The 56904-nt window shown below is 58.2% G+C and carries 52 protein-coding genes and 1 pseudogene (1 of these 53 only partly in view); 25 read left to right on the forward strand and 28 right to left on the reverse strand.

Going from position 1 to position 56904, the window contains the following annotated elements:
* Positions 1 to 279: 279 nt before the first annotated feature.
* The 4 genes from RGM3321_RS04680 to RGM3321_RS04695 all read right to left on the reverse strand — a co-directional run bounded on the left by RGM3321_RS04680 (position 280) and on the right by RGM3321_RS04695 (position 2955).
* Positions 280 to 1578: an NAD(P)/FAD-dependent oxidoreductase gene (locus RGM3321_RS04680; protein ID WP_244391795.1), complete on the reverse strand. Its 1299-nt coding sequence runs from the start codon at positions 1576 to 1578 to the stop codon at positions 280 to 282.
* Between the two features lie 96 nt (positions 1579 to 1674).
* Positions 1675 to 1911, reverse strand: a complete 237-nt coding sequence (locus tag RGM3321_RS04685; protein WP_244391796.1) for a DUF3094 family protein — start codon at positions 1909 to 1911, stop codon at positions 1675 to 1677.
* Complete coding sequence (locus RGM3321_RS04690; protein ID WP_003317783.1) at positions 1796 to 2329, reverse strand: MOSC domain-containing protein; 534 nt, start codon at positions 2327 to 2329, stop codon at positions 1796 to 1798. Before RGM3321_RS04690 ends, RGM3321_RS04685 begins: the two co-directional genes overlap by 116 nt.
* The gene (locus RGM3321_RS04695; protein WP_003430735.1) at positions 2326 to 2955 is read right to left on the reverse strand and encodes a DUF1780 domain-containing protein; all 630 of its coding nucleotides are present in this window, start codon (positions 2953 to 2955) and stop codon (positions 2326 to 2328) included. The genes RGM3321_RS04690 and RGM3321_RS04695 overlap by 4 nt, the downstream gene beginning before the upstream one ends.
* A 43-nt stretch (positions 2956 to 2998) precedes the next feature.
* Between RGM3321_RS04695 and RGM3321_RS04700 the strand changes: the two genes are divergently transcribed.
* The 3 genes from RGM3321_RS04700 to RGM3321_RS04710 all read left to right on the forward strand — a co-directional run bounded on the left by RGM3321_RS04700 (position 2999) and on the right by RGM3321_RS04710 (position 5436).
* Positions 2999 to 3385 (forward strand): hypothetical protein, encoded by a 387-nt coding sequence (locus RGM3321_RS04700; RefSeq protein WP_244391797.1) that lies wholly within the window; start codon positions 2999 to 3001, stop codon positions 3383 to 3385.
* Entirely contained in the window at positions 3382 to 4872 is a 1491-nt protein-coding gene (locus tag RGM3321_RS04705) for a tetratricopeptide repeat protein (RefSeq protein ID WP_244391798.1), read from the forward strand. Before RGM3321_RS04700 ends, RGM3321_RS04705 begins: the two co-directional genes overlap by 4 nt.
* A gap of 105 nt (positions 4873 to 4977) precedes the next feature.
* Positions 4978 to 5436: a hypothetical protein gene (locus tag RGM3321_RS04710; RefSeq protein WP_244391799.1), complete on the forward strand. Its 459-nt coding sequence runs from the start codon at positions 4978 to 4980 to the stop codon at positions 5434 to 5436.
* Between the two features lie 132 nt (positions 5437 to 5568).
* Here the strand turns inward: RGM3321_RS04710 and yacG are convergent, their stop codons facing one another.
* Genes yacG through pilB form a run of 5 tightly spaced genes read right to left on the reverse strand, consistent with a single transcriptional unit; the run spans position 5569 to position 10183 of the window.
* Entirely contained in the window at positions 5569 to 5778 is a 210-nt protein-coding gene (gene yacG / locus RGM3321_RS04715) for a DNA gyrase inhibitor YacG (RefSeq protein WP_002552020.1), read from the reverse strand.
* Positions 5775 to 6398 (reverse strand): dephospho-CoA kinase, encoded by a 624-nt coding sequence (coaE, locus tag RGM3321_RS04720; protein WP_004415092.1) that lies wholly within the window; start codon positions 6396 to 6398, stop codon positions 5775 to 5777. Before coaE ends, yacG begins: the two co-directional genes overlap by 4 nt.
* The gene (locus tag RGM3321_RS04725; protein WP_044313562.1) at positions 6395 to 7267 is read right to left on the reverse strand and encodes an A24 family peptidase; all 873 of its coding nucleotides are present in this window, start codon (positions 7265 to 7267) and stop codon (positions 6395 to 6397) included. Before RGM3321_RS04725 ends, coaE begins: the two co-directional genes overlap by 4 nt.
* 1 nt (position 7268) lies before the next feature.
* Positions 7269 to 8486, reverse strand: coding sequence for a type II secretion system F family protein (locus RGM3321_RS04730; RefSeq protein WP_116828112.1), 1218 nt, complete (start codon positions 8484 to 8486; stop codon positions 7269 to 7271).
* 2 nt (positions 8487 to 8488) lie between these two features.
* Positions 8489 to 10183, reverse strand: coding sequence for a type IV-A pilus assembly ATPase PilB (gene pilB, locus RGM3321_RS04735; RefSeq protein ID WP_116828113.1), 1695 nt, complete (start codon positions 10181 to 10183; stop codon positions 8489 to 8491).
* Between the two features lie 226 nt (positions 10184 to 10409).
* On the opposite strand from pilB, the gene RGM3321_RS04740 reads away from it, so the two are divergent.
* The gene (locus RGM3321_RS04740) at positions 10410 to 10841 is read left to right on the forward strand and encodes a pilin (RefSeq protein ID WP_162887061.1); all 432 of its coding nucleotides are present in this window, start codon (positions 10410 to 10412) and stop codon (positions 10839 to 10841) included.
* A 257-nt stretch (positions 10842 to 11098) separates the two neighbouring features.
* Here the strand turns inward: RGM3321_RS04740 and RGM3321_RS28445 are convergent.
* A pseudogene (locus RGM3321_RS28445) lies at positions 11099 to 11331 on the reverse strand (helix-turn-helix domain-containing protein); the annotation flags it as partial.
* A gap of 189 nt (positions 11332 to 11520) precedes the next feature.
* Here RGM3321_RS28445 and RGM3321_RS04745 point away from each other — a divergent pair.
* Positions 11521 to 12213 carry a DUF433 domain-containing protein gene (locus tag RGM3321_RS04745; RefSeq protein ID WP_347880964.1) on the forward strand — a complete coding sequence of 231 codons (693 nt, stop codon included), beginning with the start codon at positions 11521 to 11523 and terminating at the stop codon, positions 12211 to 12213.
* A 47-nt stretch (positions 12214 to 12260) separates the two neighbouring features.
* On the opposite strand, the gene RGM3321_RS04750 is transcribed toward RGM3321_RS04745, so the two are convergent.
* Positions 12261 to 12806: a DUF1523 family protein gene (locus tag RGM3321_RS04750; RefSeq protein ID WP_003317774.1), complete on the reverse strand. Its 546-nt coding sequence runs from the start codon at positions 12804 to 12806 to the stop codon at positions 12261 to 12263.
* Between the two features lie 119 nt (positions 12807 to 12925).
* On the opposite strand from RGM3321_RS04750, the gene RGM3321_RS04755 reads away from it, so the two are divergent.
* From RGM3321_RS04755 to RGM3321_RS04815, 13 genes are all read left to right on the forward strand, one after another.
* Positions 12926 to 13924 (forward strand): ATP-grasp domain-containing protein, encoded by a 999-nt coding sequence (locus tag RGM3321_RS04755; protein WP_244391800.1) that lies wholly within the window; start codon positions 12926 to 12928, stop codon positions 13922 to 13924.
* 54 nt (positions 13925 to 13978) lie between these two features.
* Positions 13979 to 15118, forward strand: coding sequence for a trypsin-like peptidase domain-containing protein (locus tag RGM3321_RS04760; protein WP_244391801.1), 1140 nt, complete (start codon positions 13979 to 13981; stop codon positions 15116 to 15118).
* A gap of 66 nt (positions 15119 to 15184) precedes the next feature.
* Positions 15185 to 16318: a phosphoribosyltransferase domain-containing protein gene (locus RGM3321_RS04765; protein ID WP_244391802.1), complete on the forward strand. Its 1134-nt coding sequence runs from the start codon at positions 15185 to 15187 to the stop codon at positions 16316 to 16318.
* On the forward strand, positions 16311 to 17069 hold the full coding sequence (locus RGM3321_RS04770; RefSeq protein WP_244391803.1) for a trehalose phosphatase: 759 nt from the start codon (positions 16311 to 16313) through the stop codon (positions 17067 to 17069). Before RGM3321_RS04765 ends, RGM3321_RS04770 begins: the two co-directional genes overlap by 8 nt.
* The gene (locus tag RGM3321_RS04775) at positions 17062 to 18156 is read left to right on the forward strand and encodes a cysteine protease StiP family protein (protein WP_244391804.1); all 1095 of its coding nucleotides are present in this window, start codon (positions 17062 to 17064) and stop codon (positions 18154 to 18156) included. The genes RGM3321_RS04770 and RGM3321_RS04775 overlap by 8 nt, the downstream gene beginning before the upstream one ends.
* Positions 18156 to 19106 (forward strand): HpcH/HpaI aldolase/citrate lyase family protein, encoded by a 951-nt coding sequence (locus tag RGM3321_RS04780; protein ID WP_244391805.1) that lies wholly within the window; start codon positions 18156 to 18158, stop codon positions 19104 to 19106. The genes RGM3321_RS04775 and RGM3321_RS04780 overlap by 1 nt, the downstream gene beginning before the upstream one ends.
* Positions 19107 to 19853 (forward strand): HAD-IB family hydrolase, encoded by a 747-nt coding sequence (locus RGM3321_RS04785; protein WP_244391806.1) that lies wholly within the window; start codon positions 19107 to 19109, stop codon positions 19851 to 19853.
* A 47-nt stretch (positions 19854 to 19900) separates the two neighbouring features.
* Positions 19901 to 20494, forward strand: a complete 594-nt coding sequence (locus RGM3321_RS04790; protein ID WP_244391807.1) for a TerD family protein — start codon at positions 19901 to 19903, stop codon at positions 20492 to 20494.
* Entirely contained in the window at positions 20491 to 21726 is a 1236-nt protein-coding gene (locus RGM3321_RS04795; RefSeq protein ID WP_244391808.1) for a TerD family protein, read from the forward strand. The genes RGM3321_RS04790 and RGM3321_RS04795 overlap by 4 nt, the downstream gene beginning before the upstream one ends.
* A 51-nt stretch (positions 21727 to 21777) precedes the next feature.
* A complete protein-coding gene (locus tag RGM3321_RS04800) occupies positions 21778 to 22227 on the forward strand; it encodes a tellurite resistance TerB family protein (protein ID WP_002552036.1) in 450 nt (149 codons plus the stop codon).
* A gap of 26 nt (positions 22228 to 22253) precedes the next feature.
* Positions 22254 to 23288, forward strand: a complete 1035-nt coding sequence (locus RGM3321_RS04805) for a TerC/Alx family metal homeostasis membrane protein (protein ID WP_004663703.1) — start codon at positions 22254 to 22256, stop codon at positions 23286 to 23288.
* Positions 23289 to 23315: 27 nt separating this feature from the next.
* Complete coding sequence (locus RGM3321_RS04810) at positions 23316 to 23891, forward strand: TerD family protein (RefSeq protein WP_058400353.1); 576 nt, start codon at positions 23316 to 23318, stop codon at positions 23889 to 23891.
* A 37-nt stretch (positions 23892 to 23928) separates the two neighbouring features.
* On the forward strand, positions 23929 to 24507 hold the full coding sequence (locus RGM3321_RS04815; RefSeq protein WP_002552039.1) for a TerD family protein: 579 nt from the start codon (positions 23929 to 23931) through the stop codon (positions 24505 to 24507).
* A gap of 201 nt (positions 24508 to 24708) precedes the next feature.
* On the opposite strand, the gene RGM3321_RS04820 is transcribed toward RGM3321_RS04815, so the two are convergent.
* From RGM3321_RS04820 to nadC, 3 genes are read right to left on the reverse strand one after another with little or no spacing between them, the layout of a single operon-like run.
* Positions 24709 to 25950: a VWA domain-containing protein gene (locus RGM3321_RS04820; protein WP_244391809.1), complete on the reverse strand. Its 1242-nt coding sequence runs from the start codon at positions 25948 to 25950 to the stop codon at positions 24709 to 24711.
* A gap of 60 nt (positions 25951 to 26010) precedes the next feature.
* On the reverse strand, positions 26011 to 27087 hold the full coding sequence (locus RGM3321_RS04825; RefSeq protein WP_244391810.1) for a TIGR00266 family protein: 1077 nt from the start codon (positions 27085 to 27087) through the stop codon (positions 26011 to 26013).
* 57 nt (positions 27088 to 27144) lie between these two features.
* Entirely contained in the window at positions 27145 to 27993 is an 849-nt protein-coding gene (gene nadC / locus RGM3321_RS04830; RefSeq protein WP_244391812.1) for a carboxylating nicotinate-nucleotide diphosphorylase, read from the reverse strand.
* 351 nt (positions 27994 to 28344) lie between these two features.
* Here nadC and RGM3321_RS04835 point away from each other — a divergent pair, with 351 nt between their 5' ends.
* The 3 genes from RGM3321_RS04835 to ampE all read left to right on the forward strand — a co-directional run bounded on the left by RGM3321_RS04835 (position 28345) and on the right by ampE (position 32184).
* Positions 28345 to 30600, forward strand: coding sequence for a DUF1631 domain-containing protein (locus RGM3321_RS04835; RefSeq protein WP_244391813.1), 2256 nt, complete (start codon positions 28345 to 28347; stop codon positions 30598 to 30600).
* Between the two features lie 183 nt (positions 30601 to 30783).
* Positions 30784 to 31332, forward strand: coding sequence for a 1,6-anhydro-N-acetylmuramyl-L-alanine amidase AmpD (ampD, locus tag RGM3321_RS04840; protein WP_122281790.1), 549 nt, complete (start codon positions 30784 to 30786; stop codon positions 31330 to 31332).
* Positions 31333 to 31347: 15 nt separating this feature from the next.
* Complete coding sequence (gene ampE / locus RGM3321_RS04845) at positions 31348 to 32184, forward strand: regulatory signaling modulator protein AmpE (protein WP_010196296.1); 837 nt, start codon at positions 31348 to 31350, stop codon at positions 32182 to 32184.
* Positions 32185 to 32217: 33 nt separating this feature from the next.
* On the opposite strand, the gene RGM3321_RS04850 is transcribed toward ampE, so the two are convergent.
* Positions 32218 to 33018: a TatD family hydrolase gene (locus RGM3321_RS04850; RefSeq protein ID WP_244391814.1), complete on the reverse strand. Its 801-nt coding sequence runs from the start codon at positions 33016 to 33018 to the stop codon at positions 32218 to 32220.
* Entirely contained in the window at positions 33015 to 34010 is a 996-nt protein-coding gene (gene cra, locus RGM3321_RS04855; protein ID WP_244391815.1) for a catabolite repressor/activator, read from the reverse strand. The genes RGM3321_RS04850 and cra overlap by 4 nt, the downstream gene beginning before the upstream one ends.
* Before the next feature lie 354 nt (positions 34011 to 34364).
* On the opposite strand from cra, the gene ptsP reads away from it, so the two are divergent.
* Genes ptsP through RGM3321_RS04870 form a run of 3 tightly spaced genes read left to right on the forward strand, consistent with a single transcriptional unit; the run spans position 34365 to position 39940 of the window.
* A complete protein-coding gene (gene ptsP, locus RGM3321_RS04860) occupies positions 34365 to 37232 on the forward strand; it encodes a phosphoenolpyruvate--protein phosphotransferase (RefSeq protein WP_244391816.1) in 2868 nt (955 codons plus the stop codon).
* Positions 37232 to 38173, forward strand: coding sequence for a 1-phosphofructokinase (gene pfkB / locus RGM3321_RS04865; protein ID WP_244391817.1), 942 nt, complete (start codon positions 37232 to 37234; stop codon positions 38171 to 38173). Before ptsP ends, pfkB begins: the two co-directional genes overlap by 1 nt.
* 12 nt (positions 38174 to 38185) lie before the next feature.
* The gene (locus RGM3321_RS04870; RefSeq protein ID WP_244391819.1) at positions 38186 to 39940 is read left to right on the forward strand and encodes a PTS fructose-like transporter subunit IIB; all 1755 of its coding nucleotides are present in this window, start codon (positions 38186 to 38188) and stop codon (positions 39938 to 39940) included.
* A 6-nt stretch (positions 39941 to 39946) separates the two neighbouring features.
* Here RGM3321_RS04870 and RGM3321_RS04875 read toward each other — a convergent pair whose 3' ends face one another.
* The 12 genes from RGM3321_RS04875 to dksA all read right to left on the reverse strand — a co-directional run bounded on the left by RGM3321_RS04875 (position 39947) and on the right by dksA (position 55635).
* On the reverse strand, positions 39947 to 41125 hold the full coding sequence (locus RGM3321_RS04875; protein ID WP_244391820.1) for an acetyl-CoA C-acetyltransferase: 1179 nt from the start codon (positions 41123 to 41125) through the stop codon (positions 39947 to 39949).
* Positions 41126 to 41221: 96 nt separating this feature from the next.
* Positions 41222 to 42091, reverse strand: a complete 870-nt coding sequence (locus RGM3321_RS04880; RefSeq protein WP_244391822.1) for an oxygenase MpaB family protein — start codon at positions 42089 to 42091, stop codon at positions 41222 to 41224.
* 578 nt (positions 42092 to 42669) lie between these two features.
* Positions 42670 to 44334 (reverse strand): glucose-6-phosphate isomerase, encoded by a 1665-nt coding sequence (pgi, locus tag RGM3321_RS04885; RefSeq protein ID WP_244391823.1) that lies wholly within the window; start codon positions 44332 to 44334, stop codon positions 42670 to 42672.
* A 253-nt stretch (positions 44335 to 44587) separates the two neighbouring features.
* On the reverse strand, positions 44588 to 45439 hold the full coding sequence (panC, locus tag RGM3321_RS04890) for a pantoate--beta-alanine ligase (RefSeq protein WP_244391824.1): 852 nt from the start codon (positions 45437 to 45439) through the stop codon (positions 44588 to 44590).
* Positions 45436 to 46236 (reverse strand): 3-methyl-2-oxobutanoate hydroxymethyltransferase, encoded by an 801-nt coding sequence (gene panB / locus RGM3321_RS04895; RefSeq protein WP_244391825.1) that lies wholly within the window; start codon positions 46234 to 46236, stop codon positions 45436 to 45438. Before panB ends, panC begins: the two co-directional genes overlap by 4 nt.
* 227 nt (positions 46237 to 46463) lie before the next feature.
* Complete coding sequence (gene folK / locus RGM3321_RS04900) at positions 46464 to 46970, reverse strand: 2-amino-4-hydroxy-6-hydroxymethyldihydropteridine diphosphokinase (RefSeq protein WP_058408997.1); 507 nt, start codon at positions 46968 to 46970, stop codon at positions 46464 to 46466.
* The gene (locus RGM3321_RS04905) at positions 46963 to 48366 is read right to left on the reverse strand and encodes a polynucleotide adenylyltransferase PcnB (RefSeq protein WP_244391826.1); all 1404 of its coding nucleotides are present in this window, start codon (positions 48364 to 48366) and stop codon (positions 46963 to 46965) included. The genes folK and RGM3321_RS04905 overlap by 8 nt, the downstream gene beginning before the upstream one ends.
* A 698-nt stretch (positions 48367 to 49064) precedes the next feature.
* Positions 49065 to 50498, reverse strand: a complete 1434-nt coding sequence (locus tag RGM3321_RS04910; protein ID WP_058400368.1) for a sigma-54 dependent transcriptional regulator — start codon at positions 50496 to 50498, stop codon at positions 49065 to 49067.
* 22 nt (positions 50499 to 50520) lie between these two features.
* The gene (locus RGM3321_RS04915) at positions 50521 to 53475 is read right to left on the reverse strand and encodes a sensor histidine kinase (RefSeq protein ID WP_244391827.1); all 2955 of its coding nucleotides are present in this window, start codon (positions 53473 to 53475) and stop codon (positions 50521 to 50523) included.
* Positions 53459 to 53635, reverse strand: a complete 177-nt coding sequence (locus tag RGM3321_RS04920) for a hypothetical protein (protein ID WP_002552060.1) — start codon at positions 53633 to 53635, stop codon at positions 53459 to 53461. Before RGM3321_RS04920 ends, RGM3321_RS04915 begins: the two co-directional genes overlap by 17 nt.
* Positions 53636 to 53733: 98 nt before the next feature.
* Positions 53734 to 54621 (reverse strand): tRNA glutamyl-Q(34) synthetase GluQRS, encoded by an 888-nt coding sequence (gluQRS, locus tag RGM3321_RS04925; protein WP_244391828.1) that lies wholly within the window; start codon positions 54619 to 54621, stop codon positions 53734 to 53736.
* 573 nt (positions 54622 to 55194) lie between these two features.
* Positions 55195 to 55635, reverse strand: a complete 441-nt coding sequence (gene dksA / locus RGM3321_RS04930; protein WP_244391829.1) for an RNA polymerase-binding protein DksA — start codon at positions 55633 to 55635, stop codon at positions 55195 to 55197.
* 351 nt (positions 55636 to 55986) lie between these two features.
* Between dksA and RGM3321_RS04935 the strand changes: the two genes are divergently transcribed.
* On the forward strand, positions 55987 to 56904 hold the 5' portion of the coding sequence (locus RGM3321_RS04935; protein WP_244391830.1) for a pyridoxal phosphate-dependent aminotransferase. It continues 255 nt past the right edge of the window; 918 of the gene's 1173 nt are visible here — the first part of the coding sequence; its start codon is at positions 55987 to 55989; its stop codon lies off the right edge, out of view.

The following is a 56904-nucleotide window of genomic DNA, read 5'->3' on the forward strand; positions in this document are numbered from 1 at the left end:
CTTACGAAAGCCGATGTTGCCTTCAAGGTACGCTTTGACGACGGTGAGTTTGAATTGCTCTGAATACTTGGCCATTTGAACACCCCCATTAGGTCGGATTGGTGTCCAACTTCTTGGGGGCAGTCCACAGCGTGGGAATGCGTTTCACGACGCTCTGCGTCGCAAGTTCTGCGCTGCACAGGTCAATTCAAGAGAGGACGCAGAGCGTCCAGAAGGGCATGCCCACGCTGGAGCATGGGCACGATGGTGTTCTCCCGCATATCTCGCGACTGGCGGGCCTTAGTGCAGCTTCATCCGTGGTTCGGTGCCTTTGCCGATCTTGCTGCCCAGCATCAGCATCAGGGTGCGGAAGGTGCCGTACAGCGCCATCTGGTGCATGCGATACAGCGACACATAGAACATCCGCGCCAGCCAGCCTTCAAGCATTACGCTGCCCATCAGGTTACCCATCAGATTGCCGACTGCCGAGAAGCTCGACAGCGAGATCAGCGAGCCGTAGTCCTTGTAGGTGTACTCCGGCAAGGTCTTGCCTTCGATCCGCAGGCGCAGCGATTTTGCCAGCAACGACGCCTGCTGATGAGCAGCCTGAGCGCGTGGCGGGACGTTGCGGTCGGTGCCTTTTTGCGGGCAGGCGGCGCAGTCACCGAAGGCGAAAATATTTTCGTCGCGGGTGGTTTGCAGCGTCGGCAGCACTTGCAACTGATTGATCCGGTTGCTCTCCAGCCCATCCAGCTCATGCAGAAACGCCGGGGCACGAATACCTGCCGCCCAGACTTTCAAACTGGCCGGAATGACCTGCCCGCTGGCCGTGATCAAGCCATTGGCGGTCACTTCACTCACCGCGGCATTGGTCAGCACCGTCACGCCAAGTTTTTCCAGTGTCTTGTGCACCGGCGCGCCGATACGCTCTGGCAATGCAGGCAGCACCCGAGGCCCGGCTTCGATCACGGTAATTCGCAGGTTTTCCGGCTTGATCTGGCCCAGCCCGTAAGCGGCCAACTCGTGCGCTGCATTGTGCAGTTCTGCTGCCAGTTCAACACCAGTCGCACCTGCGCCAACGATGGCCACGGTGATTTCCTGAGCACTGTCAGCCTGACCGGCGTGAGCACGCAGATAGTGGTTGAGCAGTTGCTGGTGAAAGCGCTCGGCCTGTTTGCGGCTGTCGAGAAACAGGCAATGCTCTGCCGCGCCTTTGGTGCCGAAGTCGTTGGTGGTGCTGCCCACCGCGATGACCAGCGAGTCGTAACCCAGGCTGCGTGCCGGAACCAGTTCTGCGCCGTTTTCATCCAGCGTCTCGGCCAGATGAATCTGGCGGCTTGCGCGGTCCAGGCCGGTCATGCGCCCGAGCTGAAACTGAAAGTTGTTCCACTTGGCCTGAGCCACGTAGTTCAGCTCGTCTTCATACGAGTTGAGCGAACCCGCCGCGACCTCGTGCAACAGCGGTTTCCAGATATGCGTCAGGTTGGCATCAACCAGCGTGACACTGGCCGTGCCTTTCTTGCCCAGGGTCTTGCCCAGACTGGTAGCCAGCTCCAGACCGCCAGCGCCTCCGCCAACGATAACAATACGATGCGTCATAAGGATTACTCGGAAGGTTTAAGGAATTCGGGGGGAGCTCGATCTTCGCGAGCGCAAGGCAGCTCATAGCGTCAGAAGGCTCGATAAATGGGTTCATCACGGCAACACCGGGATCAGGAGCGGCCTGCGCTCGACTGGATGCCGGTTTGCCTGAAGGTACTCTTCGACACACCTTTGCGGTTCCGGGTTCAGGTGGCTGCTCAATTTATCCGTTGTCTCAAGCGTGCTGACGGGCAGGGGGCCATGGGTCGGTGATTTCCAGCGGCTCGACCTGCAGCGTATCGTCGAGGCGGATGATGCCGCTTTGTAGCACTCGCGCAGTAATTCCACCATGCCCGCGCACCGCTTGAAAGGTGCCGTGGCCGAGACGCTGCTCAAGCCGCGCACAAGGCTGACACCAGCCGGTGGTTTCGAAAATAGCCTGACCGATCCGGAAACGTCGATTCTTCAGGCTGAACAGGTTGATGCCACTGATCACCAGATTGCGCCGCAAATCCTGCGGCACGATAGGGTTATCCGCCGCGCGGTTCAGCAACGAGCCAACCACCGCCAGATGCTCCCACTGAATCAACGTCACCTGGCGTGCATTGCGCGGGCCGGGCCGCGAGTGATCGCCGGTCAGCCCCGCTTCGCGCCGCGCTTCCACCGCATCCAGCTCGATCATCTCGACCCGCGATTGCGGACGTACGCCGATCCAGCGCACGCGACCTTGTTGCGGCACATCGGCCAGCAGTTCCTGCAAGGGGCTCATAAACTGATTCCAACATCGAAAACGACACTGCGCCCCAGATTGGTACGCAGAAAATCCGGAGCGCCCGGATGCGCGAACAATACCCGAGCAAACGTGGGCCCCACCAGCGACAACGAACGCCAGCCCTGACGCAAGTACTCGGTCGGTGGCGGAAAGTGGCTGTTGAGGTCCAGCACTTCGCGCTTGAGGCTGGCGAAGGCGATGATATCCAGCCCGCCCAGGTCAATGCCGCGTTCGCGATAATTGGTGGATTTCTTGCGCAGGGTAGGGGCGAGTCGGTGCAGCAGTTCAGAGGCGGGAATCCGTTTGGGCTTGGCTTCCCGACGTACCAGCTGGCTCAACGAAAAAGCGCTACGTCGTCGCGCCAGCTCCTCGCGCCACTCGTCATTGAGACGACGGCCCTCATCGAGCACAAAAAACACCTCGAAACGCCCGTCACGAAACAGCACATCCGGAGGCTCCTGAGTGGCCGGCGTGAAGTCCTCATTGCGATGCGCAATGTTCAACCCCTGTAACAGGCGCTGACAAACCCAACGCTCACGCTCCCACTTCCGCGCATTGGAAAGAAAGGCGTTGGCTTGTTCGGCCTGGATCGTCAACAGGCGTAGGTAGTCTGAGTCATCCATAGGGCCAAGCTTAGCGTTCAAGTTGCCATGACTGGAAGAGTGAATGCAGGTGTGTAGACTGGCAATTCATTTTTTGATCGCTTGCGAAAAATGCCCGCAGGCGCTGCTTTTATCGAGGATCTTCAGAAACAAGCCAAAAGGCGTTCTGAGATCACGCCACGCGGTGTTCGTCGCTGACATCCAGAAAATGCCATCCATCGCCAAGATGTTCGCCATTCCCCAAATGCGCGATTACAGCTATCGCATCATGCTTGATCGAGAGGTGCGCATCGTGCCGCAGTACGCAGGCGATGACGATAAAGGGCTGTGGTTACAGTTGCGCGACGGGCAGCTGATCAGTCAGCCGCCTAAAGCTTTTCTGTACGGCGCCGAAGGCATGAAAAGCCAGTCAAATGGTACTCAGAATATGCATTCAGGAATTGGATATTGAAAGCTAATGCACTCTTCGCCGGGCTTTTATTTTTTTGTCTTTCAGAGGGCGCATTGGCATCAATGCAGAAAGGCCTGGATGCGTACAGTCAAGGACTGTATGGGCAAGCATTTTCTCTCTTCCAGAAGGAGGCTGCCAAGGGCAATGCTGAGGCCGAGTACTACATCGGGTTGCAGTATGAGGAGGGGAAAGGTGTACCCAAAGATACGCTAAAGGCCTTTGAGAGTATGTCAGCCGCCGCACAACGTCGGCTAGTGCTGGCTCAGTACAGGTTAGGTTTTTTTTATGAAAACGGTATTGGCACAGCTGTAAATCTAGCAAAGGCTGCTGAGTTTTATAAGGTCGCTGCGGAGCAAGGTTTGCCTGCTGCACAGTCCCGATACGCACTTATGCTTGGCGAAGGAAGAGGCGTAGAAAAGGATGAAGCGTCTGCGGTTGGCTTCATACAGCGTGCCGCTGACAGTGGTGATGCCGAGGCGTTGAATATCCTGGGCGTGGGGTATATCGAAGGTCGTGGTGTCGACCGTGATGCGGTCAAAGGTTTTCGCTTTCTTAAATTGGCAGCCGAGAAGGGCAACCTCCTTGCGCAACGAAATCTGGCTAAAAGCCTCGCGGAAGGAAAGGGCGTCGAGCAAGATGAGCATGAGGCATTTAAATGGTATGAAAAATCTGCTGCCGGAAACGACCCTATAGGTCAACTGGCGCTGGGCCAAGCCTATGAGTATAGCGCAGGTGTAGAAAAGGACTATGAGAGCGCACTTGCTTGGTACCTGCGTAGTGCTTCAAATGGCTATGCCCCTGCGCAGTACAAGATCGGATATTTTTATAACGTTGGCAAAGGGACAGCGACGGACTACAAGCAGGCTCGTTATTGGCTTGGGCTCGCAGCAACTCAAGGGCTTGCCGTTGCGCAGGCGGATGTGGCAAGTCTTTTTGAATCAGGCCGTGGCGGTGCTGTTGATAACGCCGCAGCTGCAAAGTGGTACCGATTAGCGGCTGCTCAAAATATGCCGCGTGCTCAGTATCAGCTTGCGCGCATGCTGAAAGAGGGGCGTGGTGTCGAACGTAACTATGCAGAAGCGCTGCTGTATTTTCGTGCGCTCTCTGCAGAGCGAATTGCCTATGCGGAAAACGAGTTAGGCAACATGTACAAACATGGTTATGGTGTTCCCCAGGATTACTCGAAAGCCATGGACTGGTACTGGAAAGCAGCGGAGCAGGACGACGCCGCCGCTTTCGCGAACCTCAGCTTAATCTATGAGAAAGGTTTGGGCGTTTCGAAAAATTCAGTGATTAGCTATGCCTTGATGAAATGCGCGTCTAGCATCAATCCTGACAGCAAGGTCTACAAGGACGCGATAGATAAGGTTTCGGAGGAGATGGATCCCGAGAAGGCTATAGATAGAGACAGACTGTCAGATAGAGACAGACTGTCGCACGAGGTTTGTAAAGTCAAGAATGTTGCTGTTGATAACTATCTGAAATAGGCGTTTTTTGCGCAGTTTATTAGCGAGGTGGTAGGCGCGTCATGCGGTTCTGAAAAAGGCTGGTGTGGTGATGGAGGTAAAATTATTTGAAACAGGAACCTGGCAGTGTTTATTTTGGGTTTGGCGGTTTATGTGTTGGGCGGTGTAGGTCTCTATTATTTGACCGATCAGTTAATAGCTGCGGGTGAGGTAATGGATATCATGTATGCCTGGATTTTTCTTGACGCGGGAGTTCAGATATCAGTCTATCAATTTACTTGCTTTGTGTGGTCGACAGTATGTCATGCTTGGTGGATGGCACTTTTCTCACGACGGAGTGTGGCGTGGGTGGAGCGTATAAGATTTTCAAACGTCGTTTATTTATTTTTTAGAGTGCTCGGTTATTTGTTTTTCTGTCTTTTTATTCTGGGGATGGTTGGAGTGGGGGTTGCCAAGAGGCCATTTTCTGACTTTCATCAATTCTTTTCCATACTGGTCCCCTGTCTTTTGCTGGGCGGCTGGGTTTGGTCTGCACGAGATCTTCTGATTGCGGTTTCTGGGGGCAAGAAAAGGGGCGTCAGGTGAATATACCCTCGAGAGGTTGACCACAGCCGCTTGGAGTCGGGCGACTGTGAGACAGCCTTCGTGAGCAATTCGGATCGTCGCTCCAGTCACTCGTCCGTTGGCAAGAAATAGAGTTGTCTGGGACTGCGTCGATCAATGCCCCCTGTGCGGAGCCTCCAGATCACCCGAGAACAACTCGTCCTCAGCATCCGGACTCACCGGAATCGCATGCTCTTCAGAAGCCCACGCCCCCAGGTCGATCAGTTTGCAGCGCTCGGAGCAGAACGGGCGGCTCGGACTGGCTGCGCTCCATTCCACCGGGGCGTCGCAGGTTGGGCATTGAACGGTCATTGGTTGGCTCATGATTGGCCTCCACGCAAAGTAAGGTAAAAGTGGTGCAGCCGCTCGACTTCGCTGCTAAGCCAGGCGTGATCGCGGTCGTTGACCAGCACATCATTGGCATGACGCAGGCGGTCTTCACGCTGGATCTGCACCTTGAGAATGGCTTCGACCTGCTCCTGGCTGGAGCTGTCGCGCAGCATGGTGCGTTCTATCTGCAGGTGCGCCGGAGCATCAATCACCAGCAGCCGCTGGACCATGCGGTATTGCCCGGACTCGACCAGCAGTGGCGAGACCAGAATGGCATACGGTGATTTGGCCTTGGCCAGATGGCTGACGATTTCCTGATTGATCAGCGGATGCAGCAGTGCTTCCAGCCAGCGCCGCTGCTCGGGGTTTTCGAAGATCAGCTTGCGCAGCGCGCCACGGTCCAGCTCGCCGCTGGTCTGCAACACGCCTTTACCGAAGTGCGCCGCTATCTGCTCCAGCGCCGGGCGCCCGGGCTCGACTACCCAGCGGGCGGCATGATCGGCATCCACAGTGTCGACGCCAAGGTCGCTAAAACACTTCGCCGCTGCACTTTTACCGCTACCGATGCCGCCAGTCAGGCCAAGAATCCAGGGTTTTTCATCAGGGTGAGTCATCTGAAACCGGCAAACTGCATGTAAGAGTCGGTTATTTGACCACCCCAGAGCAAAGCGATCCACCCCGCAATGGCCAGATAAGGACCAAAGGGGATCGGCGTACCGCTTTCAACCCTGCGCACACGCATCATGATCACCCCGAGCACCGCGCCCACCAGCGACGATAACAGGATGGTCAGCGGCAAAATCTGCCAGCCGCCCCACGCGCCCAGCATGGCCAGCAACTTGAAGTCGCCATAACCCATGCCTTCCTTGCCGGTCACCAGCTTGAACAGCCAGAACACCGACCACAGCGCCAGATAGCCGGCCACCGCTCCCCACAGCGCATCGTTCAGCGAGGTGAACAGCCCGAAGGCGTTGACGATCAGGCCCAGCCACAGCAGTGGCAGCACCAGAGAATCAGGTAACAGCTGGTGATCAGCATCGATCAGACTCATCGCCAGCAGCCCCCAGCCCAATACCAGCATCGCCGCCGCCTGCCAGCCAAAACCGAAATGCCAAGCCACATAGGCCGACAACACTGCGCAGGTCAGCTCGACCAGTGGGTAGCGTTTGCTGATCGGCGCTTTGCACTGCGAGCATTTGCCGCGCAGCAGCAGATAGCTGATCACCGGCAGGTTTTCCCATGGGCGGATTTTGTGTGCGCAATGCGGGCAGCTGGAACGGGGACGATTCAGATTGAAGACTGGTTGATCGGGTTCGGCGGGCAGGCCGAGCAGTTCACGGGATTGGGCTTTCCAGTCGCGCTCCATCATTATCGGGAGGCGGTAAACGACCACGTTGAGGAAGCTTCCGATGATCAGGCCGAGAATGCAGCAGGTGGTGACGAAGGCCAGGGGTGAACTGGCCAAGAGGTCGAGGAGGGGCATGTCAGGCAACGTCCCCTAGTTTGAATATTGGCAAATACATCGCAATCACTAAGCCGCCGACAACGACACCTAGTATGGCCATGATCATTGGCTCCATTAGGCTGGTCAGGCTATCAACCATGTTATCGACCTCATCCTCATAGTAGGTCGCGACCTTATCCAGCATGTTGTCCAGAGCACCGGACTCTTCGCCGATCGCAGTCATCTGGATTGCCAGACTTGGAAAAACTCCCGTTGCACGCATTGAAAAATTCAACTGCATCCCTGTGGACACGTCTTGTTTAACTTTATTTACCGCATTTTTAAAAACCACATTACCTGTCGCACCTGCGACCGAATCCAGCGCTTCCACAAGCGGAACGCCGGCAGCGAAAGTAGTTGCCAGTGTTCGTGCGTAACGTGCAACTGATGACTTGAAAATCAACGGTCCGATAATCGGAATCTTCAATAATATTCGATCAATACTATCTCGAAAATTCTGTGATTTTTTATAAGCCTTTTTGAACAGGAAAAAACTAGCAAAGAACGCCACAACAATAGCTATCCACCATTGCTGGATGACCTCGGAAAGCCCGATAACCATCAATGTGAACATTGGTAGCTCAGCGCCAAAGCCCGCAAAAACCGATTGAAATTGTGGTACGACCTTTATGAGCAGAATACCTGAAACGATGACCGCAACGATCAACACGGCTGCAGGATAGGTCATTGCTTTCTTGATTTTGGCTTTAAGTTTTTCTGTTTTTTCTTTATAAGTCGCGACTCGGTCCAGCAGACTTTCGAGTGCTCCTGCCTGCTCTCCTGCATCTACTAAATTACAGAAAAGGTCGTCAAAGTACTCGGGCTTTTGTCGTAAGGCTGTTGCGAAACTATTTCCCGCCGAAACTTCCTGCTTGAGCGAGTTTACCAATGCTCGCATATTTGGGTTTTCTGCCCCCTCGCTAATAATGTCGAACGACTGTAGCAGCGGTACGCCAGCTTTCATCATTGTCGCCATTTGCCGAGAAAAAAAGGCGATGTCCAACGGTTTTATTTTTTTGCCTTTACCGAAGATAGAAACAGATTTTTTGCGCACCTTGGTAGGGTTTACACCCTGTTTACGCAGCTGTGCCTTGATGATTGCCGGGTTGTGGCCGCTCAATTCACCGGTGAGTTTTCCGCCTTTTTTATCTACGCCTTCCCAAGTATAGATACTGACTTTTACTGCCTTGCTGGCCATGCTTAATCCTTGGTCACGCGGTTGACTTCTTCAAGACTGGTTATGCCCTGCATGGCCTTTGACAGTCCGGAGGTACGCAGGTCATTGAAGCCGTCCTTGCGCATCTGTCTGGAGATCTCCAGTGAGTTGCCTTCTTCCATGATGATGCGCTCCAGCTCCGGTGTTTTTTTGACCACTTCGTAAATACCGACCCTGCCTCTGTAGCCCCCATTGCAGTGCTCACAGCCCACCGGTCCAAAGATCTTGAAGGTGCCGATTTTAGCTTCTGGAAAACCTTCTTGAATCAGTGTGTCACGAGGGATATCCAGTTCTTTCTTGCAATGGCTACACAACTTCCGCGCAAGTCGTTGCGCAATAATCAGGTTGATTGCTGTGGCAATGTTGAACGCTGCAACGCCCATATGATGCAGTCGAGTCAATGTTTCTGCTGCGCTGTTGGTGTGCAGCGTTGAAAGCACCATGTGGCCGGTTTGCGACGCCTTAATAGCGATTTCGGCGGTTTCCAGGTCGCGAATCTCGCCTACCATGATTACGTCGGGATCTTGACGCAGGAACGCGCGCAATGCCTGAGAAAAGTCCAGCCCTTGGCGCGGGTTGACGTTGACCTGATTGATACCTTCCAGGTTGATCTCTACCGGGTCTTCGGCTGTGGATATGTTGATGTCCACGGTATTAAGAATATTCAGGCCGGTATACAGCGACACTGTCTTGCCGGAGCCTGTCGGGCCGGTCACAAGAATCATACCTTGCGGCTGCTTCAACGCTTCCAGATACAACGCCTTTTGTTCTGGCTCGTAGCCCAGAGCATCGATGCCCATCTGTGCGCTGGTCGGGTCGAGGATCCGCATCACGATCTTCTCGCCCCACAATGTGGGCAGGGTATTCATACGAAAATCGATGGCCTTTGTTTTGGACACCCGCAACTTTACCCTTCCGTCTTGCGGTTTGCGTCGTTCCGAAATATCGAGGCTGGCCATGACCTTCAGACGCGCAGCAATACGGTTTGCCAAATGAATCGGCGGTCTGGCGACTTCGTGCAGGATGCCATCGGTACGCAAACGTACGCGGAAGATCTTTTCGTAGGGCTCGAAGTGCAAGTCGGATGATCCTAATCGGATGGCATCCATAAGCATTTTGTTGACGAAACGTACCACTGGAGCGTCATCCGCGTCGTTCTGCGCAGCGAGCGAGGTCTCCTTGCCATCCGTGGGCTCGATGTCTAGGCCCAGATCGACATCTTCCAGATTGCCTAGACCGGTATCACTGTCAAAAAAGCGATCTATCGCGGTCGTCAGCTTGTCATCTTCGACCAGAATCGCTTCGGTGTTCAGACCTGTGCTGAACTGAATATCAGTCACCGCCTGATGATTCGTAGGGTCCGAAATCCCTATAAACAGTTTATTGCCGCGTCGCCACAGCGGCAGCGCATGATGCTGTCGAACCAGCTTTTCACTGACCAGCCCTTTAGGCTGGCTTTCCTTATCCAGGCTAGCGAGGTCCATGAACGGCACGCCAAACTGATCAGAAGCCATTTCTGCCAGCGTCAGGCTTTTGACCAATTTGTTCTGAACCAGATAGCTCACCAACGAAATCTTGTCGCGGCGCGCCTGTTGATACGCTTGCTGCGCAACAGATTCAGTAAGTAGCTCGGCGAGGACCAATTGTTTGGCCAAGCCAGTGAGGACAGCATCAGTCATAAAACCACCAGACACAGACAATGAGTGGGTTATAGCGCAGTCGGGCTTTGCTGCCAAATGGCAGTGAGAGATGTGACGAAAATTGTCAGTTTCTGCGGATTTCAGAACGTATATCGCTGCAGATAGAGCGTATTGGTGATATCAGCAGTTGAGAATGGGTTCTGGCACGACCTGTGCTTCTACGCTCTCAAGGCACTACCTAATTGACGCCTCGGAGAAGTACGCGATGAAAGCACAAAAAGGTTTTACATTGATTGAACTGATGATCGTTGTTGCGATTATCGGTATTTTGGCGGCGGTTGCGCTGCCTGCCTATCAGGATTACACAATCAGAAGCAAGGTCAGTGAAGGCTTGGCGCAAGCGAGCTCCGCGAAGCTAGCAGTTGCTGAGACGGCCGCTAACGTTGGCGGTATTGCAAACGTAACAGCAGCTAACTCCGGCTTTGTGTTTAACCAAGTGGCTACGAATAACTCATATGTGGCATCCGTTGTGGTTGGTGCTGGCGGCGTCATCACTGTTGTGACTAAAGCTACCGGTGCAACAGATCAGCCAGCGTTTCAGCTCGTCCCGGCACAAGCTTCAGTCAACGATCAGATCACTTGGACTTGTACAAGGACTGCTGGTCTCGCCAAGCACCTTCCTGCTAACTGCAGGTAATTAAAGGCAATGATGCTTGAAGTTTGCCAGCGCCATGCTGAATTTTTGGACCGTTAAAGTCTTTAAGATTTCGACGCTCCTAAAGCGCTGGAAACAGGTGTGATTGTTACTTTTTTGCTGTGGGCGGTGGGGCCCGGAATTTTTCGACCGGGCCTCATTTTTAAATTGATTACCAAGTCGCTATTTATCGCAGCCTCGGATCTATGCTGAGACCGTAGGTAGCCATATTGTGGCACTCGCCTCGCAACTCAGACCTTTTAGTTTCGCTCACTCGCTTGCAGCAATTCCAATCCCAACGGCGAAAAACCGTACTCAACCCAAGGCAGCGACTTAGCCAGCACATCCCGAACAACAACACCTTTCTCCTCCAACTCATCAGGCCGCACGACAGAATCTTTGCCGAAATGCCCGGAATGTCGACGCGAAGCTTGCCAAATCGCCTAGGACCGCCACTCATACTCCACAGAAGATTTGTTCAAACGAAAACGCCTCGGCAAATTGCTCCGCCGGGACATTTTGTTTTTAGTGCGCATTTTTATTGCGTGGCATTGTAGGACATTTCAGCTTTTGCATTAGGTCACTTCCTGATCCGCTTCGGTTATCAAAACGTCCGTTGATTGATATCCGAATCAAGCCCAGAATTACCCACCTGATTACCCCACACATGAAGAGAGGAGCTATGAACACCACCGCATCACCCAGCCGCCTCCTCGGTGTGGGCCTATACACCCCAGCAGAAGCGTCCTCATACACTGGCATTCCGGCGAAAGACATTCGCAGATGGATGTTCGGCTATAGCGCGGCAGGTGTAGATCACCCCGGCCTCTGGACGCCAGAGGTCGCATTTCTGAACGACAAGCTGCTCGGCTTCCACGATCTGCTGGAAATTCGTTTTGTTCACGCATTTCGCCAGCACGGCGTCAGCTTGCAAGCGATCCGCAGCGCCTCGTTACAAGCCAGAGAAATGTTCGGTCAGCGCTACCCGTTTACGTGCAGACGTTTTCAGACTGACGGACGAGATATTTTTGCAACGGTTCTGGATGAGACGGGTGATGAGGCTCTGCTGGATCTGGTGAAGCGGCAATATGCCTTTAAACAGGTCATTACACCTTTCCTATATGAGGGCATTGATTACGCAGGTGAAGAGTCGGCAAAGCGCTGGTATCCGGTCAAGCGAAGCAAGGCAGTCGTTTTGGACCCGGCAAGGAATTTTGGCAAACCGGTGTTGGCAACAACGGGAATCCACACAGCAACGATCTATCATTCTTATCTGGCTGAAGGTCAGAACGCGAAGCGTGTGGCTTTACTCTATGAGATTGCGCCTGTCGCAGTGAAAGCAGCTGTTACCTATGAGCGTAGCCACGCAGCTTAAGATACGTGGCCAGGCAGTAGTTGACTGCTCAGGTCAGGGATCGGCTTCTACCTCACCACCCCATCAACCCGCGCCCGCCCTTTAAACCTCCTCCTAACCCCAACCACAACCATCACCACTAACAACCCCACCACCACAAAAAAGATCGTGTTAAAAATCGGAAATGGCTGATCGCGACTCGTCACCGCTTCAACCTCTGTCACGTTGGGAAACATCGACAGGATGGTTATCCGCCAGCCGTAGTAACGAATCAAAGCCAGTTGCTGAGAGTCACGCGAGTAGCCTTGGGCTTTGGCCTGGATGTCGGCGGAGTCGAATTTGAAGTACCACGGGAAGCTCCAGCCGGTGTCTTCGTTGCGGTAGACCACGACTTTCTTGCTGTCCGGGTCTTCGGTGTTGATGAAGTACACGTCGCGGGTCGGGCCGTCTGCCGGGTTTTCGGCGTTGATGACGCCGTCGGCGTCCATTCTTTTGACTTCCACGCCGGTGATCATCACGACATCATGGCGCGGCAGGACGTAGTAGAGGCTTAATGCGCCGATCCCCAGTGCAACGAATACCACAAGCCAAATCGACCTTCTCAGCCACTTCATACCAGCGTCCTCTGTTTAAAATTGCGTGACTTTGCCCTAATCCGAACATTTCGAAGCAAAACAGTTATTACAAAATTCGACAAGGCCGTTGCTGACGGCGTTGTCTTCCGGAGATTTACATGATTTGGTTCCTTGAAGGGCAGTCCAGCCAGCGTGAAGTGATCATGGGCGCGCGCGATGCGCTGCCTGCGTCGGTGCAGATTATCGCCTCCCATCGCCAGCAGCGCTCCGAAATTACCGGGCAGGCCCATGTGGCACTGCAAGAGCCGGTCGATAATGAAGAGCGTATCGACTGGGTGCTGGAGACCGCTCGCTCGCTGGGCGTTCGGACTATCGTCGCCGGGCGTATAGGCAGCTTTTACGAAGCGCAGCGTGCACGTTTTGTTGCCGAAGGTTTGGACCTCGTCACAGGCGGAACGTCCCCGCAGACCTTCATGGATGTCGATGACAAGAGTCGCTTTACGGCGGCGGCCGAGGCGGCGGGTCTGGCGTGCATTCCGGGAATCGCCGCGAGCAGCGCCGAGGAGTTGCAGGCGGCTTACGATTCGTTGTCGGTGTCTGGCGAGGTCTGTATCAAGCCGGTGGTCGGGATTTACGGACGGGGCTTCTGGCGCTTCAAGGCCGATGTCGATGATTTTCGCTGTTTCGCCAATCCGGATGCGCGTGAAACGACTTTTCAGGCGTACCTTAACGCTTACCGTCAGGCCGACGACGTTCCGGCGATGCTCTTGATGCCGTATATGCCCGGCAGTGAATGCTCGGTGGACATGGTCTGTGAACACGGCAAGGCGGTTGCCTTTGTCGGGCGGCGCAAGGTAGGGCTGAATCAGACCTTCGAGCGTGACAGCGAGGCGGTGCAACTGGCGGTGCGCGCAGCGGAGCATTTTGCCTGCGACGGGCTGATCAATGTACAGACCCGTGACGACGCAGATGGCAAACCGCGCTTGCTGGAAATCAACCCGCGTTACTCCGGCGGGATTGGTTATACGCGTGAAACCGGCGTCAACCTGCCGGGTATTTTTGCGACACGACGTCTCGGCTTGAAAGAACCGGAAACACATTGGCTTGAGGATATCCGCGTGAAGGCCATCACGGTCGCTGTACGGGCCACGGTTTGATCAGGATAATAGATTTTTGCTATCACTAATCGCTCTTATCAGGGAGGATCGGGCATGAAGCTTCTTGCGCCAGGTGCAAACACTGCTTTAGCTAACGCCCACTGCACCTGGAACCTGGAGAGCGGTAAGTCTTCGGTTTTTGGTGAGTACGCAGCGGTCGCCTTGCTGGCGGTCAATGACAAGCGCCAGCCCATGGGCGACCCGGCGCTGCTGCATCATGAACAGAGCTGGATGGAGTGGAGCGGCGGGCCTCAGGATGTTGGCTGTACGCTTCGGCTGGACAGGCTCCCGGCGGGCAGTGATCGCGTCTTGTTGATGGTCTATGTATATGCAGCCATGGGGCCGGTCCGTGACGTTGCCAGTCTGCATCTCAAAGTGGATGCCGACATCGAGCATCGCCTGGATCTGCGCGATAACGGCGAAGCGGCGATCATCATCGGCGAGTTCTACAAGCGTAATGATCAGTGGAAATTCCGCGCGCTGAGCGAAGGCTCGGCGTATGGGCTGTCGGCGTTCGGGCGCAAGATCGGCCTGGACGTTGATGACCGTCACCCGCGCCACCCTTCTGGTGGCTCCAGTGGCGGGCCTCGGCATGAGTCGGCGACCGGCACGGCGTTTGTGGTCGGCCCGGCGCACGTCATGACCTGTGCCCATGTCATCGAAGACATGGGCGTGTTCTACATCACTTCACTGGAAGGCCGTTACAAGGCCGAACCAGTGGTGATCGACCGTCGCAACGACATCGCACTGCTGCGAGTGCAGGGCGCGCCGCCGTTGTCTCCGGTTACATTCCGGGACGGGCAGGGCTGTGAGCCGGGTGATACCGTAGCGGTCCTGGGTTACCCGTTGGCGTCCATTTCCGGTGGCGGGCTGCAGGTGACGCAGGGCGGGATCTCCGGTCTGTTCGGTCTGCACAATGACGCAAGCCTGTTCCAGTTCACGGCACCGATTCAGCCGGGGTCCAGTGGCAGCCCGCTGTTTGACAACGGTGGCGCGGTGATCGGCATGGTGACGTCCACCGTGCCGGACGGGCAGAACATGAACTTCGCAGTGAAGTCCGCACTGCTGCTGTCCTTTTTGCAGGCATGCCGTATCGATGCGCCGCATGCCCGTCCGGAAAGGTCGTACACCACCACAGAAATCTCACGCGCCGCACAGTCATCGTTATGGCTCGTTGAAGCTTCTCGCCAATGACTTCGGTGTTGCCTGCTCAAGTGGCAGGCGTCTGGGGCTTCGGCCCCGTTACTCAGGAATTTATCAATGGACAGCAGCGCAGCTTTTTCCAACTCTACAAAGCTTCGTGCTGACCTGCTTCGTGGTCGTCTCGACGTCAGCGTCGACTCGTCCACCATTGCCCCGGATTCTCTGTTCGGCTTCGCTGAACGACGCAACCCCAAGCGCGCGTTTCTGTTCGTGTCCCGGGTGCTTGGGCGTCATATTCCCGCGCGTCCGGGCGTGATGCTGAAAAGCTTTCAGGACCTGGCGCACAAGATTCCGGCAGACCTGCCCGGCCCGGTGCTGGTCATCGGTATGGCCGAAACCGCAGTCGGCCTCGGGGCCGGCGTGCACCGTGCCTACAGCGAAACGCGCCCTGATGCCATGTACCTGGTCAGCACGCGTCATCCTACCGGCAGCGAGCTGTTCGCCCGTTTTGAAGAAGAACACAGCCACGCCAGCGCTCACCTTATCCATCTGCCTGTCGATCCGGCGTTACGCGAGATGATGCTTGGCGCGCGTTCGCTGGTGCTGGTCGATGACGAGGCGTCGACGGGCAAGACCTTCATCAACCTGCATCAGGCGCTGGTCGAGGCCGGGCTGAGCAACATCGAGCGGGTGGTGACCTGCGTGCTTACCGACTGGTCGGCGGGTGCAGTCAGCACGTCGATGGGCGCAGTGGCCGAGCAGGTCTCGTTGTTGCAGGGCTCGTACTCTTTCGATGAAGACGCGAGCGCGCCATTGCCGGACATGCCTGAGGTTGGCACCGTGGCAATGGGCGACTGGCCGCTGGTGACCGCCAATGACTGGGGCCGGATGGGGGTGTTATCGGTTGCCGATACCCTGGCGCCAGGGCTTAGCGTGCAAAAGGGTGAACGCGTTCTGGTGGTAGGCACCAGCGAGTTCGTCTGGCGGCCGTTTCTACTGGCCGAGCGTCTGGAAAAAGCCGGTGCCGATGTGCATTTCAGCTCTACCAGCCGTTCACCGATTGCACTGGGGCATGCCATCGACCACGCACTGTCGTTCTCCGACAACTATGGTCTGGGCATCCCCAACTTCCTTTACAACGTGCGGCCGGGTCAGTTTGACCGGGTGCTGATCTGCACCGAAACCCCAAGGCAGGCTGTACCCGCCGAGCTTATCGAAGCGCTGAACGCCGAGGTTATCTGCGATGAGTAATGACCGCCCGCTGATCTTCGTCGATCTGGACGACACGCTATTCCAAACCGCCCGCAAAACGCCCGAGAACATTGAAAAACATGTCGCAACGCTGGATATCAGCGGTAACGCCAATGGATACATGACCAACGTGCAGAAGTCCTTCGCGCACTGGCTGCTGGCGCACTCCGACGTGGTGCCGGTTACGGCGCGCAGTGTCGAGGCCTACAGCCGGGTCAAATTGCCGTTCACCGCAGGCGCGATCTGTTCGCACGGCGGTGTGATGCTCGATGTCATGGGGCGACTGGACCAGGACTGGAACGAGCAGATGAAACAGACCCTGGCCAGCTATCAGTCGCGGCTGCATGAATTGTCTGCCACCACACTGGCGATTGGTCAGGAGCTGGGATTTTCATTGCGCGGCTGGGTGGTGGAAGAGGCGCAACTGTTTCATTACGTGGTGACCAAGCACAACGAGAGCGATGACAGCGTGCTCAGCAAAGTGTTGGCCGAAGTGCAGGCCCGCGGCCTGCTTGACGGCATGCACATCCACGGCAATGGCAACAACCTGGCCTTTCTGCCCGAGGGGCTGGCCAAGCGCTATGCGGTTCAGGAATGGCTGCGGCGCGACAAGGCCATCAATGGCGAACGCCCGGTGCTCGGTTTTGGCGACAGCATTACCGACCTGGGTTTCATGGACGAGTGCCACTGGTGGGCGACACCCGCCCGCAGTCAGTTGGCGAAAATGTTTGTCGGAGCAGAGCATGAGTGATCCCGTTCACGGGCTCGATACGGTCGGCAGTGGCAGTTATCTGTACGACGACGTGCATTTTCTGCTGCGCAGCGTCGCGATGCAGACCACCAGCGTGGCGGAGAAGGAGCGCCTGATCCAGACACGCCAGAAGCACTATTCGGAAATGATCAGCGAGGAGTCGGCCCCCAGCGCCGCTCACAAGGCGTTGTATGAGCGGGCGCTCAGCCAGAACGGTCTGCGCATGGCCGATGACGTGCAAGCCCTGGCGCAGGCGCTTGACCGCGAATGCACCGGCGCTGAAATCGTTCTGGTGTCGTTCGTGCGTGCCGGTTTGCCGCTCGGCGTTTTATTGCGTCGGGCCTTGATCGATCTGCACCGCGAAGCGCATCACTACGGCATCAGTATCGTGCGTGATCGCGGCATCGATAAAGTCGCGCTGGAGGCCATCATTCAGGCTCACGGCGCGCAGAACATCGTGTTTGTCGACGGCTGGACCGGCAAGGGCGCAATTTCAGGTGAAATCCGTCGCAGTCTGGCAGGCGACACGCGCTTTCCGGAAGAGCCACGGCTGGTAGTGCTGGCCGATCCGTGCGGCAGTGCCTGGCTGGCGGCGTCGGCAGAAGACTGGGTAATTCCGTCCGGTATTCTTGGCGCTACCGTGTCCGGGCTGGTCTCGCGCTCTATCTGGCCGACGGACGGCGGGCTGCATGGTTGTGTGGTTTACGAGCAATTGCGGGGCCATGACGTCACGCAGTCTTTTATTGAACAGATCGACAGCCAGCGTCGTCAAAACAGTTCTACGCTAACGCTGACACCCTGGACGCTGACCCAGCGAACCGGGCTCAAGGACGCTGCAACGCAGGTGGTCGACCGCTTGGCCGAGCGCTTTGATATCACTAATTTCAATCGCATCAAGCCGGGCATTGCCGAAGCCACTCGCGCGGTCATGCGTCGTGTTCCAGACCATGTGCTGGTACGCAGTCGGGCGGACAGCGATGTGCAGTTGCTGCTGCACCTGACCGAAAAAGCGGGGATTCCCGTTGAAGAAGTCGGCGATGTGCTGGGGCCTTATCGGGCAGTGACCATCATTCGGAGTCTGAGCTAATGGCCTTATTTTCGCCTTACGCGCTGGGGGCAACGCTGTACATGCCCGCCACCCGCGATGACATCGTTGATGTGGTGTTCGGTGAAAAAATTCCCGAGCTGCGTTCGCTGGTCGTTTGCCTGGAAGATGCGGTGGCGCTGATTGATGTCGATACAGCGCTGGTCAACCTTCGCCAGGTGCTGACCCGCATTCAGGACCGTGGCGGCCGCCCGGCCAACGGTCCGCTGTTGTTCGTTCGTCCGAGAGATGCCGCGATGGCGCGGATTCTCAATGACTGGCCGTTGATGGCGCACGTTGACGGGTTCGTTGTCCCAAAGCTTTCGCTGAAAAGTCTGACGAGTTGGGAGCAGTCCGTTACCAACCCGGCGCTGGCGTTGATGCCTACACTGGAAACGCCGGAAGTGTTCGATCCGTCGGCAATGATCGAGCTTGGGCAAGCGCTGAAAGCCAGTCTGTACGAGCGGATCATTGCGTTGCGCATCGGTGGCAATGACCTGATGGGCTGTCTGGGGCTGCGCCGCAACCCGGCCATGACCCTGTATTCGACGCCCATGGGCTATGTGATCCCGATGTTGGCGGGAGTGATGGGCTCGCAGGGTTTTGCACTCACAGCTCCGGTGTTCGAGCAACTGGCCACACCTGACATTCTGGAACATGAACTGGCGCTTGATATTACCAATGGGTTGGTCGGTAAAACGGCAATTCACCCCTCGCAGGTCAATATCATTCAGAATGCATTACGCGTCAGTCTGGAGGACATGAACTCCGCCCGGATGATCTTGAACTCTGTGGCCCCCGCAGTGTTCAAGTACAACGATGCGATGTGTGAACCGGCTACCCATTACAAATGGGCAACCCACATCATGGAGCGCGCCAAATGGCATGGAGTGTTATCCGCACCCGCTTCGATCATGGATGCCAGCATTCGACTCGCTGAGGCAGTTAGCTAGATGATAGAACCTGACCTTGAAACCGTAGAACCTGATCTTGAACCTGTAGGACCTGATCTTGAAATCGAAGTGGAACAACGCCTGCTGGCGGTTTTCGATTTCGACGGGACCATCACCCGGCACGACAGCTTTGTGCCGTTTCTCAAGTTCGCCTTTGGGCAACGTGCCTTTTCCGTGCGCATGGCCCGCCTGGTGCTGCCGAGCATCGGCTATCTCGCCAAGCGCGTGACTCGCGACGAGCTGAAGGGCCGCCTTATCAAGGCGTTTCTCAGCGGCGTTGAAGTGCAATGGCTGCAGCAAAAGGCCGAGGCGTTCTGCCAGTCGCACTGGAGTCGCCTGATGCGCCCGGCTGCGCTGGAGTCCATCGCAGCCGAAATCGAGAAGGGCGCCATTGTCACGCTATGTTCAGCATCGCCTGCTATGGTTCTGCAACCCTTCGCTAATCGTTTGAAAGTAGAGCTGATCGGCACCAATCTGGAAGTCATCGACGGCAAACTGACCGGGTTGATCGAAGGCAGCAACTGCCGTTGCGATTCGAAAGTCGCACGCCTTGAAAGTGTTTATGGGCCGCTCACGCAGTTCCGGGTTCGAGCCTGGGGCGACACGCGGGGTGACCACGAATTACTCGCCGCTGCTCAGGATGCGCACTGGCGTTTGTTCCATCCGACGTGGCGTCGAGGCCGTTATAAAGGCCCCGTTAACGCCAAGTTACACAATCCTGATGGCAATGATGGGCCAACACGGTAAGGCTGTAACACTTTTATCCGAATTCCGACGTTCACATGGAGCGAAAAATGGCACTCACTTTGGCAAAGAACCAGACGATCTCACTGGAGAAAACCGCTGGTACCGGCCTCAAGAAAGTCAGTATGGGCCTTGGATGGGACCCTGAAAAAGCCAGCGGTTTCTTCGGCAAGTTGCTCGGAGGTGGCGGCGGCGATATCGACCTGGATGCCTCCTGCATCATGCTCGACGCCGACAAGAAGCCCCTCGACCTGGTCTGGTTCCGCCAGTTGCAGTCGCGCGACGGTGCCATTCAGCACTCGGGTGACAACCGCACCGGCGAAGGCGCGGGCGACGATGAAACCATCAGCGTCGATCTGGAAAAACTGCCAGCCACGGTCAAATACCTGGTGTTCACAGTCAACTCGTTCACCGGTCAGAATTTCGAAAAAGTCGCCAACGCCTACTGCCGCATTGTCGATCTGGGCAGCCGCAACGAGCTGGGCCGCTTTGATCTGTCCGAGAAAGGCCAGCACACCGGCGTTGTGATGTCCTACCTGGCGCGCACCCCCGCAGGCTGGGATTTCACCGCCGTTGGTCAGGTTACCAACGGCCGTACTGCAGATGATCTGGTCGAACTGGCCATCGGAGCCGTACGCGTATGACCCAACTTGTCCCAGGCGCCAACGCGCCAGTCGCTGCCGGTCCGTTGACGGTCGAGGTCATCTACTCCCCGCTGGCGGATGCGGATATCGACGTGTCTGCATTCCTGCTGACCGGCTCCGGCAAGGTGCGTGGCGATCAGGACATGTGTTTCTACGGCCAGAAAAGCGTCAACGGCGGTGCGGTCCAGCAGACGGAAGCTTCGGCCGGGCGCGCTGTGTTCAGCCTTGACCCGAGCCGCCTGGATTCTGTCATCGAGAAGGTCGCCCTGACGGCAACTATCTACGAGAACAAGGCCAGTTTTGGCAGCGTGTCACGGTTGGCATTGAGCATCACTGGCGGTATCGAAACCGATATCCCGACCAGCGGCATGAAAGAAACCGCACTGATTCTGGGCGAGTTCTATCTGCGTCAGGGCGCGTGGAAATTCCGCTGCGTCGCCCAGGGTTTTGCGGGCGGGCTTGAGCCGCTGGCGAAAAACTTTGGCGTTGAGGTCGCAGCGCCTCAGGATCAACCTGCACCTGCACCTGCACCTGCACCTGCACCTGCACCTGCACCTGCACCTGCACCTGCACCTGCACCTGCACCTGCACCTGTTCCCGCGCCTGCGCCCAAGTCGACCGTCAGTCTGAGCAAGATCACGCTCGACAAAACCCGTGCTTCGATCAGCCTGGAGAAATCCAGCGCCGGTTTCGGTGAGATTCGGGTCAACCTTAACTGGAACCGTCGCAGCGACAGCAAGGGCGGCGGCTTCTTCTCGATGAAGAAGAGCAATGCCATCGACCTTGATGTAGGCTGCCTCTTCGAAATGCAGGATGGCCTGAAAGGCGCGGTTCAGGCGCTGGGCAATTCGTTCGGTTCGCTCAACACCGAGCCTTTCATCAAGTTGATGGGCGATGACCGTACCGGCTCGGTTAGCGATGGTGAGTGGCTGCATATCAATGGCGCGCACTGGAACAAGATCCGTCGCATTCTGGTCTATGCGTTCATCTATGACGGCGCGCCGAACTGGAAAGAAACCGACGGGGTTATCACCATTCATGCGCCGGGTCAGCCACCCATCGAGGTTCGCCTCAACGAAGAGGGTGGTCGTCAGGGCATGTGTGCAATTGCCTTGCTGGAAAATGACAACGGCGCAGTCAAGGTGACGCGCCTGGTGGATTTCCACAATGGCCACAGCAACATGGACAAGGCCTATGGCTGGGGCATGCGTTGGGCTGCCGGTTCCAAGTAAACAAGACCGTGGTATTTCTGGGCTGGCTGTGCCGCCTCATGGGAGATAGACATGCTGGACTGGTTGAAAACAAACGCAACGGCTGCTCGCGACAAGCTTGCTTCGGAAGTTTCGAAGTTCAAGAACCGTGAATTCATGGAGGCTGTGGTTTCCGGCTGTGCGCTGGTATCGGCCGCTGACGGCGATATCAGCTCCAGTGAAAAGCAGAAAATGGCCGGCTTCATCCAGAACTCTCAGGAACTGAAAGTTTTTGACATGAAGGAAGTCATTCAGGGTTTTCAGGAAGCGTGCTCCAAGTTCGAGTTCGATTTTGAAATTGGCCGTGCCGAAGCGTTGAAAACCATCGGCAAGATCAAAAAGAAAGAAGATGCCGCCCGTTTGCTGGTGCGCGTCTGCTGTGCTATCGGTGGCGCTGATGGCAGCTTCGACGAGAAAGAGCGGGAAGTCTGCCGCACGATCTGCCGAGAGCTTGGCCTGAACCCGTCCGATTTCGACCTGTAATTTTTTACCCTAAGGAACGCAGTTAAATGGAAAGCACCTCTCTAGGCTTCCCTCCACTCACGATGGCGGTTTTCGTCGGTCTGGCCATCACAGCCATGGCTATCGACATGTTCTCCCACCGGGGAAACAAGCCGATCACCCTCGCGCAAGCCTCGGCGTGGTCGATTTTCTGGGTCGCCATTTCGCTGGCTTTTGCCGGTTTCCTGTATGTGCAGCACGGCTCTGAAGTCGCCACGCTGTTCGTTACCGGTTACGCGCTGGAAAAAGTGCTGAGCGTCGACAACCTGTTCGTGTTCATGGCGTTGTTCTCCTGGTTCAAGATTCCGGATGGCCTGCGCCACCGCGTTCTGTACTGGGGCATCATAGGTGCCATCGTCTTCCGCGGCATCTTCGTCGCCATTGGTACGGGCCTGCTGGCTCTGGGGCCGTGGGTTGAAGTAGTGTTTGCGGTCATCGTTGCCTGGACCGCCATCATGATGCTCAGAGCGGGTGATGACGACGACGAAGAAGTCGACTACTCGCAGCACATGGCGTATCGCTTCGCCAAGAAGCTGTTCCCGGTATGGCCGAAGCTGCACGGCAGCAACTTCTTCGTCCGTCGCTCGGTTCTGGAAGAAGAAGTCAAAAAACCGGAAAACGCCGGTATCACCCTGGCCGCCAAGGGCGCTCTGTTCGCGACCCCGTTGTTCCTGTGTCTGGTCGTGGCTGAAATCTCCGACGTGCTGTTCGCGTTTGACTCCGTGCCGGCAATCATCGCCGTGAGCCGCGAGCCGCTGATCGTGTTCTCGGCCATGCTGTTCGCGATTCTTGGTCTGCGTACCCTGTACTTCGTTCTTGAAGCCCTCAAGCGCTATCTGGTGCATCTGGAGAAAGCGGTTATCGCCTTGCTCTTCTTCATCGCCATCAAACTGGGCCTGAACGCAACCAACCATCTGTTCCACCACGGTTACGAGATCAGCGCCAACACCAGCCTGCTGGTTGTGGTCGTCGTGTTGATCATCGGTATCGTTGCAAGCCTGCTCTTCCCGGGTAAAGAAGAACCTGCTGAAGAAAAAGCGTAAACACTGGATAAAGGAGATAACCGAATCATGGCTTTGACTCTGCAAAAAGGTGGCAACCTTTCGCTGTCGAAAACCGACCCTACCCTGACCAATGTACTGATTGGTCTGGGCTGGGATCCGCGTGCCACTGACGGCCAGGAATTTGACCTGGACGCCAGCGCATTTCTGCTGGGCGCCAATGGCAAGGTCCGCAGTGAAGCTGACTTCATTTTCTACAACCAGCTCAAGAGCGCCGATGGTTCCGTCGAACACACCGGTGACAACCGTACCGGTGCTGGTGATGGCGATGACGAAGTGCTCAAGGTCGATCTGGCCCGTGTCCCTGCCGATGTGGAGAAAGTTGTTTTCGTGGTGACCATTCACGACGCTGACAGCCGCAAGCAGAACTTCGGTCAGGTGGGCGGCTCGTTCATCCGTGTGCTGAATGAAAAATCCAGCTCGGAAATCGTTCGCTACGACCTGGCGGAAGACGCTTCGACTGAAACCGCGATGATCTTCGCCGAGCTGTACCGCAACAATGGCGAGTGGAAGTTCCGCGCAGTGGGTAGCGGCTTCGCCGGTGGCCTGAAAGCTGTGGCCAACTCTTTCGGCATGAATTTCTGATTCGCGCCTAACCATTTTTCCAGAAAGGATTACGAACATGGCAGTAAGTCTGAGTAAAGGCGGTAACGTTTCGCTCTCGAAAGAGGCTCCGGGCCTGACAGAAATCACCGTGGGCCTGGGCTGGGATCCACGTGTTACCGATGGCACCGAGTTCGATCTGGACGCATCGGTCTTTATCGTTGGTGAAAGTGGCAAGGTGTTGGATGACAACAGCTTCATTTTCTACAACAACAAGAAATCGGCTGATGGTTCGGTCGAGCACCTGGGCGATAACCGCTCTGGTGCTGGCGATGGTGATGACGAGTCGGTAAACGTCAAGCTCACCGGTCTGGCCGCTGCGGTCAAAAAGCTGGTTTTTGCGGTCACTATCCACTCGGCTGAAGAGCGCAAGCAGAGCTTTGGTCAGGTATCCAACGCTTACATCCGCGTTGTGAACAAGGCTGACGGCAAGGAAATCGCGCGTTACGACCTGTCGGAAGACGCGTCGACCGAAACAGCGATGATCTTCGGCGAGCTGTACCGTAATGGCGACGAGTTCAAGTTCAAGGCCATCGGCCAAGGCTTTGCGGGCGGTCTGAAGCCGTTGGCAGAAGCGCACGGCGTGGCAATCGGCTAAACCCCGAGCAGCGCACGATAAAAACCCCCGCCAGCAATGGCGGGGGTTTTTTATTGGGGCTGGTTACGAGGCTATCGTTGCGCACGCTCCAGCGTAGGACGCAGAGCGTCGCACGATAGTTGATATTGTTGTTCCGCACGCTCCGGCTGGGAACGCATTTCTCGACGCTCTGCGTCGTACGATAGTTGAGAGCTCGATGCGCTACAAAATCCCTGCACCCTTTGCCGCTTTCAACCAGTCGGGAAATTCCTCCATCAGCAGGTCATAAAGCTTTTCTTCCGGGATCTCGTCCAGGCGGTCGAGGGCGAAGAAGTTGCAGTTGTCGACAACGCGACCGCCCATGTCATCAAGCTTTTCCAGAATGCCGTAACCGCGTCCGCCAAGGCCGACGAACTGCCAGAAGATCGGCAGCTTCGCCGCTTCGGTCATCAACCTGGTAATTTCGCGATCCTGATGCACGCCGCCATCGCTGATGAACAAAATGTAGACCGGAGTCTTGTCACCAGACTTCTTGTAGTAGTCGATGACCATGCGCATTGCCTTTGGCTCATCGTTGATGCGTGCGCCCAGTTCCCAGTCTTTCCAGCCGCCATGATCGGTTTTGATGAAGTTCTGGAAGTTGCTTAGCGTCACCGCATTTAACTGCTGGGGCTTTGCCCCGAAGGCCCAGCAGTCCAGTGCGCCGTCGTCGTCGAAATGCACGGCAAGCGGAATCAGGCGATCTACCACTTCCTGAACATGACCGCGGGTGTACTGCGGGTTCATCGAACCGGACGCATCCAGTACCAGACCGACCCGTGCCTTGGTATCGGTCAGTCTGGCTTTTTCCAGGCTGACCTGAGCCTTTTTGGCCAGGCTTATCAACTGCGGTGCGGCGTCAGCGATTTTCTTTTCCAGCGAAATACGCGCGGGTGCGGCTGGCGCGGGTGCTGGAGCATCAGCCACTTCGCCGCCGAAATGCACTACCAGCGCGTCCAGCCCGGCGTTATAGCCCTGCAGATTGGAGGCGATGCGCCACTCGCCGTTCTTGCGATAGATATCGGCGACCATGATGGCTTTTTCGGCGTTGAAGGTTGCCCCGGAGAACTCGCCGCGGGCCACTTCGCGGCCCTGACTCTGGATGCTGAAATGGCTCGCCTGAATCTCGCTCATGGTGCCCGCGCCATCAATGGACGCAGTAAATACCAATCGCTCTATCGAGGCAGGCAAGCCCGCGAGCGATAGCTGAAAATCCCCGCCATTCACTTGTTTTACGCTGTTGCAGGGGCTGCTCGGCTGATTGAAGAAAACCATGTAGCGGTCGTCCGACAGCTTGCCGTCGGCATCGATGCCGAAGCAGACGTAATCAATGACCTGTGCGGACTTGATGGCAATAGACAGGGTGAGATCAGTGCCCTGAACCAAGCTGGGCAGTGGGACGCGTTGACCTTGAGTAATCTGCATGTCTCTTCCTTGGCAGTGAGGGCGCAGCATGGCCCTCGGTCGAATGGCGATGTGCTGACGTTAACGTTCGCTTCTGCCCACCCCGGCAGGCCCTGCTGCCAGCATGCGCCCGGCCAGTCGCGAGAAGGGCAGGCTTTGCAGCCACACGGTGCCAGGCCCGGTCAGCCTGGCGAAAAACACGCCTTCGCCGCCGAACAGCATCGACTTGATACCGCCACCAACCATGCGGATATCGTAATCGACTGTCTGCGTCATGGCCGCCAGACATCCGGTATCGACATCCAGCGATTCGCCTGCCGCCAGCTCGATCTTGCGCACTGTGCCGCCCATGTGCACGAATACCCAGCCGTCGCCTTCCAGCTTTTGCAGAATGAAACCTTCGCCACCGAACAGGCCAGTGAGGATTTTTTTCTGAAACTGGATACCAATGGATACACCTTTGGCACCGGCCAGAAAGCTGTCCTTCTGGCAGATCAGTTTGCCGCCGAAATCACGCAGGTTCAGTGGCAGGATAGTGCCGGGGTAGGGTGCTGCAAACGCTACGCGTCCTTTGCCCGAACCCTGTTGCGAAAACACCGTGGTGAACAGGCTTTCGCCGGTCAGCATGCGCTTGCCTGCACCGAACAGCGAACCCAGCAGCCCTGAAGACTGGTTGCTGCCGTCGCCGAAGATGGTTTCCATCTGCACGTCGCAGGTCTTGTACATCATCGCCCCGGCTTCGGCGACGGCGCTTTCGCCGGGATCAAGCTCCAGCTCGACGAATTGCGTTTCCGCACCGTACAGCTTGAAGTCCACGCCATCAGTGGTCTGCGTCAGGCCATAGCCGCCCGAGGCGTTCGGGTCTGGCGTGAATGAAGGACGCTTGGCAGGAGGTGCAGGTGCAGCAGGTGTGGATGCCGCCTGTGCGGGCAGCCCGGACGGCTTCGGCTGGATCATGTCTGGCGTCGGGTCCGGGAAAGGTGTCACGCCGTCCTTCTTCATGGCGCGCACCTGCGGCACCTGATAGATCGGCTGCCAGTCCGGCATGCCCTGTTTCCAGCACCATGCACCGGGCGACTCACGGGCAATCAGCCGTGCAGCGTCCGCGTCCATCGGGCCAAGCTGTCGGCCCGCATTCATCACAAACCATAGTTCCAAAGCGTCTACTCCCGAGCGAATCGTGACAGTCGTTTGTGCGCGCGTTTTTGCGCGATATCAGAGGCTCAGGCGCATGGACAGGTCCACGGCCTTCACGTCCTTGGTCATCGCACCAATGGAAATGTAATCCACACCGGTCTCGGCAATTACCCGCAGGGTGTCGTCATTGATGCCGCCGCTGGCTTCCAGGCGGGCGCGGCCTGAGGTCAGACGCACGGCTTCGCGCATGTCATCGAGGCTGAGCTCATCGAGCATGATGATATCGGCGCCTGCGTCCAGCGCCTGCTTGAGTTCACTCAGGCTTTCCACCTCAACTTCCACAGGCTTGCCCGGTGCAATCCGGTGGGCTGCCTCTACCGCCTGGGCAATACCGCCACAGGCTGCGATATGGTTTTCCTTGATCAGAAACGCGTCGTACAGACCGATGCGATGGTTATGACAGCCACCGCAGGTGACGGCGTATTTTTGCGCCAGGCGCAGGCCCGGCAGCGTCTTGCGGGTGTCCAGCAATTTGACCTGGGTGCCCGAGACCATGTCGGCGAAGTACTGCGCACGCGTGGCCACACCCGAGAGCATCTGGAGAAAGTTGAGCGCGCTGCGTTCGCCGGTTAGCAGCGAGCGAGCCGGACCTTCCAGGTGAAACAGCGCTTGATTCGGGCTGACCCGGTCGCCATCGGTCACCTGCCAGTGCACCGCCACGCGAGGGTCCAGTTGCCGGAAGACCGTATCGACCCATGCGGTGCCCGCGATCACCGCTGCATCGCGGGAAATGATGGTGGCCTTGGCCAGCCGTTCTGCCGGAATCAATTGGGCGGTGATATCGCCGCTGCCGACATCCTCAAGCAATGCGCGGCGCACATTGGCTTCGATCTCGGCGGTCAGGTCGGCAATTCGTAAATTCGGCATAGCGGGCTCCAGTAGCAAAGTCGTCCGAGTATAAGGCACCACACACCGCTAACCCACCTGCGGCGATGCTCCGGTGCAGCCTTGAGAACATGCAGTTGGTCGGTTTGGCAAATTCGTTTGCGATGGAAAGCGAATATCGCGGTCTATCGCAGCATATGAGTGCCTTGTCACAGTTCTCACGACAATGAACGAAGTCTCACTGGCGTTGATGACAAGTTTTGAAAGATAATCCGACTTGTAATTGACGTCATGACTTTGACGTTTTGCAAGGCCAAGCGGGTCGCTTCACAGTGCGAGGGTAGCAAGCCGCGTTTGTGATGGGGTTCAGGTTGTTTCCTCTCAGGGGGTGTAATGCCGAACGACGAAAAAGTAGTGCCGTTGAGCAAGCTGCTCCCAGCGCAGGGGGCCGGTACTCCTTTGGCCCGATTACCTGTTGTGTTGTTGCAGGTCCGCGACAAGGCGGCCCAGCAGCTCAAGGATGCGTTGCAGGCGCTGTTCGACAACGCCGACGATACACTCTTCGAAATGGCGGACAGCGCCCGCAGCAACACTGATCAGAACATCTTCTTCGAAGCCATGCGCGACCTGCGCCTGAAGCGCAAAAGTATCGAGCGTGGCTTCCTCGACAAGTTTTATGAGTCTTTTCTGGCTTTGGGCCAGTATCAGATTCACGAGCCCGTGCTGCCCGCCGCCGTGTCGTTCGACAAACTGGCGCTGGTGCATAACGATGACCTCGAGAAGACCGTGGCTGTGGATGCGATGGTCAGCAAGGTCATGAGCCGCGACAGCCTCGCGCTGGGCCAGCTCACTGCACGCCTGAATGTTCTGATTCCGCAAGCTATCGCCGAGGATTCCAACCCGTTGGGTCCGGCAATGCTGTGCCGGTTTTTTCTGGATGCAGGACGTAGCCTTGGCGTCGAGATAAAGGTCAAGCTGATCATTCTCAAGCTGTTCGAGAAATACGTCCTGGCCAACACTGACCACCTTTACAGTGAGGCCAATCAACTGCTGATTGCCACGGGTGTGTTGCCGGATATGAAAGCACTGCCGGCCCGTCGATCGTCTGATCGGGCGGCTCCCAGGAATCGCGTTTCCGAGATGTCCGATCCTGCACTGAATGAAGCCGCCGACAAGCTCGACAAGGGGGTGCAGGAGGTTTTCTCTGCGCTGCAGGAATTGTTGCTGCAGGTTCGCGGCAACCTTGCTCCGCGTCATGAGCCCAATGCCGAGGTTCGGCCGATTTCCAGCAGGGACCTGCTGCGCCTGCTTTCTCACCTGCAGCAGTACGTCCCTTCTCAAGACACCGCAGACGATTTTGACCTGCGCAATCAGCTCGAACAGTTGCTGACCCGAGTCAACGTTAAAACCGGCAAATCCAGGATTGTCGGCGGCGGCGACGAGGACGTGATCAACCTGATTGCCATGCTCTTCGAGTTCATCCTTGATGATCGCAACCTTACGCCTTCATTGCGTGCGCTGATCGGACGCTTGCAGATCCCGATGCTAAAAGTGGCGGTGCTCGATAAAAGCTTTTTCAGCCGTGGCAGCCATCCGGCGCGCCGCCTGCTCAACGAAATTGCCACTGCCGCGCTGGGTTGGGGCAGCCGTGATGACTATCAGCGCGACTCGCTTTATCAGCGCGTCGAGCAAATCGTGCAGCGCCTGCTCAATGACTTTGTCGATGATCCGGCAATCTTCTCTGAATTGCTGGCGGATTTTCTGGCGTTCACCAGTGACGAACGTCGTCGCAGCGAGCTGCTTGAACAGCGCACCCGCGATGCCGAAGAGGGGCGCGCGCGTGCCGAACTGGCACGCCAGCAGGTACAGCATGAGTTGAATCAGCGCCTGCTGGGCAGAACATTGCCGGAAGTGGTTGTGCGTCTGTTGCAGGAGGCCTGGAGCAAGGTGCTTCTGCTGACCTGCCTCAAGCATGGCGAAGAGTCCAGCGAATGGCAGGCCGGGCTGGCGACCATGGATGAGCTGATCTGGAGCGTCGAACAGCATGACGACCCCCAGGCGCTGCAGCGCTTGCTCGATCTGGTGCCTGGGCTGCTCAAGTCCCTGCGCGATGGCCTTACCAGCGCCGCGTTCGACCCGTTTGCCACCAGTGAATTTTTCAGCCAGCTGGAATCGCTGCACGTTCAGGCGTTCCAGCACTTCTCGCGCTTGCAGGAAGGCGGTGATGATGCTCTAGGTGGTGAAATGTCGTTGACAGGCGCACAGCTCGTTGAAAGCCCGTCGATGATGGCCGTTGTTGAAGAAATCGTTCTGGTCACACCTGAAGAGCGGATGCTCAATGAGCCGACTGTGCAGCTGCCGGCCGACGATGCCGGTCTGCAGATGGTCGACAAATTGCGCGTCGGTTGCTGGGTCGAGATTCAGGAAGATGAAGAGCACAAGCTGCGCTGCAAACTGACCGCGATTGTCGAGCCGACCGGGCGCTATGTGTTCGTCAACCGAACCGGCATGAAGGTCCTGGAAAAGACCCGTACCGGTCTTGCCATCGAGTTTCGGCGCGGTGCCGTGCGGATTCTTGATGATGCGCTGCTGTTTGACCGGGCACTGGAATCGGTCATCAGCAACCTGCGCAAGCTCAAGGGCGCCTGATCGTTACTTAACTGACTGCCTTGCCGACGCTCCGCGTTGGCATGCAGTTCGTGACGCTACGCGTCACACATCTTGGCTATGTAGAGCGTGTTTCCTACATCGCGGGTCAGTGACTAAACCTCCACATCCATTCCTGTCGCGGGCATAATCAGCGCCACTTATCCGCCCGTTCAAGGAGCGCTCATGCAACTGGACTCCGCAAGCGGCTGGTGCGATGGCGTACAGCATTGCCCTTCACCCAACTTCAATGCACGGCCCGAAGGCGAAATCTCGCTGCTGGTCATCCACAACATCAGTCTGCCGCCTGCGCAATTCAAGACCGGCAAGGTGCAGGCTTTCTTTCAGAACCAGCTCGACAGCACCGAGCATCCCTACTTTGTGGGGATTGCCGATCTGCGCGTTTCAGCGCATTTTCTGATTGAACGTGATGGCGAGGTCATTCAGTTCGTCTCCTGTCTTGATCGCGCGTGGCACGCAGGGGTTTCCAGTTTTCAGGGTCGTGAGGGCTGCAATGACTTCTCTGTCGGCATTGAGCTGGAAGGAACTGACGAGCAGCCGTTCACTGAGGCGCAGTACCACGCTCTGATCGACCTGACGCGTCAATTGCGTCAGGCTTTCGTGGCAATCACCCCCGAGCGCATCTGCGGTCACAGTGACATAGCGCCGGGACGCAAGACTGACCCAGGCCCCTTTTTCGACTGGGCCAGGTTTCAAGCGGCTTTGCTGGATTGATGTGAGGGACGAACAATGAGTTTTCTGGTGCTACTGCTGGCCGTTCTTGTCGAGAAGTTTTCGGCGCTGCGTCAGCGCGTTCAGCGTGACGGGCCCTGGCTGAAGGAACTGGCCAGGCTCGAAGCCAGCCCGCGGACGGCGACACGTCCCTGGGTCATGCTGGCGCTGCTGGTTCTAGTGCCTGTCCTGCTGCTGCAACTGGCGCTGACCATCATCGGCTCGGTGGCCTATGGCTGGCTGGTCCTGCCCATCCACCTGCTGGTGCTGATCTACAGCCTGGGGCGGGTTGATCTGATCGCGGTACTCGGACCGTTTCGTGATGCCTGCAGGCGTGGTGACACGCAGGCTGCGGTGCACGTGGCCGGGCGCGACATGGGTGTGCAGGCAGACAACGGCGAGCAATTACTGCACGGCGTGCAGGGTTACATGCTCTGGCAGGCGTTTCAGAGTTTCTTCGCCGTGATTTTCTGGTATTTCGTGCTCGGCCCGGTAGCTGCATTGGCCTACAGACTGTTGGCGCTTGCCGCTGAGCAGGGCACGACACCTGCACTGGTAGAGCGGGCAGGGCAACTGCGTCACGCCTTTGAATGGGTGCCGGTCAGGCTGCTCGCCGCAAGCTTTGCGCTGGTCGGCAACTTTGTAGCCGTCAGCCGCGTGATGTTGCATGAACTGCTCAACTGGAACATCAGTGCCGCACAGCTGATTACGCGCGTGGGTTGCGCCGCCAGCGAGGTGCCGCCGCCGGTAATCGGTCCGCAAGGTGTTACCGGTCTCGACATGCTCTGGGAGTTGCTGGTTCGTGCTGCGATTGTCTGGTACGCAGGGTTTGCGTTGTGGACCCTGTTGCGCTGATTCGCTCAGTAGTTTTGACCCAACGATTTTGACTTAGGCGCTGGCCTTACGAGGCCAGCCGAACAGCTCGCAGGCATTGTCGGTGCTCGCTTGGGCCAGACGCTCAGAGGGGATGTTCATCAGGTCGGCGAGCGCCTGGCAAATGTCAGGCAAGTGCTGCGGGCTGTTGCGCGTGTAGGGATGCATGGCAGGTGCCATGTCCGGTGAGTCGGTTTCCAGCACGACGCTGTCCAGCGGCAGCTCGGCGATGACACGATGCATGCGCAGCGCCTGCGGCCATGTCGCTGCGCCGCCCAGGCCCAGTTTGAAACCCAGCTTTATGTATTCACGCGCCTCTTCACGACTGCCTGCAAAGGCGTGAACGATGCCGCTGCGTTTGAGTTTGTGGCGTTTGAGGGCGGCAATTACGTCAGCGTGACTGCGGCGCACATGCAGCAGGGCGGGCAGGTTGAAGTCTGATGCCAATTGCAGTTGTGCTTCAAAGAGCTCCTGCTGACGTGGCTTGTCCGGATGCTCGACGTAATAATCCAGACCGGTCTCGCCCACTGCACACAACTGCGGATGGCCTTGCAGACGCGTCAGCCAGTCCGCCAGCTCGTCCAGGTGTTCGGTCCGGTGCTCATTGATGTACACCGGATGCAGCCCGAAAGCTGCATGCAGGGCAGGGTTGGCTTCGGTCAGCTCCCATAGTCGCCGCCAGTTGCGCTGATATACACCGAGCACCACGATGCGCTGCACGCCGAGTGACAGGCAGCTATCCAGGACCTGGGCGCGGTCGGCATCGAAGTCCGCAAAGTCCAGGTGGGTGTGGGTATCGATCAGCGTCACATTCAAACCTCGTGAATACGTTGCTTGAAGGCGCGTGCAATGGCATGGACGCCAGGCTGATAAGTATCCTTCTCGATAGCGGCCAGGGCTAGCTGCAGTGCCGTGTCGGCGATCAATTGGTGCTGCTGGGCCATGGCATTGACGGGCAACGGCAGGAAGTCCAGCAGTTGTGTATCGCCGAAGGTACCCAGGTGCAATTGAGTCGATTGCAGTGCCTGACTTTGCAGCACATCGAACACGCCTTGCAGCAGCACATAGGACGTGGTGATCAGCGCATCGGGAAAATGCCCCTGACGCTGTAGCATCTCGGTCATCAAACGCTGGCCACACTGACGGCTGAACGCTTCGCCGTGCTCGATGATGGTGGCTCCGGTAAAGCCGTCGAGTGCGTGTTCGAAGCCTGCGGCACGCTCGCGACTGATGCTCAGCTCTGGGCGTGCTCCGATCAGGGCGATGTGTCGCGGTCGGGTTTGCAGCAGGCTGCGGGTCAGTTGCAGGCTCGCGTCACGGTCGTCGCTGACGACCGAGCAGAAAAATTCGGGATTCATTTCCCGGTCGATGGCGATGATCGGCATGCCCTTGAGCTGCAAGTCGCGGTAGCTGTCGTCATCGGGCGGCAGGCAGCTGGCGACCAGCAGTGCATCGCAGCGGCGTGCACGGAAAAGCTGCAAGAGCTGCAGTTCGCTGACAGGGTCGTCATCGGAGCTGGCAATCAGCAGTTGATAGCCGAGACTGCGTGCGCCCTGTTCAAGCAATTTGGCGATGCGCGCATAACTGGGGTTTTCCAGGTCCGGCAGGATGAAGCCCAGCGTTTTGCTATGACGGCTGCGCAGGCCCGCCGCTTGCGGGTTGGGCCGGAAGTCGTACTGCTCGACCACTGCCTTGACGCGCTCGACTGTTGCCGGGCTGATGCGTTGTTGTTCGGCCTTGCCATTGATCACGTAACTGGCCGTAGTGACAGAAACACCTGCCAGACGTGCAATATCGCTCAGTTTCACCCCGAAATTTCCTTTAGTCAGGTAAGTGGCTCTGGACAGTCGAATTATTTTTGCTATGACGATGATCTTTACACCAGACCGTAGGAAATTCCCATGTGCTTCAAGTATTTTGGGAAGTGTCCCACAGTGATCAGACCGACTGGGCTTCAATGAATCCTCAGAATCGAGTAACGTGCCGGGCAATTGTAGATTAAACGATTCAGCACGCCTGTTGTCTGCTGCAATCGAGATGAAAGTGATGTCCGATACGATGTCCGGACAAGCATCACTTGCATCCCCCCAAGCTGTCGATCACGTGATCGTCATTAAAACAAGAATCAGGTGGCGCCTTGGCGCTGCACAGGAGTCAAGGCAATGCTCGAACTCACTCTGGAGCAAATATCCATGGCCCGGTCGGCTGTGGATAAAACTGCCGCACTTAAGTTGATTGCCGACCACCTGGTCGCTGATGGCCTGGTTGCCGAGGGCTACCTCACCGGGCTGATGAGCCGTGAGCAGCAGGGCTCGACCTTTCTCGGTCAAGGCATTGCCATCCCGCACGGTACACCCGAAACCCGCGATCTGGTGGTTACCACCGGTGTGCGTCTGATGCAGTTCCCCGAAGGGGTGGACTGGGGCGACGGGCAAATGGTCTATCTGGCGATTGGTATTGCGGCCAAGTCCGATGAGCACTTGCGTCTGCTGCAGCTGCTGACCCGCGCGTTGGGTGAAGAGGATCTGGGCCAGGCGCTGCGTGAAGCCAGGACGCCGGAAGACCTGCTCAAACTGCTGCAGGGCGCACCTCAGGAATTGGCGCTCGACGCACAGATGATCAGCCTCGGCGTATCGGCCGACGATTTTGAAGAACTGGTCTGGCGCGGCGCACGCCTGCTGCGCAAAGCCGACTGCGTGAGCAACGGTTTCGCTGCCGTGCTGCAGCAGGTTGAAGCGTTGTCGCTGGGTGATGGCCTGTGGTGGCTGCACAGCGAGCAAACGGTTAAACGTCCTGGTCTGGCGTTCGTCACGCCGGACAAACCTATCCGTTATCTGGGCCAGCCGCTGACCGGTCTGTTCTGCCTCGCCAGTCTGGGTGAGGCACATCAGGCGCTGCTGGAGCGTCTGTGCCTATTGCTGATCGAAGGCCGTGGTCATGAGTTGGGCCACGCGACCAACAGTCGCGTTGTGCTGGAAGCCCTGGGCGGCGAAGTGCCTGCCGAATGGCCGACCCAGCGTGTCCAGCTGGCCAACGCCCATGGCCTGCACGCCCGTCCGGCGAAGATACTGGCGCAACTGGCCAAGGAGTTTGACGGCGAGATCCGCATGCGCGTGCTGGAAAGCGGCGAATCCGCGGTGTCGGCCAAGAGCCTGAGCAAGCTGCTCAGCCTCGGCGCACGCCGTGGTCAGACGCTGGAGTTCATTGCCGAACCGACGATTGCCAACGATGCGTTGCCTGCCCTGATCGCCGCAGTGGAGCAGGGCCTGGGTGAAGAAGTCGAACCGTTGCCCGTTGCTTCAGAGGCTCAGGCTGCACCAGCGCCTGCTGCTGTAGCCAAGCCGCTCAACGCCCCGGCTGCCGGTAGCGTGTTGCAGGCCGTCTCTGCTTCGCCGGGTATTGCCATCGGTCCGGCCCACGTTCAGGTGCTGCAAAGCTTTGATTATCCGCAGCAGGGTGAGTCTGTGGCTGCCGAACGCGAGCGTCTGCACAAGGCGATCGGTGAAGTCCGCAGCGACATCGAAAACCTCATTCAGCACAGCAAGTCCAAGGCCATCCGGGAAATCTTCATCACCCACCAGGAAATGCTCGAAGACCCGGAACTGACCAACGAAGTCGAGGCGCGCCTCAACAACGACGAAAGCGCGGCTGCGGCCTGGGCCACGGTCATCGAGACCGCTGCCGTTCAGCAGGAACAACTGCAGGACGCGCTGCTGGCCGAGCGTGCCGCCGACCTGCGTGATGTGGGTCGTCGCGTGCTGGCGCAGATCTGCGGTGTCGAAACCGTTGCGGCCCCGGACGAACCTTACATTCTGGTGATGGACGAAGTCGGCCCATCCGACGTAGCCCGTCTGGACCCGGCGCAGGTCGCTGGCATCCTCACCGCCCGTGGCGGTGCGACCGCGCACAGTGCCATCGTGGCGCGTGCGCTGGGCATTCCCGCACTGGTTGGTGCCGGTGACGAAGTGCTGCTGCTCAAGCCCGGCACCGTACTGCTGCTCGACAGCCAGCGCGGGCGGCTGACCGTCGCACCCGATGAAGCAACCCTGCAGCGCGCCGCCCAGGACCGTGATGCCCGCGAAGAGCGTCTCAAGGCCGCAGCGGCAGCGCGTATGGAGCCTGCGGTGACGCGTGACGGGCATGCCGTCGAAGTCTTCGCCAATATCGGTGACAGCACCGGGACGCCAGCGGCTGTGGAGCAGGGCGCGGAAGGCGTTGGCCTGCTGCGCACCGAACTGCTGTTCATGGCGCACTCCCAGGCCCCCGATGAAGCTACCCAGGAAGCTGAATACCGTCGCGTGCTGACTGATCTGGGCGGCCGTCCGCTGGTGGTGCGTACGCTGGACGTGGGTGGCGACAAACCACTGCCTTACTGGCCGATCGCCAAAGAGGAAAACCCGTTCCTTGGCGTACGCGGTATCCGTCTGACCCTGCAACGTCCAGATGTGATGGAAAGCCAGCTGCGCGCCCTGTTACGCGCGGCAGACAGCGGCCCGTTGCGCATCATGTTCCCGATGATCGGCACGCTTGAAGAGTGGCGTCAGGCGCGGGAGATGACCGAGCGGTTGCGCGAGGAAATTCCGGTCAGCGACCTGCAACTGGGGATCATGATCGAAGTGCCATCGGCTGCGCTGATCGCCCCGGTGCTGGCGAAGGAAGTGGACTTCTTCAGCATCGGCACCAATGACCTGACGCAATACACCATGGCCATCGACCGTGGTCACCCGACGCTGTCGGCCCAGGCTGACGGCCTGCACCCGTCGGTGCTGCAACTGATCGACATGACCGTGCGCGCTGCGCATGCCAACGGTAAATGGGTGGGCGTATGCGGCGAACTGGCCGCCGACCCGCTGGCGGTGCCGATTCTGGTCGGGCTGGGCGTGGATGAATTGAGTGTATCGGCGCGCAGCATTGGCGAGGTCAAGGCCTGCGTCCGTGAACTGACCCTGAGCAGCGCGCGCCAACTGGCGCAAAATGCGCTGACGGCGGGCAGCGCTGCCGAAGTCCGCGCGCTTGTGGAGGCTGTGTAATGGCTAAGATTCTTACCCTGACCATGAACCCGGCGCTGGACCTGACTGTGCAGTTGGGCCAACTGGAGCTGGGCCAGGTCAATCGCAGCAATGCAATGCTCACTCACGCAGCGGGCAAAGGCCTGAATGTGGCGCAGGTGCTGGCTGACCTGGGCCACGACCTGACCGTTGCCGGTTTTCTCGGTGTCGACAACCAGCAAGCGTTCGAGGCGTTGTTCGAACGTCGCAACTTTGTTGACGAGTTCGTCCGCGTGCCGGGAGAAACCCGCAGCAATATCAAGCTGGCCGAAGGCAGTGGCCGCATCACCGACCTGAACGGCCCTGGCCCGCAGGTCAGTGAAGAGGCACAGCAAGCGCTGTTCACCCGTGTGCAACAGATTGCGTCAGGTTTCGACGTTGTGGTCGTTGCTGGCAGCTTGCCGCGTGGTGTCACGCCGGAGTGGCTGCACAAACTATTAGTGATGCTCAAGGACCTCGGTCTGAAAGTAGCGCTGGACAGCAGCGGCCTGGCCCTGCGCGCCGGTCTTACCGCTGGGCCGTGGCTGATCAAGCCCAACACCGAGGAACTGGCCGATGCGCTCGACGCTCCGATCATTTCCATTGCCGCGCAAGCCGAAGTGGCTGCTCGCCTGCACACGCAGGGCATTGAGCATGTGGTGATCTCTCAAGGCTCTGAAGGCGTGCACTGGTTCAGTCCAAGTGTGGCGCTGCACTCGCTGCCGCCCAAGGTCACGGTGGCCAGCACGGTAGGTGCTGGTGATTCGCTTCTGGCCGGCATGGTGCACGGGCTGATCAGCGCTCACGAGCCACAGAAGACCTTGCGCACTGCCACAGCGATTGCCGCCATGGCAGTGACCCAGATCGGTTTCGGTATCACCGATGCCGCGCAACTCAAACGGCTTGAAGGCGGCGTCACTGTACGCAGCCTTTCAGAACAATAAGAGAGGATCGTCATGAAGTTAGCCATAGTTACGGCCTGCCCGAACGGCAAGGTCAGCAGCGTACTCAGCGCACGATTGCTCGAAGCGGCGGCATTGCGCCAGGGCTGGGAAACCAGCGTCGAAATCATCGATCCCAACAAATCGGACCAGCAGTTGTCCGCCCAGGACATCGAAGCCGCCGACCTTGTTCTTGTGGTCAATACCGGTCCGGTGGATTTGAGCCGCTTTGTCGGCAAACGTCTGTTTCAGGATTCGCCTGCCCATGCGTTGCAGGACGTCGACGGTTTTCTGCAACGCGCCGAGCGAGAAGCGCAGGTGCATGCGGCGTCTGAGGCGGTCACGCCTCAAGCAACCGAGGGTGCCGGTGCGCAGCCGCGCATTGTTGCGATCACAGCCTGCCCGACTGGGGTTGCGCACACGTTCATGGCTGCCGAAGCGATCCAGCAAGCGGCCAAGCGTCTGAATTACGACCTGCAGGTCGAAACCCAGGGCTCGGTTGGCGCGCGCAACCCGCTCAGCGCCAAGGCCATCGCTGAGGCCGACGTGGTGCTGCTGGCGGCAGATATCGAGGTCAATACTGATCGTTTTGCCGGCAAGAAAATCTACCGTTGCGGCACCGGGATCGCGCTCAAGCAGTCCGAAGCAACGTTGAAAAAAGCCTTGGCAGAAGGCCAGGTCGAGTCCGACGAGGCTGCTGACAAATCTCCTGCCAGGCAAGAAAAGGCAGGTGTGTACAAGCACCTGCTGACCGGTGTTTCGTTCATGCTGCCGATGGTGGTGGCAGGTGGTCTGTTAATCGCCCTGTCGTTTGTGTTCGGCATTACCGCGTTCAAAGAGCAAGGCACGCTGGCGGCGGCCTTGATGCAGATCGGCGGGGAAGCTGCGTTCAAACTCATGGTTCCATTGCTGGCCGGTTACATCGCGTATTCGATTGCTGATCGCCCGGGGCTTGCGCCTGGCATGATCGGCGGTCTGCTGGCGAGTACGCTGGGTGCCGGATTCATTGGCGGTATCATCGCCGGTTTTCTGGCCGGTTACAGTGCTGCAGCGATCAACCGCTATGCACGCCTGCCAGCCAGCATCGAAGCGCTCAAGCCGATTCTGATCATTCCGTTGCTGTCGAGCCTGTTCACTGGTCTGGTCATGATCTACGTGGTCGGCAAGCCGGTCGCGGGCATGCTGGAAGCCTTGACTCACTTCCTCGACAGCATGGGCACCACCAACGCCATCCTGCTGGGCGTGGTGCTCGGTGCAATGATGTGCGTCGACCTTGGTGGGCCGATCAACAAGGCGTCCTATGCGTTCTCCGTCGGTCTGCTGGCGTCCCAGAGCTACGCGCCGATGGCCACTGCCATGGCTGCCGGTATGGTGCCGCCCATCGGTATGGGCATCGCCACGATTCTGGCCCGCCGCAAGTTCGCCCAGAGCGAGCGAGAGGCGGGCAAGGCGGCGTTCGTGCTGGGGCTGTGCTTTATTTCCGAAGGTGCCATTCCGTTTGCCGCCAAGGATCCGTTGCGGGTCATTCCGGCCAGTGTCGTGGGTGGCGCGCTGACCGGTGCATTGTCGATGTACTTCGGCTGCAAGCTGATGGCGCCACACGGCGGCCTGTTTGTGATGCTGATCCCCAACGCCATCAACCATGCGCTGTTGTATCTGCTAGCGATTATCGCCGGTAGCGTGCTGACCGGCGTGGTCTACGCGCTGATCAAGCGTCCAGAGCCCGTGGACATGGAAGTGGCGCCCGCAGGCGCCCGATTACGATCGTAAGCGCCCTCAGCGTGCCAGCGCGAGGGCAACCCCCTGGCCACCGCCGATGCACAGCGTGGCCAGGCCCTTCTTCGCATCGCGCCTGATCATCTCGTGCAGCAACGTCACCAGCACGCGGCAGCCCGACGCGCCAATCGGGTGGCCAAGGGCGATGGCGCCACCATTGACGTTCAGCTTTTGCGGGTTCAGCCCCAGTTCCTTGCCGACCGACAGCGACTGTGCGGCAAAGGCTTCGTTGGCTTCGATCAGGTCCAGTTCGTCCAGCGACCAGCCAGCTTTGTCCAGGCAGCGCCGGGTTGCACTGACCGGGCCGATGCCCATGATGGCCGGGTCGACACCTGCGTTGGCGTATGCGGCGATGCGCGCCAGCACTGGCAGGCCCAACTGCTCGGCTTTGGCCGCGCTCATCAGCATCACGGCGGCGGCACCGTCGTTGAGCGAAGACGCATTACCGGCGGTGACGGTGCCGTCCTTCTTGAACGCAGGTTTGAGTTTGCCGAGTGTTTCAGCCGTGGTGCCAGCGCGAGGCTGTTCGTCAGTGGCAAAGGACAACGGCTCGCCCTTGCGCTGAGGGATCAGAATCGGAGTGATCTCATCGACAAAGCGTCCGCCTTCAATGGCCGCAGTCGCTTTTTGCTGAGACAGGGCAGCGAACTGATCCTGGGCTTCACGGCTGATGTCGTACTGCTGCGCTAGGTTCTCGGCGGTGATGCCCATGTGGTAATCATTGAATGCATCCCACAGACCGTCAGTGATCATGGTGTCGACCATGCTGGTGTGGCCCATGCGCAAACCGGTGCGTGCGCCCGGCAGCACGTAGTTGGACAGGCTCATGTTTTCCTGGCCGCCAGCAATGATGATTTCGGCATCACCGCAGCGAATCGCCTGGGTCGCCAGGTGCAGTGCCTTGAGGCCTGAGCCGCAGACCTTGTTCAGGGTCATGGCCGGTACGGAGAAGGGCAGGCCCGCCTTGATGGCGGCCTGTCGCGCCGGGTTCTGGCCTGCTCCGGCGGTCAGCACCTGGCCCATGATGACTTCATCGACTTGCGCGCCGTCCACGCCGGTCTGCACCAGCAGTTGGCGAATGACTGCAGCGCCAAGATCTACAGCAGCAACGGCAGCCAGAGACCCTTGGAAACTGCCGACGGCGGTACGGGTGGCGGCGACGATAACGACGTCCTGCATGGTGCTGATCCTCATTGTTATTGAGGGCTCATGGTGGCACAGATAGGCAGGCAGGTTCCAACCGTGAACCGCTCGGTCACGTTTTGCCGAAAACCTTTACGTAACGTCCATGCGGCGTCTGGCACGTTGCGCTGATCCGTCCTGCACGGCCCAACGCAAAATGGGCGCGGTGTGGTTTACGCCCAGGCGGATTATCCGGCGCTGCACGGGGCCTTGGGTAATGCCGAGCATTTCGCTCGCCCAGTCCGGCAGCAAGTCGATACCGGCACGCATCATCAACACGCCGAAAGGCTTGGCCAGCCAGTTGGGCGCGGGGGCATCAAGCAGTAGGCGCAGCACTTCATGACTGCGCTCGTCGCAAAGCAGTTGCCCGCGAATGTCCGCCAGATAATCAGCGATGGCCTGACGTGAGCGCGGAACATTACGAGCCCCGAGCCGTTCGGCAACCAGCGCTGTTTCAGCGTAGTACGCGTCCTGATCGGCGAGTGACATATCCGGGTTGAGGTAGCGCAGATGGGCTGCGAGAAAGCTGCTGACTTCGGCCACATGCACCCAGGTCAGCAAATCCGGATCGCTGGCAGCGTAAGGCCTGCCGTCGGGTGCCGTGCCGGTAATGTTCAGGTGAATATTGCGCACCTTGTCGATCAGCCAGTTGGCATCTCGCGTGGAGCCGTAGGTAGTGCCGGACAGAAACTGTCCGGTACGCCGCAGGCGGCCGAGCATGTCCTGACGAAAGTTGGAGTGGTCCCAGATACCCGCCAGCGCCAGTGGGTGTAGCGCCTGCAACATCAATGCGCTGATCCCGCCGACCAGCATGCTGGTGAAATCGCCGTGTACCTTCCAGCAAACTGCCTGAGGACCAAACAGACCAGGGTCGCCCTTGGGGTTCTCCAGATCCAGTTGGCCCAGGGCCAGGCCGGTAAGGCTGATGACCTGGGTTTCGATGCGGGTGCGGATGAATTCCATGTCGGGCTCATGCATCTGGGAGGGAAGTACGGCAAAGAGGCTTTTGTGGTAACGGACCGGGCGACCCTTCGCTTGCTTGCGAGAGGACCGGTACATCCGCTAAAGATGTATCACCCGAAATAAAGCTTTCGCGAACAAGTTCGCTGCTACAAAAGCCCGGTTTCCTCTACTCATCAAGACTCCCACAAGGAGAGCGTACATCCGCTGAAGATGTACAGGGCTTCTGCCCGCAGGGCGTGGGAGCGAACTTGTTCGCGAAAGGGCCCTGTGCAGCCGCAGGAGTTTCTGCGTCTGACATAACGCCTTCGCGAACAAGTTCGCTCCTACAAAAGCCCGGTTTCCTCTACTCATCAAGACTCCCACGAGGAGAGCGTACATCCGCTGAAGATGTACAGGGCTTCTGCCCGCAGGGCGTGGGAGCGAACTTGTTCGCGAAAGGGCCCTGTGCAGCCGCAGAAGTTTCTGTGTCTGACATAACGCCTTCGCGAACAAGTTCGCTCCTACAAAAGCCCGTTTTCCCTACTCATCAAGACTTCTGCGTAACGCTGAGCGCAGAGCGTGGGAACGATAGGGACAAATCAGCCGCGGTGACGGCCGCGGAAGTAGTTGATCAGGCCTTGGGTCGATGCATCGTCAGCCGGCTCTTCGGTGCCGCCGGTCAGACGCTGGTACACGGCCTTGCCCATCTCCTTGCCCAGTTCCACGCCCCATTGGTCAAAGGCATTGGTGCCCCAGATCACGCTCTGCACGAACACTTTGTGCTCATACATCGCCACCAGTGCGCCAAGACGACGCGGGCTGATGCGTTCGACCACCAGGGTGTTGCTCGGACGGTTACCGGGGATGACCTTGTGCGGTGCCAGTTTCTGCACCTCTTCCTCGCTCATGCCCTTCTCGCGCAGTTCGGCTTCGGCTTCAGCGCGGGTCTTGCCCATCATCAGTGCCTGGCTCTGTGACAGGCAGTTCGCGTACAGCCACTGGTGATGGTCGGCAACCGGGTTGAAGCTGACGATCGGCACAATGAAGTCGGCCGGAATCATCTGTGTGCCTTGATGCAGCAACTGGTGATAAGCGTGCTGACCGTTGGCACCCACGCCGCCCCAGATGACCGGGCCGGTGTCGGTGGAGGTCGGCGTACCGTCCTGACGGACGCTTTTGCCGTTGGACTCCATGTCCAGTTGTTGCAAGTGTTTGGTGATGTTACGCAGGTAGTGGTCGTACGGCAGGATCGCGTGGCTTTGTGCGTTCCAGAAGTTGCCGTACCAGACGCCCAGCAGCGCCAGCAGCACCGGCATGTTCTGTTCGAAAGGGGCGCTCTGGAAGTGCTGGTCCATGGTGTAGGCACCGGACAGCAGTTCCTTGAAGTTGGACATGCCGATGGCCAGCGCGATAGGCAGGCCGATAGCCGACCAAAGCGAATAGCGACCGCCGACCCAGTCCCACATCGGGAAGATGTTTTCTTCACGGATGCCGAAGGCTACGGCCGCCGCATTGTTGCTGGAAACCGCGATGAAGTGGCGATGCAGTTCGACTTCGGAACCGCCCTGGGCCAGATACCAAGCGCGTGCAGCCTGAGCGTTTTTCAGGGTTTCCAGCGTATTGAAGGACTTCGACGAGACGATGAAGAGTGTGGTCTCGGCGCGAATTTTCATCGACAGTTCATGAAACTCGCTGCCGTCAATGTTCGCCAGGTAATGGCAACGGACACCTTTGTGCGCGTAGGCCACCAGCGCTTCTGAGACCAGCTCCGGGCCGAGGAACGAACCGCCGATGCCGATGTTCACCACGTCGGTGATCGGCTTTTCGGTGTAACCGCGCCACAGGCCGTCGTGAATGCGGCCGACCAGTTCGGTCATCTGATTGAGTACGCGGTGTACGTCCGGCATCACATCGACGCCGTTGACTTTCAACTTGTCGCCGACCGGCCGACGCAGGGCAGTGTGCAGCGCCGGGCGACCTTCGGATGAGTTGACCAACTCGCCTTCGTATTGAGCCTTGATCGCGTCCTTGAGGTTCACTTCGCCTGCCAGGCTGACCAGCAGATCACGGGTTTCGGTGGTGATCAGGTTTTTGGAGTAGTCGAGAAACAGACCAGCGCTGCTGAGGGTGAATTGGCTGAAGCGCTGCGGATCAGTATTGAACGCTTCGCGCATGCTGAAATTCTGCATGGCCTGGCGGTGTTTGCTCAACGCTTGCCAGGCGGGCAGAGCGGTCACATCGGAAGGATTGCGGTAGTACGCCATCGCTGCGGGTTTCCTTTAACTGGTTCTGTCTTTGGATATTCTTGGGGCGAGGTCGCAAGCTGTCTCACGGGCTATGCATAGCAGACTACCCTTCGCGTACCCGTTTGTCTGCGCCTCGCCTTACATGACCCCGGTACTTTTTCGCACACAAGAAGCCGGGGCTTGCGCTTAAATGCTGTCGGTTGTGGTTCAGGCAACCTGTACCGGTATGGCATTGCCGGTGTGGCTTAGTTCATTGCCCCGGTGCATCCCGTCAGCTTCTGGTCAGGTGCAGATTGTCGATCAGGCGGGTTTTACCCAGGAATGCGGCGGCTAGGATGACCAAGTCGCATTTTTCGGCAGTGGTCGGACGCAGGCTGGTGGCGTCACGTATCTCCAGATAATCGATACGAAAACCGGCAGCTTCCAGTTGCTGCTTCTTGCTCGTCAGCAGCGCGTCGAAATCCTGTTCGCCTGCGCTGATCGCGTCGGCGGTCTGGCGGATGGCCTGATACAGCGCAGGCGCCGCAGCGCGCTGAGCGTCATTCAGATAACCGTTACGCGAGGAAAGCGCCAGACCGTCGTCGGCACGCACGGTGGGCTCGCCGATGATCTGGATCGGCATGTTCAGGTCACGGACCATGGCGCGAATCACCGCCAGTTGCTGGAAGTCCTTTTCGCCGAAAATCGCCAGGTCGGGCTGCACCATGTTGAACAGCTTGCTGACGACCGTAGCAACACCCTCAAAGTGGCCGGGACGGCTCGCACCGCACAGGCCTTGCGACAGGTGTGGCACGCTGACCAGTGTCTGATCGGCCATGCCATGCGGGTACATTTCCTCGACGCTGGGGGTGAATAGCAGGTTGCAGCCGGCCTGCAGAAGTTTTTCCTGATCGGCCGCCAGGGTGCGAGGGTAGGTGGCCAAGTCTTCGTTGGGGCCGAACTGCAGCGGATTGACGAAAATGGTGGCGACCACGAAGTCGGCACGCTGGGCTGCCTTGGCGACCAGTGCTGCGTGGCCGCTGTGCAGGTTGCCCATGGTCGGGGTCAACGCGATTCGCTTGCCTTCGCTGCGTGCCCGCGCAACGGCAGCGCGCAGTTCCTGTACGGTTTTTACTGTGTTCATGCCGAGAATCCGTGTTCAGTTGCCGGAAAGCTGACGTCTTTGACTGCGGCCACGTAGGCCCGGATAGCCGACTGGATATCGGGCTGACCGGTCATGAAGTTTTTCACGAATTTGGGTACGCGCCCGCTGATGGAAAGGCCCAGCATGTCGTGCAGCACCAGTACCTGACCGTCGGTAGCGCTGCCCGCGCCAATACCAATGACCGGAATTTTCACCGCCTGGGTGATTTCCTCGGCGAGTTCGCTCGGCACGCACTCCAGCAGGATCATCGCTGCACCCGACTGCTCCAGTGCTATAGCGTCGGCGCGCATCTGCCGTGCCTGTGCTTCCAGCCGACCCTGAACTTTATAGCCGCCCAGCACGTTGACTGCCTGAGGGGTCAGGCCCATGTGCGCGCACACCGGAATACCGCGCTCGGCCAGTAAACGGATCGACTCGGCCAGCCAGGCAGCGCCTTCGACCTTGATCATATGCGCACCTGCCTGCATCAGCGTCGCGCTGTTGATGAAGGTCTGCTCCAGCGTGGCGTTGGCCATGAACGGCAGGTCGGCGAGAATCATAGCGCCCTGATTACCGCGTTTCACACACGCAACGTGGTACGCGGTTTCGGCGGTAGTGACGGGCAGGGTGCTGTCGTGACCTTGCAGGACCATGCCCAGCGAGTCGCCTATCAGCAGCACTTCGACACCGGCCTGGCAGGCCGTGTGGGCGAAGGTTGCGTCGTAGCAGGTCAGCATGGTGATTTTCTCACCTTTTTGTTTCATGGCCAGCAGCGACGTAACGGTTATGTTCGGCATGTAAGTCCTCCATCAGGCGCTGTGAAGGCGGGTATTCAGCGCGTGAGAGTCATCCTGGAAAAGCAGGCACACCGTCGTGTCGCGGTGTTTTGCAAAGGCCTGTTTCGCGCCCGTTCGCCTGTGGTGCGGCGGCGGGAGGCCTATCTTCGTGAGGAGGGGGCGTGAAGTCAATTGAAGGTGTTACCTGTGCGTCGGACCGGTTACACATGTGCGGTGACAGACAGGCTTTACGCCTCGGCGGGCAGGCGTTCAAGGCCCGTAAACGGGCAGTCGTCAAGTAGACGATCGAGTTCGCGTCCGTCGGCCAGCGTCAGGCCGGGGGCCAGTTCTGCCAGTGGGTACAGCACGAATGCCCGCGCCTGCATGTGGTAATGCGGCACTTTAAGGCGCGGTTCGTCGATCAGGCGATTGCCGAACAGCAGAATGTCGAGGTCCAGCGTGCGAGGCCCCCAGCGTTCGTGGCGTTCGCGGCCCTGATCCAGCTCGATGGCCTGTAGGGCGTCAAGCAGGGTCAGTGGCGTCAGGGTAGTGTCGAGTGCTGCGACGGCGTTGGTAAAGCGCGGCTGGCCGGGCAGCAGCGAGTCGCTGACATAGAACGATGACACGCTGGTGAGTTCGCAGCCTGGTAACTGCGCCATTGCCTTGAGGGCACTGCGCAATTGCTCGGCCGGGTCAGCAAGATTACTGCCCAGGCCGATGTAAACGCGTTCAGTGGTCAACAGCGGTTCATTCACCGCTTTGCGCCTCGCCGGTGGTGCGCTTGCGTTTGGCACCGCTGTTACGACGACGCTTGCGTGGCGCCGCGCCCGCAGCTTCGGGCTTGTTGCTCAGGTCACGAATCATGTCACGGCGTTGGCTGTCGTTGCAGTCCTGATAATCAGTCCACCACTGGCCCAGACCATCGGTCTGCTCGCCCGCTGTTTCACGCAGCAGCAGGAAATCGTAACCCGCACGGAACCTTGAATTGTCCAGCAACAGGTCTGCACGTTTGCCCGAACGGCGCGGCAGGCGCTCCTGCATATCCCAGATCTCGCGGATCGGCAGGGTGAAGCGCTTGGGAATCGCGATGCGCTGGCATTGCTCGATAATCAGCTCGTGAGCGGCGTCCTGCATGGCTGCAATCGGCGGCATGCCACGTTCCTGGGCGCGCAGCACCTTGGCCGGCAGCGCAGGCCAGAGCAGCGCGGCAAACAGAAACGCCGGCGTGACCGGTTTGTTCTGCTTGATGCGCAGGTCGGTGTTGATCAGGGCATTGCTGATCAGTGTATGGGTGTAGGTCGGGTTGTATTCCAGCGCTTTGGAACTGGCCGGGAACAGCGGTTCGAACAGTTCCAGGTCCACCAGCATTTCAAAGGTGGGAGCGGCATGCCCGGAGAGGAACAGTTTGAGCACTTCTTCGAACAGGCGTGCCGATGGAATATCGCGCAGCATCGGTGCCAGCGAGCGAATGGGCTGAGCGCTATGCTTTTCGATGCCGAAGTCGAGCTTGGCAGCGAAGCGCACCGCACGCAGCATGCGCACCGGGTCTTCCTTGTAGCGCTGCTCGGGGTCGCCGATCAGGCGGATCAGGCGGTTGCGAATGTCGTGTACGCCATTGGCGTAATCCAGAACACGCTCGCTGACCGGATCGTAATACAGCGCATTGATCGTGAAGTCGCGACGCTGGGCGTCTTCTTCAAGCGTGCCATACACATTGTCACGCAGAATGCGCCCGCTTTCGTTACGCGAGGACTGGTTGCTGTCCTCTTCTTCGTCATCCTGGGGATGATTGGCGCGGAAGGTCGCCACTTCGATGATTTCACGACCGAAATGGATATGCACCAGCTTGAACCGGCGGCCAATGATCCGCGCATTGCGGAATTCGGCACGCACCTGTTCCGGCGTGGCGCTGGTGGCGACGTCAAAATCCTTGGGCGTGATATTGAGCATCATGTCGCGTACACAGCCACCGACCAGATAGGCCTGGTAGCCAGCGTTCTGCAGGCGCTCGACGATATTAACGGCATAACGGCTGAACTGGCTGCGTTGCAGCGAATGCTGGCTGCTATTGAGCACTTCAGGCGTGGTACGCGTATGTTGCTGCGGTTTGCGCAGTGGGGAACGAAATGACTGGAACAACTTCTTCAGCATGGGATGCACTGTTTGAAGGAATATTCGGCCAAAAACGTGGAATGACCGCATGATGGGCGGGGATTCTAGCATTTAGTCGAGGGATGGTGTAGGAAGCTGTCGCGGAAGGGCAAACGATGGCGTGTATTAACGCTGGGAAGCTACTGGGGGAGCCGAAGCTCCCCCAAAGTGTGTGCTCTTTATTATTGTTTTCTGTATGGGCTTCTTGTTTTTGTTGAGTGCCCATTCACGAGACCTTCGTCTGTGAAACCTCCCAATCGGGAGTCAAGAGCAAACGGATTGCTTTGGTCGCTGCGTTGCAATGATCACTCGATCCAACCAGTTCAGGCTCTACCTAAGGGTAGTTTTTGTTGTTCTCGGCCTGGTTGCGGGGCAAGCCCCAAATACAACTCCTCTCCAAAAGAATCAGTTAGCTGCGCCTCCGCCGTGTTGTTCTTGTTATGCGTGAGTCGATTCGTGTTGTTTTTATTATGGGTGTCGTACTGCTTGTTGTTTTTCTTGTACTACGCATATAGCAGAAGCTGTGCCAACTTTTGCGAAGCCCCGTAAACCGGGCGTTTGCGGGCGAAAGGCGGTTGTTGCACGCACAAAAAAGCCGGGCCTGCGTTACCGTAAGACCCGGCTTTTGTTACGTGAAACGTTTGAGGTAACAGTTTCTATCCGCTCTGCGCACCGCGTGCCAGAGCCTTTACCGCTTTTTACGTCTCGTTGGCGACGCCCTTGCGACGCGGAATGCCCAGACGCTGACGACGTTCCCACAGACACTTGCGACTGACGCCCAGTTTGCGCGCCAGCTCGGTTTCAGTCATATGGTCCTGATGCTCCAGAACGAAGTGCTGGAAATAGTCCTCGAGCGACAGGTCCTCGGCCGGCTCATTGCCCGTTGAGCCGGAAGACCCTGGCAGCGGTGCCATACCCATGTACTCGTCGTCATCCAGACCGTCGAGTTCGATATCGATACCCAGCAGGTCTGCGGTGATTTCCGGGTTTTCGCACAGTATCACCGAGCGTTCCACCGCGTTTTCCAATTCGCGTACGTTGCCTGGCCAGCTGTAATGACGAATGGCTTGTTCGGCGTCGGGGGCAAATTTCAGGTCGTCGCGACCGACCTTGGCGCTCTGGCGTACCAGAAATGCACGGGCGATTTCCAGAATATCGCTGCCACGCTCGCGCAGCGCGGGGAGTTTCAGGGCGATGACGTGCAGCCGATAGAACAGGTCTTCACGAAACTCGCCATTTTTGGCCAGTGTCTTGAGGTCTCGGTGGGTTGCGGCAATCAGGCGTACGTCGACCTTTTGCGATTGCACCGAGCCGACACGCCGAATCTCGCCTTCCTGCAATACCCGCAGCAGGCGTGCCTGGGCTTCCAGAGGCAGCTCGCCGATTTCATCGAGAAACAGCGTGCCTCCGTCAGCAGCTTCAACCAAGCCTGCACGACCTGCACTGGCACCGGTGAACGCGCCTTTCTCGTGACCGAACAATTCAGACTCGATCAGCGATTCAGGGATGGCCGCACAGTTGACCGAAATCATCGGCGCCTTGGCGCGCCGTGAGAGGTTGTGCAGGGCGCGGGCGACCAGCTCTTTACCGGTGCCCGACTCGCCCTGAACCAGGACATTGGAATCGGTCGGGGCCACTTTGCGGATCTTGCTGTAGAGATCCAGCATGGGCGGGCAAGAACCGATGATGCCGATCTCGCCATTATTATTCTGTGCCGGGCCTTTTTCAGCTCCGTTAGCCTTGGCGAGCGCGTTACGCTCATCCTGAAGACCCTTTACCGTCTGGCGATCACGCAGAATTCGTGAGACCGCCTGCAGCATTTCATCGTGGTCGAAGGGTTTGGCGATGTAATCCACCGCCCCCATCTTCATCGAATCGACCGCTGAGCGCAGGCTGGCGTAACTGGTCATGATCAGCACCGGTTTGCCTTCGCCGAGCTTGATCAGTTCGGTACCGGGCGCGCCTGGCAGGCGCAGGTCGCTAACGATCAGATCAAAAGACGGAATGCTGAAACGCTCCTGAGCTTCCTGAACGGAGCCGGCTTCACTGACTTCATACTGATTGCGTTCAAGCAGGCGACGCAGGGCTGAGCGGATAATCGTTTCGTCTTCGACGATCAAAATATGCGGCATTGATTCAGTTCTCTCGACGATCTCAGTTCACGGTGGACGTCGCGTCGACATGACGTGGCAAGGTCACCCGAATACGGGTTCCACGCTGCTGCTCGGGATCGGCCGGGCTGTCGATAGTGATTTGTCCATAATGCTCTTCAACGATGGAATAGACCAGCGCGAGGCCAAGTCCGGTTCCTTCGCCAGGCTCCTTGGTAGTGAAGAACGGCTCGAACAATCGGTCCATGATTGCCTTTGAAATCCCACTGCCTTCGTCTTCGACGATCAGGTCCACCGTGTGCTCGGATACTTCGCTTCTGACCCTGACCGCGCTGCCTGCCGGGGACGCATCTCGGGCATTGGAGAGCAGGTTGATCAGCACTTGTGCCAAGCGCTGCGGGTCGCCGACAGCCCAATGTTCGGGGTTGCACAGGTTATAGAAGTGTACTTCGAAATTGCGCCGGTTCAGCGCCAGCAGACCAATAGCATCCTGAGCCACCACAGCCAGACAAACAGCCTCGTCGCTGTGCTGATGAGCCCCCGCGTGGGCAAAGCTCATCAATGACTGGACAATGCGCGATACACGTTTGGTCTGTTCAAGTATCTGACTACTGATTTCTTTCAGTTCGCCGTCTTCTTCGCGCTCTTCACGCAGGTTTTGCGCAAGACAGGCAATGCCGGTGATCGGGTTGCCGATCTCGTGCGCCACGCCTGCTGCCAGTCGACCAATGCTGGCCAGCCGCTCTGAGTGCACCAGCTTGTCTTCAAGCATCTGCGTGTCGGTCAGATCCTCGACCAGCACCACCAGACCACTGTTGCCTGGGGCGAGAGGCTCGTTGATGGCCGCCTTGTGCAGGTTGAGCCAGCGGGTCTGGCCGTCCAGACCGAGTTTCTGCTTGTGCAGATGCTCATCGGGCAGACTGGTAAAGCCGGTCAGCAGGCTTTTCCAGGGTTCGGCGATGGTTTCCAGCCGCGAACCGACCACGCGCTGGGCGACGATACCGGTCAGCTCTTCCATGGCCCTGTTCCACATCAGGATCTCCTGATCTTCGGCCAGCGAGCAGACGCCCATCGGCAGTTCCTGAAGGGTCTGGCGGTGGTAGCGGCGCAAGGCATCGAGTTCGGCGGCAAGGCCGGTGAGGCGCGAGTGGTAGTCCTCAAGCCGGCTCTCAATGAAATGTATGTCTTCGGTAACGTATTTTTCGCTGCCCGATTTGTACGGCAGAAAGGTTTCCACCATGTCCTGCGCTACGCTGGGGCCCATCAGCCCGGACAGGTTGGCTTCGATGCGGTCGCGCAGGCGGCGTAGGGCATAGGGGCGGCGCTCATCGAACGGCAGGTAGAGATCGCGCAGCGCTTGCTCGACCTCCTTCTGCGCGGCTTTCGCGCCCAGCGGTTTGGCCAGTTGGGTGGCGAACTCCTGAGGCGACACGGCATGCAGTTCACGGCGTTGCGGGCGGCGTACGTTATCGACCGCACAGGCCTCGGCAGCCCCGGCTTCTTCAGGGCTGGCATTGGTGAACAGCGAGATCAGGGTGAACAACAACACGTTGGCGGCCAGCGAGGCGATGGCTGCCATGTGCCAACTGGTGTCGTCCAGCACATAGATCATGTTCAGCCAGGGAATGTAGAAGCCCTGCAGGTTGCCGATCAGCGGCAACAGCATGCTGACCGCCCAGACCGAAATGCCGGCCAGCAGCCCGGCGATGAAGCCGCGCCGGTTGGCGGTCGGCCAGTACAGTACCGACAGTACGCCCGGCAGGAATTGCAGGGTCGCAACGAAGGCGACGATGCCCAGATTGGCCAGATCCTGCTGAGCGCCCAGCAGCAGATAGAAGCCGTAACCCAAGGCGATGATCGCCACGATCAGTCCGCGTCGCGTCCACTTCAGCCAGCGGTAGATATTGCCCTCGGCGGGTGGCTGATAAAGCGGCAGCACTAGATGATTGAGTGCCATGCCGGACAGCGCCAGCGTGGTGACGATGATCAGCCCGCTGGCCGCCGACAGCCCGCCGATGTAGGCGAGCAGGGCCAGAGACTTGCTGTTGGCCGCGATACCGATGCCGAGCGTGAAGTATTCCGGGCTGGTCGTGGCGCCGAGCTTGAGCCCGGCCCATAGAATCAGCGGTACTGCGAGGCTGATCAACAGCAGAAACAGCGGCAGACCCCAACTGGCGCTGACCAGCGAGCGCGGGTTGAGGTTTTCCGTGAAGGTCATGTGGTACATGTGCGGCATGACAATGGCCGAGGCGAAGAACACCAGCAGCAGCGTGCGCCATGGGCCTTCCTGCAAAGGCGTGTGTAGCGAGGCGAGGGCGGTCTGGTTCTGCAGCAGCCACAGCTCCAATTGTTGCGGGCCGTCGAACACGCCATACAAGGCGTAAAGCCCGACACCGCCCAGTGCGATCAGTTTGATCAGCGATTCGAAGGCGATGGCGAATACCAGGCCCTCGTGTTTCTCGCGCGTGGCGATGTGCCGTGAGCCAAAGAAAATCGTGAACAGGGTGATCAGTGCGCAGAACGCCACTGCGACCCGATCCTGCACCGGTTCGCGGGTCAGAATTCCGATGGAGTCGGCCACTGCCTGAATCTGCAAGGCCAGCAACGGCAGTACGCCGATCAGCATGAATACGGTGGTCAGCGCGCCAGCCCAGGTGCTGCGGAAGCGGAAGGCGAACAAATCGGCCAGCGATGAAAGCTGGTAGGTGCGGGTGATTCTGAGGATCGGGTAGAGCAACACCGGCGCGAGCAGAAATGCTCCGGAAACACCCAGATAGCTGGACAGAAAGCCGTAGCCATACTGATAGGCCAGGCCGACCGTGCCATAAAACGCCCAAGCGCTGGCGTACACGCCCAGTGACAGGGTGTAGGTCAACGGATGACGGATGATCCAGCGTGGAATAAGGCCGTGCTCGCTGACCCAGGCTACACCGAACAGCACCAGCAGGTAGGCGGCGCTGACCATCAGCATCTGCGTCAGACTAAAGCTCATCGGCATCTCGCTGGCTCTGCAGAATGAAAGTCACCACGATCAGGATCAGCCACAGCATGTAGGGGCGATACCAGGCACCGGTGGCATCGATCCACCAGTCCATGATGGCCGGAGAGAACAGATAGATGCCGACCACCAGAAGCAAAACCAACCGGTATATGTACATCTGGTCTCCCTGTGCTGGTAGATGAGGAGCGGCATGTTAACGGATGGCGGATAACCTGCAAGCATCCTTGCGTCGCAGTTTGCGGCGACCGCTCTGGATCAGTCTATCCGGGCTTCTTCAATATTGCGCAGTCTGGGGATCAGGTCGGCGTTCCAGTGGCGGATTCCCCAGGCAAGCACTTCCTGCGCGGTGCCATCGGTCATGTGCGTATCGAGTGGCTGTCCCAGTGCCCGCAATGCCCGAATCAGCAGAGGGGTGGCCTGTTCGGCCGGCAGCGGCGGCGAGCGATAGGATTTGCCGAGCTTGTGGCCATCCGGCTGGGTGATCAGCGGCACATGCAGGTAGCGTGGCTGAGGCAGGCCCAGCAGTTCCTGCAAGTACAACTGGCGGGGCGTCGAGTCCAGCAGGTCGGCACCGCGTACGATATCGGTCACGCCTTGCCAAGCGTCATCAATGATTACGGCGAGCTGATAGGCATACAGGCCGTCGCGCCTGCGGATCACGAAATCACCGCTTTCGCGCCCCAGGTGCATCTTGAATGTGCCCTGCACACGGTCTTCGAAGCGATATTCAAGCTCCGGCACCCGGATGCGGATTGCGGCATTCTCGGGCGCATATCCCGCATTGCGGCAAAAACCGGGATACACGCCTTCAAACGGCTCGAGCTGTTTGCGTGAGCAGGTGCAGGCATAGGCCAGGCCATTATTGAACCAGTGCTGGAGTATTTCGGCGTAGGCATCATGGCGCTCGCTCTGCCGAGCCATCTTGCCATCCCATTCAAAGCCATAGCGCTCAAGTGTTTCAAGGATCGCGGCTTGCGCGCCGGCCACCTCGCGCGGCGGGTCCAGGTCTTCCATGCGTAAAAGCCACTGGCCGCCCACTGCACGAGCGTCCAGAAAGGACGCCAGTGCTGCGACCAGCGAACCAAAATGCAGATAACCACTGGGAGTGGGCGCAAAGCGCCCGATATAGGCCGGTTTTTTCATGGGCGGGATGTTACGGGTGGCTAGCTTGAGTGGGCAAGCGAAACGCAGTTGGTCTTCACACGGACTCTTTTGACGATGTTCACTCTGCGCCGCGTTGCTCGTTCAAGATCGGACGCAGAGCGGTTGAGATTATCGTTCCTCACGCTCCAGCGCAGGAATGCCGTGCGTGACGCTCCGCGTCACAGATCTTCGCCGCACCGCACATTCAAGACCGGACCAGAGCGTCGCACGATAGTTGAGATTATCGTTCCTCACGCTCCAGCGTGGGAATGCCTTGGGTGACGCTCTGCGTCACAGATTTGTGCCACATCGCACATTCAAGACCGGACCAGAGCGTCGCACGATAGTTGAGATTATCGTTCCTCACGCTCCAGCGTGGGAATGCCTTGGGTGACGCTCTGCGTCACAGATTTGTGCCACATCGCACATTCAAGATCGGACGCAAATCCAGAACGATGAACCGACGCCGAGCGTCGGCACGATAGTCAACGTGCGCACTGGCAGGAGCGTCGTGATTCGAGCAGCCTCAAAAAAAGACGCCGAAGCGTCTTTTCAGTCAAAGGCGGCCCCAGGTCACTTACCGACCTGTTTTTCCTTGATTTCTGCAAGGGTCTTGCAGTCGACGCACTGGTCGGCAGTCGGGCGTGCTTCAAGACGGCGAATGCCGATCTCTACGCCGCAGGATTCGCACCAGCCATAATCCTCTTCCTTGATCAGTTGCAGTGTCTTGTCGATCTTCTTGATCAGCTTGCGTTCGCGGTCACGGGCGCGAAGTTCGAGGCTGAACTCTTCTTCCTGACTGGCACGGTCGGCCGGGTCGGGGAAGTTGGCAGCTTCGTCCTTCATGTGATCTACCGTTCGGTCGACCTCTTGCATCAAGTCCTGCTTCCACTTGTTCAGGATCTTGGTGAAGTGCGCGCGCATGGGCTTGCTCATGTACTCCTCACCCTTTCTTTCCAAGTAGGGTGCAAAGCCGCCGATTAGATGGCCGTGTTGCTTTTCTGGGGTGGGCATGTCTGGACCGCCTCTCACTCTTCTAATCTATTGCGCAGGGTTGTTCCATCACCGACACCCGTCGGCCCTGCAACTGCAAGCGGGCGAACTTACCAGATCAAATCGGAGTGCGCTACTCCCGGTTGTCGAGCATGACGACGCCGTCCGCTTATAGAGATGGCTATTTCACATCTGTCCTTCACTTAAATGAACTCTTAGTCGATGCGCACCGTCATAGCTTTCTTTTATTCAGCGTTTGATGAACGGATTTTTCAGCCCGTTAACGCACCGTAGGGCGGTCGGTTCGGTAGAATCATGCCGCGTCGTCATGACAATCCTGTTTTCAATACCCGCACCCATAAAGGAATATCCATGACCCAGCCTTACAGTGCACGTAGTCGCGCCATCGAACCTTTTCATGTCATGGCGCTGCTGGCGCGTGCCAATGAACTGCAGGCAGCGGGTCATGACGTAATTCACCTTGAAATCGGCGAGCCCGATTTTACGACTGCGCAGCCCATCATCAAGGCTGGCCAAGCGGCGCTGGCAGATGGCAAGACCCGCTACACCGCCGCTCGCGGCCTTCCGCAACTGCGTGAAGCTATTTCCGGATTCTACGCCCGACGCTACGGTGTTGATATTGATCCCCAGCGCATTCTGGTCACGCCGGGCGGTTCGGGTGCGTTGTTGCTTGCCAGCAGCCTGTTGGTCGATCCGGGCAAGCATTGGTTGCTGGCTGACCCTGGCTACCCTTGCAATCGACACTTCCTGCGTTTGATCGAGGGCGAAGCGCAACTGGTGCCGGTCGGTCCGCAAGAACGCTATCAACTGAATCCCGAACTGGTGGCGGCTCACTGGAACCAGAACAGTGTCGGTGCGCTGGTAGCATCACCAGCCAACCCTACCGGCACGCTGTTGAGTCGCGACGAGCTGGCAGCCTTGTCCCAGGCGCTGAAAGCTCGTAATGGCCACCTGGTGGTGGACGAGATCTACCACGGCCTGACCTACGGCGTTGAGGCCAGCAGTGTGCTGGAGGTGGATAACGAAGCGTTTGTCCTCAATAGCTTTTCAAAGTATTTCGGCATGACGGGCTGGCGCCTCGGCTGGCTGGTTGCGCCGCAAGACGCCGTGGCCGATCTGGAAAAACTGGCGCAGAACCTCTACATCAGCGCACCAAGCATGGCGCAACATGCCGCGCTTGCCTGCTTTGAGTCGCAGACACTTGAAATACTCGAGCAGCGGCGCGCCGAGTTCGGCCGTCGCCGGGACTTCCTGTTGCCTGCGCTGCGC

It is taken from the genome of Pseudomonas sp. RGM 3321, assembly GCF_022836805.1.
Lineage (GTDB): Bacteria > Pseudomonadota > Gammaproteobacteria > Pseudomonadales > Pseudomonadaceae > Aquipseudomonas.

Excerpts from the sequence above, each read along its gene's own strand:
- RGM3321_RS04680 (WP_244391795.1), bottom strand. The coding sequence starts at position 1,578 with ATGACGCATCGTATTGTTATCGTTGGCGGAGGCGCTGGCGGTCTGGAG.
- RGM3321_RS04685 (WP_244391796.1), bottom strand. The coding sequence starts at position 1,911 with ATGGTGGAATTACTGCGCGAGTGCTACAAAGCGGCATCATCCGCCTCG.
- RGM3321_RS04690 (WP_003317783.1), bottom strand. The coding sequence starts at position 2,329 with ATGAGCCCCTTGCAGGAACTGCTGGCCGATGTGCCGCAACAAGGTCGC.
- RGM3321_RS04695 (WP_003430735.1), bottom strand. The coding sequence starts at position 2,955 with ATGGATGACTCAGACTACCTACGCCTGTTGACGATCCAGGCCGAACAA.
- RGM3321_RS04700 (WP_244391797.1), top strand. The coding sequence starts at position 2,999 with ATGCAGGTGTGTAGACTGGCAATTCATTTTTTGATCGCTTGCGAAAAA.
- yacG (WP_002552020.1), bottom strand. The coding sequence starts at position 5,778 with ATGAGCCAACCAATGACCGTTCAATGCCCAACCTGCGACGCCCCGGTG.
- coaE (WP_004415092.1), bottom strand. The coding sequence starts at position 6,398 with ATGACTCACCCTGATGAAAAACCCTGGATTCTTGGCCTGACTGGCGGC.
- RGM3321_RS04725 (WP_044313562.1), bottom strand. The coding sequence starts at position 7,267 with ATGCCCCTCCTCGACCTCTTGGCCAGTTCACCCCTGGCCTTCGTCACC.
- RGM3321_RS04730 (WP_116828112.1), bottom strand. The coding sequence starts at position 8,486 with ATGGCCAGCAAGGCAGTAAAAGTCAGTATCTATACTTGGGAAGGCGTA.
- pilB (WP_116828113.1), bottom strand. The coding sequence starts at position 10,183 with ATGACTGATGCTGTCCTCACTGGCTTGGCCAAACAATTGGTCCTCGCC.
- RGM3321_RS04740 (WP_162887061.1), top strand. The coding sequence starts at position 10,410 with ATGAAAGCACAAAAAGGTTTTACATTGATTGAACTGATGATCGTTGTT.
- RGM3321_RS04745 (WP_347880964.1), top strand. The coding sequence starts at position 11,521 with ATGAACACCACCGCATCACCCAGCCGCCTCCTCGGTGTGGGCCTATAC.
- RGM3321_RS04750 (WP_003317774.1), bottom strand. The coding sequence starts at position 12,806 with ATGAAGTGGCTGAGAAGGTCGATTTGGCTTGTGGTATTCGTTGCACTG.
- RGM3321_RS04755 (WP_244391800.1), top strand. The coding sequence starts at position 12,926 with ATGATTTGGTTCCTTGAAGGGCAGTCCAGCCAGCGTGAAGTGATCATG.
- RGM3321_RS04760 (WP_244391801.1), top strand. The coding sequence starts at position 13,979 with ATGAAGCTTCTTGCGCCAGGTGCAAACACTGCTTTAGCTAACGCCCAC.
- RGM3321_RS04765 (WP_244391802.1), top strand. The coding sequence starts at position 15,185 with ATGGACAGCAGCGCAGCTTTTTCCAACTCTACAAAGCTTCGTGCTGAC.
- RGM3321_RS04770 (WP_244391803.1), top strand. The coding sequence starts at position 16,311 with ATGAGTAATGACCGCCCGCTGATCTTCGTCGATCTGGACGACACGCTA.
- RGM3321_RS04775 (WP_244391804.1), top strand. The coding sequence starts at position 17,062 with ATGAGTGATCCCGTTCACGGGCTCGATACGGTCGGCAGTGGCAGTTAT.
- RGM3321_RS04780 (WP_244391805.1), top strand. The coding sequence starts at position 18,156 with ATGGCCTTATTTTCGCCTTACGCGCTGGGGGCAACGCTGTACATGCCC.
- RGM3321_RS04785 (WP_244391806.1), top strand. The coding sequence starts at position 19,107 with ATGATAGAACCTGACCTTGAAACCGTAGAACCTGATCTTGAACCTGTA.
- RGM3321_RS04790 (WP_244391807.1), top strand. The coding sequence starts at position 19,901 with ATGGCACTCACTTTGGCAAAGAACCAGACGATCTCACTGGAGAAAACC.
- RGM3321_RS04795 (WP_244391808.1), top strand. The coding sequence starts at position 20,491 with ATGACCCAACTTGTCCCAGGCGCCAACGCGCCAGTCGCTGCCGGTCCG.
- RGM3321_RS04800 (WP_002552036.1), top strand. The coding sequence starts at position 21,778 with ATGCTGGACTGGTTGAAAACAAACGCAACGGCTGCTCGCGACAAGCTT.
- RGM3321_RS04805 (WP_004663703.1), top strand. The coding sequence starts at position 22,254 with ATGGAAAGCACCTCTCTAGGCTTCCCTCCACTCACGATGGCGGTTTTC.
- RGM3321_RS04810 (WP_058400353.1), top strand. The coding sequence starts at position 23,316 with ATGGCTTTGACTCTGCAAAAAGGTGGCAACCTTTCGCTGTCGAAAACC.
- RGM3321_RS04815 (WP_002552039.1), top strand. The coding sequence starts at position 23,929 with ATGGCAGTAAGTCTGAGTAAAGGCGGTAACGTTTCGCTCTCGAAAGAG.
- RGM3321_RS04820 (WP_244391809.1), bottom strand. The coding sequence starts at position 25,950 with ATGCAGATTACTCAAGGTCAACGCGTCCCACTGCCCAGCTTGGTTCAG.
- nadC (WP_244391812.1), bottom strand. The coding sequence starts at position 27,993 with ATGCCGAATTTACGAATTGCCGACCTGACCGCCGAGATCGAAGCCAAT.
- RGM3321_RS04835 (WP_244391813.1), top strand. The coding sequence starts at position 28,345 with ATGCCGAACGACGAAAAAGTAGTGCCGTTGAGCAAGCTGCTCCCAGCG.
- ampD (WP_122281790.1), top strand. The coding sequence starts at position 30,784 with ATGCAACTGGACTCCGCAAGCGGCTGGTGCGATGGCGTACAGCATTGC.
- ampE (WP_010196296.1), top strand. The coding sequence starts at position 31,348 with ATGAGTTTTCTGGTGCTACTGCTGGCCGTTCTTGTCGAGAAGTTTTCG.
- ptsP (WP_244391816.1), top strand. The coding sequence starts at position 34,365 with ATGCTCGAACTCACTCTGGAGCAAATATCCATGGCCCGGTCGGCTGTG.
- pfkB (WP_244391817.1), top strand. The coding sequence starts at position 37,232 with ATGGCTAAGATTCTTACCCTGACCATGAACCCGGCGCTGGACCTGACT.
- RGM3321_RS04870 (WP_244391819.1), top strand. The coding sequence starts at position 38,186 with ATGAAGTTAGCCATAGTTACGGCCTGCCCGAACGGCAAGGTCAGCAGC.
- RGM3321_RS04875 (WP_244391820.1), bottom strand. The coding sequence starts at position 41,125 with ATGCAGGACGTCGTTATCGTCGCCGCCACCCGTACCGCCGTCGGCAGT.
- RGM3321_RS04880 (WP_244391822.1), bottom strand. The coding sequence starts at position 42,091 with ATGGAATTCATCCGCACCCGCATCGAAACCCAGGTCATCAGCCTTACC.
- pgi (WP_244391823.1), bottom strand. The coding sequence starts at position 44,334 with ATGGCGTACTACCGCAATCCTTCCGATGTGACCGCTCTGCCCGCCTGG.
- panC (WP_244391824.1), bottom strand. The coding sequence starts at position 45,439 with ATGAACACAGTAAAAACCGTACAGGAACTGCGCGCTGCCGTTGCGCGG.
- panB (WP_244391825.1), bottom strand. The coding sequence starts at position 46,236 with ATGCCGAACATAACCGTTACGTCGCTGCTGGCCATGAAACAAAAAGGT.
- RGM3321_RS04905 (WP_244391826.1), bottom strand. The coding sequence starts at position 48,366 with ATGCTGAAGAAGTTGTTCCAGTCATTTCGTTCCCCACTGCGCAAACCG.
- RGM3321_RS04910 (WP_058400368.1), bottom strand. The coding sequence starts at position 50,498 with ATGCCGCATATTTTGATCGTCGAAGACGAAACGATTATCCGCTCAGCC.
- RGM3321_RS04915 (WP_244391827.1), bottom strand. The coding sequence starts at position 53,475 with ATGCCGATGAGCTTTAGTCTGACGCAGATGCTGATGGTCAGCGCCGCC.
- RGM3321_RS04920 (WP_002552060.1), bottom strand. The coding sequence starts at position 53,635 with ATGTACATATACCGGTTGGTTTTGCTTCTGGTGGTCGGCATCTATCTG.
- gluQRS (WP_244391828.1), bottom strand. The coding sequence starts at position 54,621 with ATGAAAAAACCGGCCTATATCGGGCGCTTTGCGCCCACTCCCAGTGGT.
- dksA (WP_244391829.1), bottom strand. The coding sequence starts at position 55,635 with ATGCCCACCCCAGAAAAGCAACACGGCCATCTAATCGGCGGCTTTGCA.